Here is a 57,671-nt window from a genome sequence, read left to right as displayed (position 1 = left end):
TACCACGTGCGAAACGGCTAAAGCTATAAGGGATTTTTCACGCGCAGAAAGAGCTCCTGCTTCAAAAACCTGATTGTAATAATCAAAAAATTTCTTTCCCAGTTCTTCATTCCATTCAGTAATATTTCCGAATTTTCTCAAATCGGCAGGATCGTAATAAGTCTTGGACATAACACTATTTTTTAAGCTTCTAATATACGGCTTATCCCGAACCTGTATAATTCAACAGCGGGAAAATTACCGCAGCAGCAGTGGTATTCCGGATAGAAATGTGATTAGATATGTAAAAAAGTACATTTCCAGGAGATGGATCACACCCAGAGATCTGAGAAGAACAGCAGCCCAAGTACAATGATGGCAGCGATCACAATAATGGCAATCATTCCGTAATTGCTTTTCTGGCTTTCTTCAGTAGATTGATTAACATGATATTTTTGATCCTCTTTGGGAGTTTCAACCGGTGTTGATTTTAAATTTTCTTTTCGCTCCTTGTCCTCCATAACCTTGGTTGTATAAGTTTAATTCAATTTACTAAAACTTGGTGAGTAATACCTTTTCTTTTCTGTAATTAATGAAATTTTATAGTAAGCAGGTCATTCTTCATAAAGTACATGCCAGTTCATGTTTTCAAGTATTTCCCGAAGCTCTTGCTTTGGCAGGTTTTCGGGAATACCCGGGAGCAGATTTTTATCATTGGATGTTAGAGGATAATTCAGCCAGTTCAAAAGGCCCCCCGCTTTGTCTATGGCCAATTGTTTCTCGGCCTCGCTTAATTGTTTTTCCCATTTTCTGTACTTGCCTTTTTGAAGGTGTCCCGGACTTTTCTCTTTCATATTGTCAAAAGTGACTGCTTCAGCAATTTCTTTCCGTTCATTTTCAGATAAAGAAATTCCGAGGTAATTTAAAATGGCATCCAGTTCATCGTCAAAATCGTGCAAAAGGCGTTCATAAAAAACAAAATGAATATCCAGTTCCTCTTTTTTCAGAAGGTAATTTCCGGTAAACCAAACCCATTGATCCAGTAACCGATCGTACTCTGCTTCAAAAAAATCTTCTGGAGTGGCATAGGAGGAGGGATACTGTTTTTGCATATATGGAGTAAACGCAAATTTAGCCGAAGATAGCGCCCGGTCCCGGGGATCTCGTACAATACAGATCTTTTTGTCAAAAAGTGGAAAAATTTCAAAACTCCTGTTGCATAAGGTTGAATGGGTCCAGGCAAGACTGGTAGATTTCGCATAAGAAACAGGATCCTGCAGTTTATTTCTTACAATGGAGCTAATCCTGTAATAACAGCCGTCTCCTTCAATATCTATCATGTCAACTTCAGCCTGACCTTTAAAACTGAGATCCAGGTCCTTTACTTCCTGATATTCTTCCTGTTTCTGAATAAAAGAGGATACGGGCATATCCTTCTTGTGAAGGATTTGTAGTAAAATGGTATGTAGCCAGTAACTTCCGGATTTTGGGGAGCTTATCTGAATGATATTCATTGGTGTTTACTTTAGTTTCCAAACAAGCTAATAAAATTTCTTCTGAAGAAGTCCTGGTTTAATAAACTATTAGGTTTTCGTAGGTGTTACAGAAAAAACAAGTGCCCATGATCTGGTTATTTTCGTTAACAAAATTTTCTGAATGCATTGCAATTTCTTACTTTGTGAGGGTTAGTTAAACTAATAAAAATTAAAGAATATGACAGAAGTTTCTTCGATAAAGGCTTATGATAAAATAAGGCAGGATATGCAGTTTTTAACCGATTGTTTCCGAAAAGTTTTGACAGACCTTGGGGAGACTCAGCTGGTGGATCTATTAACAGAAGATGAAGATTTACAGGGAAAGGTGCCAAAAGATACCGATCTGGAAGAGAAACAAATCCAGGTGTTAAGTATTTATCTGCAGTTAATGAATCTTGTAGAAGAGAATGCTGCGGTGCAATATAGGCGCAAGCTTGTTGATACCAAGGGAATGCACGCGATAAGAGGTTCCTGGAGTGAGACTTTTCAACGCTGGAAGGAGCAGGGGCTTTCGGAAGAACAAATGCAGGAGGTCCTTAAAAAAGTAAAAGTTGCGCCGGTTCTTACAGCGCATCCCACCGAAGCAAAAAGGATTTCCATTCTTGAATTGCACAGGGAAATTTACCTGAACCTAATAAAATTAGAGAATTCCACTTTTTCTTCTTCAGAAAGAGATGCTATCGCCGGTGATATCATGACTTTACTGGAAAGATGGTGGCGCACCGGGGAAGTAAACCTTGAAAAACCAACGGTCGAGAAAGAACGGAATAATGTGGTGCATTATTTTAGTAAAGTCTTTCCAAGAGCTTTAAAACGTAGTGATGTCCAACTTAAGCAGAGCTGGAAAGCGATGGGCTTTAAACATGAAAACCTGCATTTCCCAAGGTTAAGTTTCGGGACATGGGTAGGAGGGGACCGTGATGGGCATCCTTATGTTACTTCTGCTCTTACCCACAGCACCTTACTGGAACACAGAAAAGCCGCTCTGGGATTATTACATGATGAACTGGTGCATCTTACAGCTCATATGAGCTTTTCTGAAACAAGGAATCCGGTGCCGGAACAACTTCAGGAGAAAATTGAGGAAAAAACAGTTTTTCTGGGAGAAGCCGGGAAACTTGCTGCTTCCCGAAATCCGTATGAACCCTGGAGACAATATCTTACGTTGATCGTTCTTCAGCTGGAAAATACCAGAAAAAAAGAATCTGCTGAAAATCCCGGGTACAGCCGTCCTTCACAGCTCCTGGAGGATGTTACAATTTTGAAGGAAAGTTTACTTGAGATTGGAGCCAAAAGAATTGTTGAAGATTTGCTGTTTCCTGTGGAGCGCATGATCCAGTGTTTCGGATTTCATCTAGCTACACTCGATATAAGGCAGAACAGTGAATTCCACGATAAGGCCATGGAACAGATCCTTGCGGCTACCTATCCTGAAAAGCCAAAATACCGCAACTGGAATGAGGAAGAGCGTGTAAAATTTATAACGGAAGAACTACAAAGCGGGCGCCCTTTTGCTATTGGCGGAAAATCTTTCGGGCCAGAAGCCGATAAGGTGCTGGACTGCTATCGGGTTGTGAAAAAACACACCGATAAGTTTGGACCAGATGGCATTGGATCTTTTATAGTGAGTATGACCCGAGGCCTTAGCGATCTTTTACTGGTGTATCTGTTCTTTCGGGAAACAGGGCTTGACAGTAAAGTGTTTCAGGTAGTGCCATTATTTGAAACTATTGATGATTTATTGGCTTCCGGAGAAATCATGGACAGCTTTTTAAGCCATTCAGCTTATAAAAAAGGAAATGAAGGAGTACAGGAGATCATGCTGGGCTATAGTGATAGTAATAAAGACGGTGGGATCATTGCCAGCAGATGGCATATTTACCAGGCAGAAAAATCGCTTACCGAAACAGCAGATAAATTTGGAGTGCGTTTCAGGTTTTTCCATGGAATAGGCGGAACTATAAGCAGGGGTGGAGGTAAATACCACCGTTTCCTGGAGAGTATGCCTCCGGGAAGTCTCAGTGGGGAAATGAAACTTACCGTGCAGGGAGAAACCATCGCGCAGCAGTTTGCCAATTTACTTACGGCTACTTACAATCTGGAAATGCTGTTATCTGGAACAGCGCTGCAAACAGGGTATCATTTGTTCCCGAAATCTCCGGCTTCTTATCCTATGGCTGCTTTAAAGCGATTAGCAGGTTATGCCAAGGATAAATATCAGCAATTGATCGCTCATCCCTCATTTTTGGAATTTTACGGGGAGGCCACGCCAATAGATGTGTTGGAACTGAGTAAGATCGGTTCCCGTCCTGCGCGGCGTACAGGAACCCGAAGTTTATCAGATCTTAGGGCTATTCCCTGGGTTTTTAGCTGGAGTCAGTCGCGATTCAATATCACAGGTTGGTTTGGAATAGGGTATGCACTGAGCAAAATGAAATCTGAAGATCCTGCAGAATACCAGCAACTAAAAGAATATTCTGAAGAGTGGCCTCTGTTCAGGTATATTTTAATTCAGGTGGAAACCAATCTGATGAATGCTGAACCAAAAATAATGGAAGCTTATGCAGGATTGGTGAAAAATGAGGAAGTACGCAATGAAATCACTGGAATTATACGCTCTGAACATTCCGATAGCCTTGCACAGGTTGGAGAGATGTTTGGTAAGGAGCGAGTGGAACGCCGACAAAGTTTGCTGGACAACCTGAACCGCAGGAATAATTCTCTTACGGCTTTACATAACCTGCAAATTGGAAATCTTGACCTTTGGAGAAACGGAAAAGGAAGAACGGCAGATGATGACCTGGTAACCCGGCTCCTTGAAATTACGACTGCCCTTGCCAGCGGATTGAAAAATACGGGTTGATCCATGATAGATATCATAGTACTAATAATTCCCTGAAAGGAAAAAAGCTAGAAGAAAAACCGGATTAAATAATCCGGTTTTTCTTAAACTTAAATTTAATGAGGCTGCCTGGAAAGCTTTAAAATCGTCATTGTGAACATATTCAGAATCTTATTATTCCGGTTTCCGGAATTTTATGGACCTGAAACAAGTTTAGTGACGTAAAAAGTGATTTTTAGGTAGCTTCATTGTTTTATTCCCCTCCTCGAGAGTGGTGCCAGCAAGGCGGGGTGGGAAATTCAGCATAAAATATAACTATTAGGTTTGATCCTTTGGAAGTCAGTTTTGAGGAGCCAAAAACATGAAATTCTTCCTCTTCAGATTAACCAGAATTTGGATCAATCTCAAAAGTTGTGGAGGAATTGAAGTAAAGTCTGATATTTGCAGAAAAACTAGAGGAGGATAATTACCTGGATTTACTCAAGCTTGTACTACCACAGTTCCTTGTGGAGAATTTCGATTTGATAAGAAGTAATAAAGAAAAAGAAGTACTTCATACTTTGAAGAACGTAATGTCCCTCCTCAGGAACATTCCTCCAGATTGTTTGCATCTGAATATTACTCCGGCTTTATAACACAGCCCTACTATATTTGAAAATTTTTTCTTTTATCGGAAAGCAAAAAACAAAATGCTTTATTTAAAAAGCACAAAACAAGTATATTTGCTTTTTACAGAAAGCAAATATGGAAAATTTATTATTAGAATTTCAGTTAAAAATTGCACGGATACCCTTAGCAATACAGCGTTATCTTATTGATCAAATAGACTTAAACAACAGGCTTATTGCTATAAAAGGGGCAAGAGGTGCAGGGAAAACTACATTGCTTTTACAGCTGGCAAAATTACATTTACCCTTGTCATCCAGCCTTTATGTGAGTTTAGATCACATCTATTTCTTTGAAAATAAACTGTATGATTTAGCGAAACAGTTCAGCCAATTTGGAGGAACGCATTTATTGCTTGATGAAGTTCATAAATACCCTAATTGGTCAAGAGAAATAAAACTAATTTATGATAATTTTCCAGAGCTTCATGTTATTTTCACATCATCTTCGATGCTCGAAATCTATAAAGCTGAATCGGATTTAAGCCGGAGAGCTGTTACGTATGATTTGAAAGAACTCTCTTTCAGGGAGTTTATTGCTTTTGAAACTCAGCAAAGAATTCAACGCTATTCTTTTTCAGAAATTCTAGAGAGGCATAACGAAATTGCTGCTGACCTTATAAAAAAAATAAAACCTTTACCATTATTTGACAAATATTTAAAAACCGGGGTGTACCCTTATTATAAAGAGAATGAAACGCTTTATCTTCAAAAATTACAAAATACCATCAACCTTATTATAGAAATTGACATTAATGCGGTAGAAGATTTACATTACGAAACCCTGGTAAAACTTAAAAAATTGTTGATCAGTGTAGCTTCCAGTGCTCCCTTTACCCCCAACATTACAAAGTTGAGTGAAAAAGTAGGGGTTTCTCGTAATATGCTGGTACAAAGCATAAAAATCCTGGAACGTGCCGGTCTGGTGAATGAGTTGTATAAAGATACTTCCGGAATTGGTATATTAACCAAACCTGAAAAACTATACTTGAACAACACGAATTTAATGTATGCTTTAGCAAAAGAAAACACCAATATTGGGAATGTTCGGGAAACTTTTTTCTTGAATCAGTTTAAAGGCTTACACGAAATCAACCGTTCAGAAACTGCTGATTTTGTAATTGATAAAACCTTTACGTTTGAAATAGGCGGGAAAAACAAAACTAGAAAACAAATAGCTGACACAGAGAATGCCTACATTGCAAAAGATGGTATAGAAATAGGTTTTGGAAATATTATTCCTGTTTGGCTTTTTGGTTTTATGTACTAAATGGAGAGAAGGGTGATGGCAAAGAATGTTACAATAAAACAAATAGCTCTTATCAATTAAGTCTTCCGACTTTAAAAGAAATTTTGTGATTAGCTTGAACATGGTCTTTTAAGAATCTTTACCCTTTAAAAACTGAAGGTAATTTTTAAGTAATCCCCTAATCTGCTCAGCCGCCACAGGATTGGCAGAGTGGACTTCAAATTTCAAATTTTGTAAATCCTGTTCGCTCTCATAGACCAACCACTTTGCAGCTGCATATCCATCTGCGGCCACTTCTCATTTTCATCCAAACCCAGATCATTATCAAAGCTGATAAATTCCGGAAGGCCGTTTTGTTTTATGTACTGGACGAAATCAACATAATTTGTTACAACAATAAAATCTGTGGCTTCAGTGGTGTCATATACCATCTCTGGTGTACGTATATCATCGAAAAATAGTTTTTTCATATATTCTGATTTATCGCTGTGGAAGATAATATCCGCTCCGATCTCTGCCCCTCCTTTACCCCTACAAATTGGAAAAGTCTTTGCTCGAAGCGAATTTATTTTTAACACCACAAAACAATTAACTTCGCTATTTACATTTTCAAAGCTGGGGGGAAATAGCGCCAAAGTATGACGTGAAGAAGCAAACTCAATTAAGCCTTCAATTTTAATTATAAAATCATGGTTTCCAATTCCTAAGATTCCTACTTAATTCAGACATATCCTGACTTAATTTATCTTCAAGAACACGAGCATATATTTGGGTTGTTGCTATTTTCGATGGCCAAAAAATTTTGAGATAGTTTCTATAGTTACCCCAGTAGAGAGAGTAACTGTAATAGCAAAAGTATGCCTGGTCATAAGAAAGGGTAAATTCCTTTTGATATCACAGAGATCAGCTACTTCCATTAAATAAAGATTAATCCTGACATTAGTTATTACAGGCAAAAAACTTTGGGTTATTTCAGTCATTGGATGTTCGTTGTACTTTTCGAGTATCTCTAGAGTTTTATCTAGTAAAGGTCCAGACCATTTCTAACATTATCCCTGGTTAGCTCGTTCATATCCATAAAACTGGTGCCTGTATAACAACTGAAAACAAAATAATTTTTGGCTGGTTCACAACTTTAGGCTTGATCCCCGAATTTAGCTTGATCCACTGCATTCCGCACTCACTAATAAGAATAAAAAAAACCCCTTTTGAGGACAAAAGGGGTTTCAAGCTTTGTGGTGGTGCCTCCAGGAATCGAACCAGGGACACAAGGATTTTCAGTCCTTTGCTCTACCAACTGAGCTAAGGCACCAGTGCTTAAAGCAAGCTTACCTTGTTGTGGTAAGCGGGTGCAAATATAAATTCAATTTTATTAACCCACAAAGGATTTTTTGAAAAAATGCTTTTGTAATTTAGCTTTTTCAAAGAAATGCATATGAATCTCATTATTGATGTAGGGAATTCCTTCGTGAAAACAGCTGTTTTTCAGGGGGATGATCTTCTTGAGAAGGAAATTATAGAGAAACCGGAGTTAGAAAAAAAAATTAAAAAAATTTTTCAGGAGTACCCGGAAATCGATCAGAAAATCATTTCCAGTGTCTCCGGAGCTTCTTTTTCTATTCCTGAAACATTATATGAAAAAGGTGATCTGCTGGAATTAAACTCTTCGACGCGGCTTCCTTTTGAGAATTTATATGCCACACCAAACACGTTGGGCAATGACCGAAAGGCATTAGTTGCGGCTGCATCAAAATATTTTAAGAATTACAACGTTTTGGTTATTGATGCGGGCACCTGCCTCACCTACGATTTTAAAAATGATCAAAATCAATACCTGGGAGGAGCTATTTCTCCGGGATTAAATATGAGATTTAGAGCACTAAATTCTTTTACAGCAAATTTGCCATTATTGAGTCCGCAGGAGGAGGGGGAGTTAATTGGGAGCAGTACTTCTGGCTCGATGAATGCAGGAGTAGTACTTGGAATCTGCAGAGAAATTGAAGGAACTGTATTAGAATATTCTACGCATCACAAAGATTTAAAAATTATTTTTACAGGTGGAGATGCGCATTTTTTGTCTAAAAGATTAAAAAATGGCATATTTGCCAATTCCAATTTTCTGTTGGAAGGATTAAACTATATTCTGGAATTTAACAACAATCAATGACAAAACGATTAATTTTAATCGTAACCATTTTATTTACAGTGATTACGACCGCTCAGGAAGGAACTTCCTCGCCTTATTCTTTCTACGGAATTGGGTTGAATGCATTTAAAGGTACCGTAGAAAACCGATCTATGGGTGGTCTTAGTATATACTCAGATAGTATACATTTAAACCTGCAGAACCCTGCGGCATACGGTGGTTTGAGATTAACTACGTATACCGTGGGAGGTAGCCATTCAGAAATTACTTCAAAAAATAGTACTGCCGAGACAAATTCTACAACTACTACTTTAGATTACCTTGCTATAGGAATTCCTGCAGGGAAATTTGGTTTTGGTTTTGGATTGGTGCCTTATTCTTCAGTAGGGTATAATCTTATATCCAGGGATGAAGGAAACGGCCTGGCGACAAGTTTTTCCGGTAGTGGCGGCTTGAACCGGGTTTTTCTGAGTGCGGGATATGAGATTCTGGACAACCTGAGTATTGGTGTAGATGCCAATTATAACTTCGGAAATATTGAAAATGAAAACATTCTTGTACGCGACGGAGTACAGTATGCTACTGTGGAATTAAACCGATCTGAAATAAACGGATTTGCTTTTAACCTGGGGCTGAATTACGAACAGATGCTTACCGAAAAACTTGAGTTCAGAGCATCTGCAACATATACCCCCGAGCGGGATCTAACATCCCGGAACGTTCGTACCTTGTACACCACTGCTGTGAGGCCGGATATTATTGATGTGCCGCTTGAAGATACAGAGTTGACTCTGCCGTCACAATATTCTGTTGGAGCTGGAATCGGACGACCAAGGAAATGGTTTCTGGGTGCAGAGTATTCAAATTCTGAAGCAAACAGGTTTAATAATCGTTCTTTCTCAAGAGAAGGTGCAGTTTATGAAAGCTACTCAAAATACAGGGTAGGGGGATTTTTTATCCCAAATTATAATTCTTTAACCAGCTACTTTAGCAGAATTGTTTTTAGAGGTGGTTTCAGGATGGAAGAGACAGGATTAAATCTGCAGGGAGAGTCAATAGATGAGTTTGGCATATCTTTTGGAATAGGATTACCAGCAGGAAGGTTATTCACCAATGCAAACCTGGGAGTAGAGTATGGTCAGCGCGGTACGACAAATGCAGGTTTGATTCAGGAGGATTTCTTTAATGTGATGATAAGCCTCTCTTTAAATGACAAGTGGTTTATAAAACGAAAATTTGATTAACTATAACTAATAGGAAAACTGTAACTATGAAAACTAAACTAATATTATTTCTTTCGGGGGTTTTATTCAGCTCTGGTTTATTGCATGCACAGGCAAATCAGGATTGTGCCAGGACGGCTTCTCTTGCTTATACCGATGCAAAAGCAAAAAATTATGATGCTGCATACCCAAAAATTCAACAACTTAGAGAAGAATGTCCTACCTATAGCGTAGTAACTTACCAGTATGGTGAAAGGATATTAAAAGATAGATTAAGTAAGGCTTCTGAAGCTGAGAAAAAAGAAATTGCTCAGGATTTAATTAACCTTTACAGGGAGCGTTTAGAGCATTTTCCGGCTAAGACAGATGAGGGAGAAGTAAAAATTGATATTGCTCAGGCAACCTATGATAATGGACTGGGTACTAAGCAGGAGCAATTCGAGGCTTTTGATAAAGCCTGGAATGAAGGTAGAGAGAATTTTTCCAGTGCTAAGTCTCTTTATACTTATTTTTCTTTAATGGTAGATCTTCAGGATGAAGGTCAAAAAGATCTTCAGGATGTTTTTGATCTTTACGATGAAGTGTATACCAAACTTGAAGAAGAAGAAAACAAAATGGCCGAAGGTCTTGCAAATCTAATTGAGAAGCAGGAATCTGGCGATGAATTATCTTCAAAAGAAGAGAGCAGGATCAATGCTTATGAAACTAATCTCGGAGTTTACAATAAAGTAAAAACCAGTGTTGATGCTAAGTTAGGTCAGCGTGCAGATTGTGATAATCTTATTCCGTTATACAGAAAAGATTTTGAGCAAAGAAAAGATGATGTTGAATGGTTGAGAAATGCCAATGCGAGATTGTCCATGAAAGATTGTACAGAGGATCCATTGTTCGTAGAGGTTTCTGAAGCGCTTCATCAATTAGAGCCTTCCGCAAATTCTGCTTACTCTTTAGGACAGTTAGCTGAATCTCAGGGAGACAGAGCAAAAGCACTTGAGTATTACAATCAGGCTGCAGAGCTTCAGGATGATGCTTCAGCTAAAGCGAGGATTTACTACAGAATTGCCGGTAACTATAAGGAAAGAGGGCAATTTGGTCAGGCGAAAAATTATTATAACAGGGCTTTACAGGCAAGACCTTCCATGGGAAGAGCTTACTTACAGATCTCAAATATGGTAGCTAACAGTGCAAACAACTGTGGTGAAACGACTTTTGAGAAAAGAGCTGTATACTGGTTGGCTGCAGAATATGCTGCCAGAGCAGGTAGGGTAGATCCTTCTATAAGTAGTACAGCAAATGAAACTGCTGCTGCATATAGAGGAAGAGCGCCTCAACGTGCAGATATCTTTCAGGAAGATATGCAGGGGCAGACTATCAACATTAGATGTTGGATAGGTGAAAGTGTTCGGGTGCCTAACTTGTAATATGGAACTCACATACAGGAATATATTTTTAAGAAGCATTGTCACAGGTATTTTTGTGACAATGCTTTTTTCATGTGAGGGTAATCTTCAGGGAGTGCGTGATATGGAGATGCCCGAAGATGCGCCACAGGCCGTTGGAGAAGGTATTAATTTGAAATACACAGACTCTGGCAGGGTGGTGGCAACATTGCGCAGCGATAAAATGCGTGATTTTACCAATAAGAATTTTCCTTACCAGGACTTTCCCGAAGGTGTGGAAGTAGAATTCTATGATGATAACAATGAAAAAAGTACGGTCACTGCGAATTACGGAGTGATTTATGAAGATACTGGATTAATAGATTTACAGGGAGACGTCGTGATTGTTACCAGTGACAGTACGGAATTAACTGCAAATCAGTTGTACTGGGATCAGAATCAGAATTGGATCTTTACGGACCTTCCCAATACCATTAGATTCCGGAATGGAGCCTTAAATGAAGGGATGGGTTTTGATAGCAATCAGGAATTCAGTAATTTTCGTTCCCGCTCAAATGTGGGGGTGCAGATCATAAAAGAAGAACAGGAATGATGAAATTTTCAAAATTTTTCGAGATCGCCTACCTGGCAGTCGCCATATTTTTTATTTATGAGGTGGTGCGTATCTGGGATACCGAGCGCAGCAGGGCGTATGTTTTTATCTTCCTTAGTGTGATCGCAGTATTTATGTTTTTCTTCCGCAGGCACTTTAGGAAGAAGTATGAGAACCGGAATAAGTAAACAGGATGACCTATGAGATTCTTATAATTATTTGTACCCTTATCCTTTCAGCTTTTTTTTCGGGGATGGAGATTGCATATGTTTCTTCCAACAAGATTCATATTGAAATAGAAAAAAAGCAAAATGACCTTTTAGCAAAAGTACTTACCCGCTTAACCCGTAAACCTTCGAAATTTATCGCCACCATGCTGGTGGGGAATAATATTGCGCTTGTGGTCTACGGCTTCTTCATGGGAGATCTTTTAATGGCATGGCTAGGGTCCATGGATCTGGAGAGTGAATTCTGGCGCTATATAGTAATGGATCTAAGTCTTCTTACACAAACTATTATTTCCACGCTTATCATACTTTTAACTGCGGAATTTTTACCCAAGGTGTTTTTTCAGATTTATTCCAACTCGCTGCTGAAGTTTTTTGCGGTTCCGGCGTATATATTTTACATACTCTTCGGACTCATTTCCACTTTTATTATCTGGATTTCAGATCTTATCCTGAAGAGTTTTTTCAAAACAAAAGGGGATGAAGTGCAGCTGGCTTTTACGAAAGTAGAACTGGGGAATTACATAAATGAGCAGATGGAAAAAATGGAGGAAGATCAGGAAATTGATTCCGAGATCCAGATTTTTCAGAATGCACTCGAATTTTCCGAAGTAAAATCGCGGGAAGTAATGATTCCCAGAACAGAGATCGTGGCAGTGCCTTTGTCTGAAGAGCCTAAAGATCTCGTGAAAACTTTTACTGAAACCGGTCTTTCCAAGATTCTGGTTTACAATGAAACTATTGACGATATTATAGGGTATATTCATTCCTTTGAACTGTTCAAAAAACCGGGTACCATCAAATCAATTCTACTGCCTGTAGTTTTTGTGCCGGAAACCATGCTGGTAAAAGATGTGCTCAATGTCCTCATTAAAAAACGGAAAAGTATCGCCGTGGTTATTGATGAATATGGCGGCACCAGTGGGATGATGACCGTGGAGGATATCGTCGAAGAACTGTTTGGGGAAATTGAGGATGAACATGATCCTGTAGTGCTGATTGAAGAAAAGACGGGAGATGATCATTATTTATTTTCAGCCAGGCTGGAAATAGATTATCTCAATGAAGTATATAAACTCAATATTCCTGTGGGGGAAAATTATGAAACCCTGGGTGGATATATTGTAAATCATACAGAAGAAATTCCCCAACAGGAAGGGGTGGTGGAAATTGATGATTTCACTTTTCTTATCAAAGAAGTATCCAATACCAAAATTGAACTGGTGGAAGTGAGAATCAGCCCTGAGGATTAAATTTTGGATTTTCATAACATTTGCTGATTTTAAGTTTTTTAATATGTCTAAAAACATTATTTTCGCCCCCTATATTCTAGAATTAACACAATAAAAAATGGCAGTATTAAATAAAATTAGGCAACGTTCGGTTTTCCTGATCATTATTATCGCATTGGCACTCTTTTCTTTCGTATTGGCCGATGTGATTCGTAACGGAGGAATGGTTTCACAGAAATCTCAAAATACCATCGCCACGATCAATGGGGAAGACATTGAGCGGGAACAGTTTGCCCGTCAGGTAGAAGCGTACCAGAGAAATCTTGGTCCTAATGCTTCGAGCATGCAGGCGGTTAATATGGTATGGGACATGAATGTGCGTCAGGCTGTTTTGGAAGAAGAGTTCGAGGAGGTGGGGATTCGTATTGAAGAAGCTCAGTTAAGAAGAATGCTCCGTGAAGAGCTAGCTAACAATCCTAATTTTACCAACGAAGCAGGTACCTTTGATGAAAACAGGCTAAAGGAATATGTTGCAACTTTAAAAGCAACTTCTCCGGCAGCTTATCAGCAGTGGCTTGATTTTGAAACTTCCATAGCAAAAGCTGCCCGTGAAGATATCTACTTCAGCATGGTTAGAGCTGGAATGGGTGCTACTTTAACTGAAGGAGAACAGGTGTACCGTCGTTCCGGCGATAATGTAGACCTAAGATTTGTACAGATTCCTTATTCTTCAGTACCGGATTCTGAAGTTGAAGTTTCAAAAAGCGAGATAAAATCTTATATGGAGGCTCATCCAAAACGTTTCCAGACCGAGGCGTCAAGAAATATTCGTTATGTAAAATATACAGAAGAGGCTTCTGTAGAAGATGATGCCGAAGTTAAAGAAGAGGTTGCACGTTTACTTGAAGATCGTGAAGAATTTAATTCTGTAACAGAAACAACAGAGACAGTTCCAGGTTTTGGAAGTATAGAAGATGTGGAGAGTTTCGTGAACAACAATTCAGATGTGAAATACATTGGAAGATTCTTGTTCAGAGATGATCTTTCTTCTCAGCATGGAGATGCATTGTTCAATCTTGAAGCCGGAGAGACCTATGGTCCTTATAAAGATGGAAATGCCTGGAAAGTTTCCCGCATGGTGGAAAAAGTTCAGATCCCAGATTCTGCCAAAGCAAGACATATTCTGGTAACCTTTCAGGGTACACCTGTTGGACAGGGAGTGACAAGATCTAAAAACGAAGCGCAGCAACTGGCGGATAGTATTACTTCTGTAGTTCGAAATAACAAGGATGCATTTGCTGAGCTTGCAGCTCAATATTCTGCAGATGCTTCAAACAAAGAAGAAGCCGGAGATCTTGGATGGTTTAGGCCAAATACGATGGTGCCTGCATTCAATGATTATGTATTCATGAATGACGCCGGAGATATAGGAGTGGTGGAAACTGAGTTTGGTTTTCACGTGATCCATATTGAAGAACAAACCGAAGAGATGGATGCTGTTAAACTGGCTACTATCAGCAGACAAATAGAACCTTCAGAAAAATCATTAAATGATCTATTTGCTGAAGTAACTAAATTCGAAATTGCGGCAGGAGAAGGCGATTTTGAAGAAGTAGCTAAAGAAAATAATAAGGAAGTACGTCCAGTTCAGGAAATAAATCCACTTGATGAAAGTATTCCCGGAATTGGTCAGCAAAGAAGAGTTATTCAGTGGGCTTTTGAAGATGATGCCGAAGTTGGTGATATTAGAAGGTTTGATGTTAGTGATGGCTATGTAGTAGCTCAACTTACTGCAAAAAATAAGAAAGGACTTAAGAGTGTGGAATCTGCTTCTTCAACGGTGCTTCCTATATTACAGAAACAAAAGAAAGCGGAAATAATTAAAAACAGAATTTCTGCAGAATCTTTGGATGCAATCGCACAAAGTGAGGGAGTAGAGGTAAATTCAGCTAACTCGGTAAATCTTGAAAACCCAACCCTTCCTGGTGGAGGTAGTGAGCCTAAAATTGTTGGTGCAGCTTTCGCTCTAGATCAGGGAGAAGTTAGCAAACCTTTAGAAGGAAACAGGGGTGTTTACGTGATAGAAGTGGTTCAAAAGAATCGCGCTGCAGATATGGACTCTTACAGGTCTTATGCATCTCGTGAAACTACAGCAAGAAGAGCCAATGTGAACGAGGGGGTAATAACTGCCCTTGAAGAATCTGCAGAGATAGAAGATAAAAGAGCGAATTTCTATTAGAAAATAGCCCTTTCAGGTGATAAAAAAAGCCCTTTTGCATTTGCAGAAGGGTTTTTTTATGGGCTGATTTTTTGATTCAGGAAAGTTGGAAAAGGTGCTTTTAGAAGAAATAGTGTGAGCTTCTACAATACCATTTCGGGATAGGAGACTATTGTTTCATAGCCTTTACTCCGGAAATACTCTTTTTCTTTCTCTCCACCGGTAGCGAGAATAAAATCTCCTCCCCAGCCGCCAAGGCTTTTAATTGCCCGGGGGTAATCCTGAAATAGCTGCCTTTTTATTTTCGGAGTCTGAATGATCTGGGAAATTACCGTTTCATGAATTTCCAGAAAAAGTTCAAATTCTGGTAGATTTTCCGAGGCAATGATCTGGTGGGTAAGCGAGGTGATCTTTTCTACCGCCTCTTCCAGTTTTTCTTTCGGCTGATTCCTGTAATGAGCAATGGATTCCCGGCTGCTTTGTTTCCGGTTTAGATGCACGAAAAAAAGTTCATTTTTAAAAGCAGGATCAAATCCTGCTGCCAGCACCTGCCTTTTGTTATTGTTCAGCGTATAAGTAATCGCATGCTCGTTTTGGGCACTTGCGATATCGTAACCACTGCCGCCAAATGTTTTTTCAAGCAACTGGTAAGGATCAATGTCAAACCATTGAGAAATGTTGTTAATAAGCGTAGATGAGGATCCAAGTCCCCAGTTTTGGGGAAAGTCCAGCCTGCTGCTTATTTTATAACCCCGGCTTTCTGAAAGTATTTCAGGATTCAGTTTATGTGCTTCAGTAAGAATATTTTGAAGTTTATCAGAGATGGGTTCAGGGTTTTTACCGGAATTTGATGTTGCTTTAATTTGTCCTTTTTCGAACCTGAAATCACCTTCAAACCAGGTATTTCCTTTAAAATCTATACTTTTCCAGTTAAGAACAGGTTCTGTAATTTTTTCTACCCTGAGGCTTTGACCAAACGATGTTGGGATCGCTAAAGCAGTTGCACCATCGAGCACTACATATTCTCCCGATAGTAGTAATTTCCCGTTGCTATAGAATTCCTTCATTTGCTTCTGAAATTTTGCAGGGCTTCTTCTACTGCCCGGTGTGTTACAGTATTGGTTTTAAAATGATTGACCAAAGATGCTTTTTCTTCCCCGGAAGCATTCATCTGATTCAGGATATTCATTAAATGCATTTTCATGTGTCCCTGCTGAATTCCGGTGGTGATGAGGGATTTTACAGCAGCGTAATTTTGTGCAAGTCCGGCGACGGCCACTATCTTCATCAGATCTTCGGCAGTAGGTTTCTGAAGGATTTCCAGAGCAACCTTAGAAAGGGGATGTAAACTTGTTAACCCTCCCACCGTTCCCAGTGCCAACGGAATTTCCATCCAAAATTGAAATATTCCGTTTTCCACCTTTGCATGAGTGAGGCTGGTGTATTCTCCGTTTCTGGAGGCATAAGCGTGAACTCCTGCTTCAATGGCTCTAAAATCATTTCCGGTGGCTAGTACAACAGCGTCAATTCCGTTCATAATTCCCTTATTATGGGTGACGGCACGATATTTTTCTACTTCAGCAATTTTGATGGCCCGAATGAATTTTTCAGCAAATGCCTCACCGTCCATCTCTTTATCTCCCAAGTTTTCTACAGGGCATGAAACTTCTGCTCTAACCACACATTCCGGTACATAATTGGAAAGTATGCTCATTACAATCTCTACTTCCTTTTCTTCCGAAGTAAAACCTAAAAATTCCTGAGCTTCGTTTTTAAAGGTTTCAGCAAATTTCTCAAGGCAGGAATTGATGAAATTGGCACCCATGGAATCTTTGGTTTCAAAAGTGCAATGTAATTGAAAGTAGTTCTCCAGTGCACTGGATTTGTCGATCAATTCGATGTCCAGCACGCCACCACCGCGTTTTTCCATGTTTCTGGTAAGGTTGGCTACAGATTCCAGCAACTTTGGTTTAACAGCGCTGAAAAAGCTTTGAAGCTTCTCGAAACTTCCTGCAAACATAAAATGTACCTGACCAATTTTTTTGGTATTGATCACCTTAGCTTTGAATCCGCCGTTGTCCCCCCAGAATTTTGCTGCCTTGCTGGCTGCAGCAATTACAGAACTTTCTTCTATGGCCATCGGAATGGCGTAGCGGTACCCATTTATTACAAAATTTGGAGCAATCCCGAAGGGTAAATAATAATTTGAAATGGTATTTTCTGTAAACTCTTCGTGCAACTGCTGAAGTTGATTATCCGGGTTCCAGTATTGTTCTAAAATAGAAGTAGCTGAGGGGGAATCTTTAAGGTAGGTTTCCGCCAGCCACGTAATTTTTTCTCTTTTGTATAGCCTGGAAAATCCTGAAATAGGTTTGATCATTGTATATTTTTTGAAGGTTCAAAGATACAATTATGCCTGTTTATTGCGGTAAGTTTTGGAAAGCTTGTAATTTAGGATGTACAGGAGGGAAATTCGGGATTAAAATTTTAACATCTCGTTGTGATTTAACACCATAGTTGCCCTGTTTTAGGCGAATTTTTAGTAAACTTGGCAATCAAAATTTATTCGACGGAAACAATGAAGAAAGCATACAGGCTTTTTGCCTTTTTACTTACCCTAAGTACAGTTATTACTGCACAACAAAAAGAAATCACATTAGAAGAAATCTGGGATGGCACCTTTAGGCAGGAGCGTCTTCAATCCCTTCAATCCCTTAACAACGGAACTGAATATGTCGTTCTGAACCGTGACCGGGAGTCAGGGAATTCAACCATAGATGTTTACTCCTACAAAACGGGGGAGAAAACAAATACATTGGTGAATAGCGCTAATTTGCAGGAAGTGGAAAACTTCAGCGGATTTGAATTCAGTGAGAATGAAAACAAGATCATCCTGGCGACAAATTTGGAATCTATTTTCCGTCGTTCCACCCGCGGAATTTATTATGTTTATGATGTGCAGTCAAAATCTGTTCAGAAAATAAGCGAAGATCAGATTCAGGAGCCCACCCTGTCTCCCGGAAATGACAAAGTAGCTTACGTTTTTGAAAATAATATTTATATCAAAGATCTTACCTCTGGAAATGTGACGCAGGTGACCAGTGATGGTAAGAAAAATGAGATCATCAATGGTGTTACAGACTGGGTGTATGAGGAGGAATTCTCTATCGTACGCGCCTTTGACTGGAATAAGACAGGGAATAAGATAGCATTTTTAAAGTTTGATGAATCTGAAGTACCGGAATTTTCCATGGATATCTACGGTCAGGATCTTTATCAAACACAAAACAGGTTTAAATATCCAAAGGCTGGCGAAGCAAATTCAGATGTTTCCCTGCATCTGTACGACGTAGCTTCAGGAGAAACAAATGATGTTCAGCTTGCAGAATATGAATATATTCCGAGGCTGCAGTGGACAAATGAATCCGATGTGCTTAGTGTTCAGACTTTGAACAGACACCAAAACAACCTAAACCTTATTTTTATAAATGCCACCAACCGGGAGGCAAATGTTATCCTGAATGAAGTGGATGAGGCTTATGTGGACGTGACCGATAACCTGACTTTCCTGGATGATAACAGCTTTATCTGGACCAGTGAGCAGGACGGTTGGAACCATATTTATCACTACAATAGATCGGGAAAACTTAAAAACCAGATTACTGAGGGTCAATGGGAAGTAACGAATTACTACGGCTACGATCCTGGCTCCAAAAGGATTTTTTATCAAAGTACAGAAAACGGAAGCATTAACAGGGATGTTTATTCCATTCGTCCAAATGGGAGAAGTAAGCAGCGCCTTACCGAAGGAACCGGAAACAACAGTGCCGATTTTAGTGCCGATTTCACTTATTTCATCAATGCATTTACCAATGCGACTACTCCAACGCAATACACGCTGCACCTGGCGAAAAACGGAAAACTGGTTAGGGAAATAGAAGATAATGCTGCTTTGGCACAACAGGTAGAGGAGTATGGTTTCTCTCCAAAAGAATTTTCTACTATCAATGTTAATGGGAATGACCTGAATATGTGGATGGTCCGGCCATCAGATTTTGATGAGACAAAAGAATATCCATTGTTTATGTTTCAGTATTCCGGTCCAGGATCTCAATCTGTTGCCAATACTTTTTACAATACCAATGATTACTGGTTTCAATTACTTGCGAATGAAGGCTACATTGTCGTTGCTGTAGACCCCAGAGGAACAGGTTTAAAAGGAGCCGATTTTAAAAAAGTAACCCAAAAAGAATTAGGAAAATACGAAGTAGAAGATATAATTCAGTCGGCGAAACAATTAGGAGAACGATCTTACATTGATGCAGACAGAATAGGAATCTGGGGGTGGAGTTACGGAGGCTTTATGTCTTCCAATGCTATTCTAAAAGGTAATGACACTTTTAAAATGGCCATTGCGGTTGCTCCCGTTACCAGCTGGAGATTTTATGATTCTATTTATACCGAAAGATATATGACCACTCCACAGGAGAATCCTTCGGGTTATGATGAGAATTCGCCCATTAATCATGTGGAGAAACTAAAAGGCGCTTACTTGCTGGTTCATGGAACCGGAGATGATAATGTACACGTGCAGAATTCCATGAGGATGATTGAAGCACTGGTACAGGCGAACAAACAATTTGACTGGGCTATTTATCCAGACAAAAACCATGGGATCTACGGCGGAAATACCCGTTTACATCTTTATACCTTAATGACCAATTTCATCAAAGAAAACCTATAAAAATTTAAAAAGAATATAAATGGCAAATACAGCACCAGCACCAGATCAAAAGGAGCTTTTTGGGCATCCGGTAGGTTTATACATTTTATTTTTCACAGAAATGTGGGAGCGATTTTCCTACTATGGAATGCGAGCAATCCTGGTTTTATACCTGGTTAGCGCAACAACCGATGGAAATGCCGGACTTGGCTGGACGCAGGCAGAGGCCCTTGCACTTTATGGATGGTATACCATGCTTGTGTATGTGGTATCTATTCCCGGTGGAATTCTCGCAGATAAAGTCTTTGGCCAGAAAAAAGCAGTCTTAATAGGCGGAATTATACTCGTTCTTGGCCACGGAATTTTAGCGGTGGAGGAAATGTGGGCATTTTATTCGGGGCTCGGATTAATCATTGCCGGGGTAGGATTGTTAAAACCAAATATTTCCACCATGGTAGGTGGTCTTTACAAAGAAGGTGACATTAGAAGAGATAAAGGATTCACGATATTTTATATTGGAATCAACCTTGGAGCTTTTCTTTCCAGTTTAATAGTAGGAACGCTGGGTGAAGTATATGGATGGCATTATGGCTTTGGTTTGGCCGGTATTGCTATGGCACTTGGTCTGCTCGTATATATGTGGGGACAAAAGTACCTGACCAATGTAGGAAACCTGCTTTCTAAAGTAGAAAGGGATGAAGGAGCTTCTTTAGGAAGTTTATTTGCAGATCTTTTCAAATCGCCAGTACAATTAGCTGTTACCCTGGCTTTATTTGCAGGTTCTATTGTGGCTATGTTTACTATGGGGATTGCTTACGGTTTATTATTCATATTCCTGACACTTGTAGTAGCGATGATGATGATGGTGTATAAGGATCTTACAAGTCAGATTATGAAAGACAGATACGTTGTAATGCTGCTTTCATTTTTACTGGTAATAGTATTCTGGGGCGCTTTTGAACAGGCCGGAGGTCTTATGAACATCTATGCACTTGATAAAACGAACAGAAGCATTCCTTTTAACCTTCCGTTTGGGATTGGGAATGAAGTGCCTGCATCCTGGTTTCAATCTTTAAACGCGTTGTTTATTATTCTTTTCGGGGTGATCGTGGCAAACTTCTGGGCCAGGAGAAAACTTAAAGGTAAAGAAGCATCTTCTATCTTTAAAATGGCAACAGGTGTGATCATTATGGGACTTGGATTCGTGTTTATGGTATTTGCCGCGCTTGAATTTGAAGCTCAGGGAGCTTCTGCAATGTACTGGCTGGTATTGGCATACCTGCTTCATACTATTGGGGAATTATGTTCTTCACCGGTAGCATTGTCTTTTATTACGAAACTGGCTCCGGTAAAATATGCTTCCTTGATGATGGGAGTATATTTTGCAGCGACAGGACTTGGTAATAAGGTAGCCGGGGAACTGGGAGCTTTTGCTTCCGAAGCGGGAGACATCGCTATTTTTCTCGGAATTACGATCTTCACTGTGACCTTTGCAGCAATTGTATTATTTATGCTGAAACCTCTTAAGAGACTTACTCACGGGGCCGAAGATAACGAAAGAGAGTTGCCGCAACAGGAGAATTTTGAGCTTGGAGATGAAGAGGTAATAGAAAAAGAAGAAACGCGAAGAAGAAAATAATGGCTACGGCAGTATCACCGGCAGAAAATGACTTTTTTAAGTCGAATGTTTTAGGACATCCCGCAGGTCTTTTTGTACTGTTTTTTACCGAAATGTGGGAACGCTTTTCCTTCTATGGAATGCGCGTGCTTTTGGTTAATTTCCTGACCATGGCCATTGTGGGGGTTGATAATCCCGGCTGGGGATGGTCCATGGAGAACGCTGGAGCATTATTTGGTACGTATGCTGGACTCTTATATCTTACCCCTATCGCAGGTGGACTTATTGCTGATAAATGGATAGGCTATAGGTGGGCAGTAGTTATTGGAGCCGCAATCATGACCCTGGGACATGCTTCCATGGCTCTGGAAACAGAATTTTCCCTTTATTTCGGACTTGCTTTGCTGGTGATTGGGACAGGATTTTTTAAGCCAAATATCACATCTATCATTTCAGAAATGTATGAAGGCAAACCCGATAAAAAAGATGGTGCATATACCATTTTTTATATGGGGGTAAACGCAGGTGCTTTCTTCGGAATGATGCTGTGCGGTTATCTTGCCGAAAGAGTAGGATGGAGCTGGGGATTTGGTCTGGCTGGTATCTTCATGCTTTTTGGTACGCTACAGTTCTGGCTGGCGAAACCCTTGTTTGGAAAAATAGGAGGAGTACCAGATAAAGAAAAAGAGAGAAAAGAAATTCAGCTTGAGGAAAGTAAAGGTATTCCTTCCCACAAGCCGAATCATTTTACATTGCTGGATAAAATATTGGTAGTAGCTACCTCTGTAATTGGATTTATTTATTTAATCAATGATCCGATCAGTCGAATAGCAGATTTAAATTTATTGCCGGTTGTCATGCCATTTGACTTCCAGGGAGAACCATTTTCGGGGCCTCTGGGGATAGCTATTGTAGGACTTGTGTTATTCCTTTTTCTGGTAATTTCCAGAATTTCCAGGTATCCTGCTGTTGTTAGGGACAGGCTCATTGCAGTAGTAATTTTCGCATTTTTTACAGTTTTCTTCTGGATGGCTTTTGAACAGGGAGCTTCCTCATTAATTGTATTTGCGAGAGATTCTGTAGACAGGGAACTTCTGGGGACGTCGGCGATGGTTTTTAATGTGGTGAATGCATTGTTAACCGTAGTGCCTTTGATGGTGATCACGTGGGTTTTATTCCTGCTATGGAAACAAACTTATAGGAGGGTGTTGGGATCAAATATTGTCCTTGCGATCTGTTTTGCTTCTATCTGGGGCATAGTCATTTGGATGCTGGTAAGAGAATTTTCTTCTGAAGCTACAGAGATAACCGTATCATGGTTTAGTATTTTAAACTCCTTCTTTATCATTGTATTTGCATCTTTCTTCTCAAAATGGTGGGAAAGTAAATACAATCCGTCGGCTGCTATGAAATACAGCATCGGATTGATACTTTTAGGTTTTGGTTTTGGATTACTGGCATTTGGATCTAATGATCTTGCAGAAGGAGCGAAAGTAAGCATGATCTGGCTTATACTGGCGTATTTATTTCATACCCTTGGGGAGCTTTGTTTGTCTCCGTTGGGTCTTTCTTATGTTAGTAAATTGGTTCCGGCCAGGATGATCGCGTTTATGTTTGGGATGTGGTATCTGGCTATTGCAATAGGAAATAAACTTGCCGGTTCCTTTGGAGGAATGATTAATGAAGTAACCGAAAAATATGATCTTTCCACTTTCTTTTTAATCTTTACTTTTATTCCTGTGGGAGCCGGAATTCTGGTAGCATTTCTTAATCCATTGCTGAAAAAGTTAATGCACGGCATAAAATAACCTTTTTTTATAGGAAAAATATTTTGGAGGATTTTTCGTTATACATGAAATCCCTGGTTAAAGTTTGGAATCATATTTGAATATAGAGAGAAAACGAAGTTATGCATAAGACCCTGATCTTTTTAACCTTCTTATTTTTTACCGGATTAAATCATGCACAGAAAATCGAATGGATGAGCATGAACGAAGCCCTGGAAGCTCAGAAGAAGGAACCTAAGAAAATTTTTATGGATGCCTATACCACCTGGTGCGGGCCTTGTAAAATGCTTGATAAAAACACATTTTCAAATAAAGATGTGGCTCAATATATCAATGAGAATTATTACCCTGTAAAGTTTAATGCAGAGGGTGATGCTGTGATAGAATATAAGGAGCACACTTTTGAAAATCCTAATTTTGATCCCAATAAAAAGGGAAGGAACAGTCAGCATACTTTTGCGACTGCTATGAAAATTTCCGGATATCCTTCGCTGGCTTTTTTTGACGAAAAAGGGGAGTTACTCAATATGATGCCGGGTTACCGTACTCCAAATCAGTTGGAAGTATTTTTGAAATTGTTTGCTAAGGATGATTACAAGGAAATTACTTCAAATGAAGCCTGGAAAGAATATCAGAAAGAATTCAAAGCTACTTTTAAAAAGTAAATTCCACTTTATGACATAAGCACCGCTGGTGGCGGGGGCATGAAAAGGAATGTTTTCCTTTCGACAGGTTTCTTCCCAGCGTTGTAGGTAGAATCTATAGTTACTGCCATGTGCAATAATGCCTTTAGGCTAAAGGTTTTTAAAATAGCTTTTTGTATTAATTTTCGCAGAGTTGGTGGGGAGCACATAATCTGGCTGCAGATCTTCAACGGAATAAATGGCTGCGGTATCATTAATCAGCATCATGTTTTCTTCTATTGCATAAATATTTGTTTTTCGGTGTCTGAATTTAAAAAAATTGGTTGCAGCAGGACGAACGAGAACACGGCCAGGTAACTCAATTGAAAGCCTACTTCAAAAATGAACTGTGGCCTTACCAGGAGCAGTGCCACCATGGAACATTAAAAGCATATTTTTCACGCTGGTGCGGCGCTTTATCTGCAGTCCTATGGCTACAAAAGAAGACATGTCAACTGCCTATCAGCAAAGAAGGAAAAAGCCCTGCAAGGAGCACAAAAAGCTATAAGAGTGTGATGAGATTTAAAGTTTTGACAGCTCTGCCGTTCTTTCTTCTTTCCAGCGGAGAAAATAAGCGGTTTAGAAGCCATAGGATTAAAAACCGGGCTTTGGTTCTTCGGAAATGAAACCATCATTAACGGCGTGATCTAAATATGAGGTTCCGAAGAAAGAATGTCGGAATAATGTGGGAGATGTAGCTGAGTGGATAATATTCCGGTAAGGAAGAATAGGAGCAGCGTAGTTACTCTGAAGAAAACATCCTGCAAAAAGAGCTTTTTGCTCTCCAAAAAGCTCCTGAGAAATAACCCAAAACCTATTAAAAAGATGCTAAAAAGTGTGGTAAGCTGAAGATGAATGAAAAACCCCTGCGAGAATTCCTGCAATAAAAAATAAGGCAACTTTTATAATGCAGTATTTATAGAATTCATAGTCCAATGATAACCTAGATAAGGACTTATTCCACCCGGCGCGCCATCACAAAATTTTCTCGCCAGTAATTTTCTTCAAGGGAGGAAATAATCACTCCACGGGAAGTGGTAGAGTGGATGAAGTAAATTTGATTTGGATCCCGATCCACTACCAGCCCCACATGATTAATGACCCTTTTCTTTTTGTCGGTTTCAAAAAAAAGAAGATCTCCTACGTTGACTTCTTTTAAATTCAACCGGTAGCCAAGGTGCGACATATCCCTTGAGGTGCGGGGGAATGGAATATCTTCTGCGGTAAAAGCGGTATAGATCAACCCTGAGCAATCCATACCTTTTTTAGTGGTGCCGCCGTATTTGTATTTTGTTCCCACAAATTCCTTTGCATTCTCACTCACCCTTAGCATTACTGGATTATCTGTACTACTCGTGATCGCTCTTTCTGAAGGGTGCATGCTCTTTTTCGAACTTCCGCAGGAAGCGAGGACCAAGAGTGTAACTAGTATTAAAAATAAATTTTTAAGCCTCATTTTTTGAAGTTGCAGAGATGGTTTCAACAATTAATTTTGCTGTTTTTTCACTGGCACCTGTTCCACCAAGTTTCATTTCCAGTTCGTGGTAATCTAAAAACATCTTTTTTCGATGTTCTTCGGAAAGGATTTTGGTCAGTTCGGTTTTTAAATTTTTCTCGTTGAAATCTGCCTGAATCAATTCCTTTACCACTTCCCGATCCATTATCAGGTTCACCAGCGAAATATAATCAAGATTGATGATACGTTTTGCAATTTCATAGGAAATAAAATTTCCTTTATAACAAACCACTTCAGGAACTTTTAATAAGGCGGTTTCCAGGGTTGCTGTGCCTGAGGTTACCAGAGCTGCTGTTGAAAGACTCAGCACATCATACGTCTTGTTCATCACCAGGTGCACATTTTTCTTCTTAATGAAAGGATGGTAAAATTCCGGCTCTTGACTCGGGGCACCGGCAATGATGAATTGATAATCGCTGAAATTTTCGGTTACACTCAGCATGATTTCCAGCATTTTCGAAATTTCCTGCTTCCGGCTTCCCGGAAGAAGTGCGATCACCGGCCGTTCATCAAGATTATTTTCCTTCCGGAATTTTTCGATGTCTATGGCGGGTCTGTTGGCAATGGCATCAATTAAAGGGTGTCCCACAAAATGCACATCAAACTTGTGTTTTAGCTCATAAAATTCTTTCTCGAAAGGCAGGATCACATACATTTGATCGATATCTCGCTGGATATCTTTGATTCTGCTCTCTTTCCAGGCCCAGATTTGGGGGGAGATATAGAAATGAGTTTTATAACCTTTTTTTCTTGCCCATTTGGCAATCCTCAAATTGAACCCCGGATAATCCACAAACAGGATCACATCGGGATTCCAACTGCTGATGTCTTTTTTGCAAAAGGAAATATTTCCGAGAATGGTGCGCAGGTTTAAAATAACTTCAGCAAAACCCATAAAAGCAAGATCCCTGTAGTGTTTAACCGGAGTTCCACCTTCCTGCGCCATCAGGTCACCACCCCAAAACCGGAATTCTGCTTCTGGATCGACCTTTTTGAGAGCTTTCATTAAATTGGACGCGTGTAGGTCGCCAGATGCTTCGCCTGCAATAATGTAATATTTCATTCTAAAATATTTTGAACACAGCAATGACAAGCGCTGCAAAAATAGATGCCATAAGAACGCCTCTTGCCTTGTATATCCTGTCTTTTTTAATAAATAGGAAAAATGGAACAAAATTAAGGATAGCTCCTGCTGCAATTAAAATTCCGAAAAAATCCCCTTTAATTGCTTCGCGGATAGTTTCTTCAATTCCTAAATCTGAAAAGAGGAGGATATACAACAGGATGCCGATGCTGTTTGCCAGTATACCTATAATAAACCCGATAAAAATCTCTTTTTTAATCATTGAACTTCCAGCTATTTAGGTCGCGCATAAAATGATGCGCCGTAAGATCGAATTGTACCGGCACCACAGAAACATAACCTTGAGAAAGTGCATATTCATCACTGTCTTCACCTTCATCTTCACTTACAAATTTACCGGAGAGCCAGTAATAATCCCTTCCCTGCGGATTGGTGCGTTTATCAAATTCTTCTTCCCAGTGAGCGGTAGCCTGCCGGCATACTTTGATGCCTTTTATTTCAGATTCCTTAAGCTTTGGAAGGTTCACATTTAAAACCACGCCTTTTGGAAGTCCGTGTTTAAGAACGTTTTTGGTGATGATCTTTACAAATTTCTTGGTAGGTTCAAAATCGGCGGTAAGGGAATAATCCAGGAGGGAGAAACCTATCGCGGGGATTCCTTCCACACCTGCTTCCACAGCTGCACTCATCGTTCCCGAATAAATTACGTTAATAGAGGAATTTGAGCCGTGGTTAATTCCGCTAACGCAAAGATCGGGTTTTCGGTGCAGGATTTCCTGTGTTGCAATTTTCACACAATCTGCAGGAGTTCCGGAGCAACTGTATTCCTTATGTTTCGTGTTTTCCTTGACCTTTACAGGGTCGCAAAACAAAGTATTGCTTATAGTAATTGCATGTCCCATTCCACTTTGGGGGCTGTCGGGTGCTACCACAACCACATCTCCCAGCTGTTTCATTACTTCAATTAAAGCTCTTATTCCAGGGGCGGTAATACCATCATCATTCGTTACTAAAATCAGCGGTTTCTTCTTCGGCATAAATTGTTTTTTATAGCTGCTAAATTAAATTAATTTCCTGAGGAAACATTAAATTCGTAGTTTAACAAAAAAATTGTTTCATCCATAGCCTTGGCATAGTTTTTAGTGTATTAAAGGTGAATTTAATTATGAAAATATATAACCTAATGAAGAGGAATTCCAAGATATTAGTGCTGGTACTGCTTTTTGCAGTCGCTTCCTGTAGTTTTACCACGAAAACTTTTAATGATCCCAATAAGGATAAGACCCTTATAGAGCTTATAACTTATGTGCTGCAAAACGGGCATTATGATGCGAAGGAAATTGATGATTCTTTCTCCAAAGAAGTTTACAAGGATTATCTGGAAGCACTGGATCCTCTTAAAAGATATTTTTACGCCAGCGATATCGAGGAATTCGAAAAATTTGAAGATCAGATAGATGATCAAATTCTGAATAAGGATATCTCCTTTTTTGATCTTACTCATGAGCGTTTGCAACAACGTATGGCAGAAACAAAAGAGATCTATGAAGGTATTCTTGAAACTCCTTTTGATTTTACTGAAGATGAAGTGCTTGATACCGACTATGATTCCCGGCCTTACGCTAGTTCTAAGGAAGAGATGAGGGAGCGTTGGAAAAAACAATTAAAATTGTCTGCTCTTGGAACGTTCTATGATAAAAAGGAAGAACAGGAAAGAAGACTTGAAGGTGGCATAGAAGGAGATGAGGCTTCTGAAGAAGATGCTGAATGGAGTCCAAAAACCGATGCTGAACTTGAAGCTGAAGCCAGAGAGCTTACCAGAACTTCCCTAGAAGAATATTATGATTTTAATGAAGATCTTGAGAGAAAAGATTGGTTCTCTGTGTATGTAAATGCCATTGTAGAAGAATTTGATCCTCATACTTTTTATTTTGCTCCGCAGGATAAAGACCGATTTGATATGGCTATGTCCGGTAAACTTGAAGGAATCGGAGCGCGTCTTCAAAAGAAGAATGATAATATAAAAATCGTTGAAATCATTTCAGGAGGCCCTGCATGGAGAGGAGATGAAGTAGAAGTAGGTGATGAGATCCTGAAGGTTAAGCAGCAGGACGAAAGGGAACCGGTTAATGTTGGAGGCATGCGTTTAGACGATGCTGTAAGTCTTATAAAAGGCCCAAAAGGGACAAAAGTGACACTTACCGTTAGAAAGGTGGACGGTACGATAGAAGATATTGATATTATTAGAGATGTAGTAGAGTTGGAGGAAACCTATGCCAAGACCTCTATGGTTGAGAAGGAGGGTAGAAAATACGGAATTATTAATCTTCCGAAGTTCTATTTTGATATGGGAGATTATACAGAAAGAAATGCTGCCAGCGATGTTAAGCAGGAGATCATAAGGTTGAAGGAGCAGGATATGGAAGGTCTTGTTCTTGACCTTCGGAATAATGGAGGAGGTTCGTTGAAAACAGTAGTCGATATCGCAGGATTGTTTATCAAAGAAGGCCCTATTGTTCAGGTGAAATCCAAAATGGAAGGTCAGGAAGTTTTAAAAGACACAGATCCTTCGGTATTATGGGATGGTCCGCTTGTGATCCTGGTAAATGAATTATCAGCATCGGCTTCAGAAATTCTTGCCGCTGCAATGCAGGATTATAAAAGAGCCATTGTAATAGGGAGTAAACAAACGTATGGAAAAGGAACTGTGCAGAACGTGATCGATCTTAACAGATGGATTAGAAACAGTGATTTTGGTGATCTTGGTGCTTTAAAAGTAACCACTCAGAAGTTCTATAGAGTGAACGGCGGTTCTACTCAGCTGGAAGGTGTGAAAAGTGATGTTGTGGTGCCAGACAGGTATAGCTATATAGATATAGGAGAAAAAGATCAGGAAAATCCACTGCCTTGGGACCAAATTGAAGCTGCGAATTACAAGGTTTGGGATGATTATGTTGGATTCGAAGAAACTATTAGGAGCAGTAAACAAAGAATGGCCAACAATGAGCAATTAAGACTGATTGATGAAAATGCGAGATGGATCAGGGATCAAAGAGATGAACAGTCATTTCCGTTAAATTTTGAAGCCTACAGTAAAAAGCTTGAACAGGATGAGGAACAGGCCAAGCGTTTTGACCAGATCTCAGATTATAAGTCTGATCTCACTTACAGATCCCTTCCATATGAAGAGGCCTTGTTTGAGACTGATACTGTTCTTGCAGAGAAGAGAGAAAGATGGCATAAAAGCCTTACGGGAGATGTTTATGTAGAAGAAGCGATTCATGTACTGGCAGATATGAAAATGAATAACATTCAGAATTCAAAAATGGCAAAGATCCGGGATTAATCCTGGGTATAGTTTAATAAAAAGCCCCTCTTGCTTGAATGGCAAGAGGGGTTTTATATTGGTGCTTTAATTTAATTTTTTAAGGAAATCTAATACTATATCATATTAATTTCAGACCTTCATGTTGTGAGGCTGATCCATTTAATAGAAAGTCCGAAAGAGGAGACAACAGAACCATTCCCATGTTAGGAATCAACAGCATAAAATTTCTGAAGTAAATGGATTATTTTAGGTAATTTATCTGAGGGCCTTAAGGAAGGCAGAATATTAATTTGCTTACCAGAAAGACATTCTTTCGCTGTCCAGCTTTATAAAAATGAAAAGAAGAATGGTGAAAGCCCATAAACTGGAACCTCCGTAACTAAAAAAAGGTAACGGAATTCCCACGGTAGGCAGTACTCCTATAACCATCCCAATATTTACAAAAAAGTGTATAAAGAGAATCCCTGCTACACTGTAACCGTAAACGCGGTTGAATTGTGATTTCTGCCTTTCGGCCAAATACAGGATCCGGAGCATCAGGAAGGTAAATAAAATGAGAACTACACTACTGCCTACAAAACCCCATTCTTCGCCAACGGTGCTAAAAATATAATCTGTGTGTTGTTCGGGCACAAAGTTTCCTTTGGTCTGTGTTCCCTCTGTCCAGCCTTTACCAAACCAGCTGCCGCTTCCAATGGCTATTTCACTTTGATTGGTATTGTACCCAATTCCACGGCTGTCAACTTCTTTGCCCAGAACGATGTTAAACCGGTCTCTGTGACGCTGTTCAAAGATATTTTCGAATATGTAATCTACCGAAAAAGATAAGGCGATGGCCGTAATTATTATTCCAATATACGCGATCATGCCGGGTTTCTTCTTCTTCTGAAGAAAATAAGCTAGCAGCGCGAGTACTATTACACCGACAGAGATCCACAGAGGTCCAAATAAGAGGGTTAAGACAAACACTACTATGGAAGAGAGCCCTACCACCAGATAAACTCCCGAAAGGCCTTCCCTGTAAAGCGGAAAAAAGAATGCGGAGTAAACTAGGGCGCTTCCTGCATCGGGTTGCGGTAGAATGATCAGGGCTGGCAAAATAATAATTATAAAGGCTTTGAACTGTCCGTTTAAATTTCGGATATCAGTTTGTATGTCACTCACATATTTTGCCAGGGCCAGAGCGGTAGCCACTTTTGCGAATTCTGCCGGTTGAAGGGTAAAGCCGCCAATTTGGTACCAGGAAGTTGCGCCGTTAATGGTTTTTCCGAAGAAAAAGAGGCCTATGATCGAAATGAGCGAGACCACATAAAAAACACTGGCAAAACGTTCATAAAATTTTGCTTCAATTGATAACAGCAAAATTATAAGGAAAATACTCAGGATGATCCATACTAGCTGTTTTCCGTAAACCTGGCTAGTATCAAAAAAAGAGGTGGAAACATCACTAAGGGATGCAGAGTAAATGTTCACCCAGCCTATGGCAACCAGTAAAAGATATAAGGCAATAGAGATCCAGTCAAAATTGGAAATAGATTTCGACATTTTTACTGGTTGATTTTAAAGGGTTCTCCCGAAAGAGGTTTTGCATATTCATCTTCAAGACTGTGAGTAAGGATCCAGTCTTCCATATCGGTGCGGGTGATCTCTCCTTTAAGATATTTTTCGATCATCAATCCTGCAATTCTACCGGCGTAACGACCACCCCAATATCCGTTTTCTACAAACACGGCCAGTGCAATTTTCGGATTTTCAACAGGTGCAAAAGCCACAAAAATAGAATGATCTGTAAGTTGCATCCGTTTACCGTTGATCCTAGTAAAATTCTCTGCAGTTCCGGTTTTTCCGCCTATTTCAATGTCTGGAATTCTTAAAGCAGATGCAGTACCACTTTTATAAACCTGGTGCATTCCTTCTATTACAGGTCCAAAATGCTCGGGTTCTATGGTGGTATAATTTTTTTCTGTGTATTGTTTTTCTTTAATAGGTTTTCCCTCTACTTCCTTCAAAATATGGGGGGTATAATACCAGCCTTTATTGGCAATGATGGCTGTCATGTTAGCCAGCTGTATTGGGGTAGTAAGGATCTCTCCCTGCCCAATGGCATTTGAGATAGTAGCGGTAGAATACCATTTGTAAGTTGGATAATTATAGATCTTGTTATAATATTCTGCCGTAGGTACTTTTCCGGGGCGGCCGGTGGAAAGATCAGATCCCAGATAGTCTCCAAGTCCGAAACTCTTTAGATGATTTGACCAGGCTTCCATTCCTTCCTGCGGAGTAGGATATTTTTCAATGATCCTTCGGTATACATTGGCAAAATAAGCATTACAGGACTGGGCAATTCCTGGTACCATATCCAACGGACTGGCATGTGCATGGCATCCGAGCCTTCTTCCGCGGCCATAGAAATATCCGTGGTTACAGTGGAAACGATCATCTGTATCCACTACTCCTTCCTGAAGGCCTATAAGCGCGTTAATCGTCTTGAATGGAGATCCCGGAGGATATTCTGCCAGTAATCCCCGATCGTACAATGGCTTTGCTATGGAGTCATAATACAGCTCTGTGTAATTTTTTGAACGTTGCCTGCCCACGAGTCTTGCCGGGTCATAACTGGGAGCTGTGATAAGGGCCAGGATTTCCCCTGTAGCCGGTTCTATAGCCACGATTCCACCGCGTTTATTTTCCATCAAAAGTTCTCCATACTTTTGAAGTTCTGCGTCAATGGTAATGGTAAGATCTTTTCCTTTCTTCGGAAGGGTGTCGAAAATTCCATCTTTGTAAGGACCAATGTCTTTGTTGAACCTGTCTTTCTGAATATATTTTACTCCCTTCACCCCGCGGAGTAATTCTTCATAATATCCTTCGATCCCCTGAAGTCCTATCAAATCCCCTGAAAGATAATAAGGGTCTTCATTTACTTTTCTCTGGTTTACTTCAGAAATGAATCCCAGCACATTTGAGCCGTTTTCTGTATGGTAATCCCTAAGCGAGCGCTTCTGAATATAGAAACCTTCATACTTTCTCATTTTTTCCTGCAAATAGGCATACTCGCTCTTGGTGAGCTGAGGTACAACTACCGATGGTAGTCTTGGGGAAAAGATTTTTGCTTTATCCAGTCGTTTTGCAAGATTTTCGGGAGTAATATTTAAAATAGAGCAGAACTCTGTAGTGTCGAAAGGTTTTACATTTCGCGGGATTACCATGACATCATACGAAGGCTGATTGGAAACCAGTAGCTCCCCGTTCCTGTCATAAATAAATCCCCGCTGCGGATAATCATAAACTACTTTTACCGCATTGTTTTCTGATCGGCCCACGAAGGAGGTGTCCATGATCTGGAGATAGAAAACCCGGGCAATAAAAAGTAACCCGGTGGTGATAATAATAATAAATAATAAAATTTTCCTCATTTCGGTTTTCTACTGAATAATGCCAGGCTTAGAAATATTAGTATTACGGAGAATATGCCCGAATACAAAGTTTTCTTTAATAGCAGCAACAAATGTGCAAAACTGAAGATCTCCAGTGAAAATAATATTAGGTGATGCACAAAAACTATGATAGCAATATAGCTTATCCTTGAACCTAACGGGGTGCTTGAAAACTTTATTGTCTGATAGTCGTAACTCACTCCAAAAGAAAACCTGAGAATTGCGGGTCTAATGTATGCTACCACCAGGCATGCCGCAGCATTTATTCCCCCGCTGTCCTCAAAAAGATCCACACCCAGACCTAATAAAAAACTAAGGAACAGGAGTAAGGTCTGGCTGGCATTGAATGGAAACAATAGGATAAATAATAAGTACAGGTAGGGATTAACATATCCCAGGAAGTTTATGTTATTTAGTAGTAATACCTGGAGCAGGATCAGGAATATGAATCGCAGTGTATTTGAAATGACTACATTATTCATCGTTCGTGGTATTTTCCAGTTCTCTGATCTCTTCTTTCTTGTTGTGGTTAATTACATATACATAACCAATGTTGGTCATGTCATTAAACAATCTAACATTGATATTATAATAACTCTGGTTGGGGTTAAGCGAAAATTCCTCAATGGTTCCAATAGGAATTCCTTTGGGAAAAATTAAAGATCGTCCTCCCGTCATAATGGTATCTCCTTCTGCTACGCGAGCCTGACTGGGTACATCGGTTAGCTGCGCAATGTTGGGATCTTCTCCATTCCAGACCAAAGATCCGAAATGGTTTGATTTCTTCAGCTGGGCATTGATTCGGGAATTTGAATTAAGAATGGAGATCACAGTAGCATAATTTCTGGAAACATTTTCCACGATACCTACGATTCCCTGACTGGTCACTACTCCCATATCCTTTGATATGCCTGCTTTCCTTCCTTTGTCCAGAGTAAGGTAGTTGTCTATTCTTGCGTAATTGTTATTAATGACTGCCGCTGTTCTATAGGTGTAGGTTTCATTATACAACGAATCCGAAATCTTCAATATATCCATTGTGTTGAGCGTATCATCCAGATTTGCCATTTTGGCCCGTAACTGTTTGTTCTCTTCCAGTAGTCTTTGATTATATTCTTCCAGATGAAAATAGGAATTGATATCACTCGTCCAGCTGTAAATTCCTCCTGTTAAGAAGTTAGCAGAACTTATGAATTTGGATTTCTGGTAGGAGTGGGATTGTATGGTTAAAAATATGGAAAACACGAGCAGCAATAAGAAAATGATCGTATTCTTATTACGGATAAGAAAATTAAAAATTTGCTGCATAAAATTCCTCCTACTTTATCAGGATGCCTTTGTAACGATTTAAAGTCTTCAGGCAAATTCCTGTTCCACGTACTACAGCCCTTAACGGGTCTTCTGCGATATAAACGGGAAGATCTGTTTTTTGTGATAAACGTTTGTCCAGCCCACGAAGCATAGATCCACCACCCGCAAGGTAAATTCCGGTATTGTAGATATCTGCTGCCAGTTCCGGCGGGGTTTGAGACAGGGTTTCCATCACCGCGTCTTCAATTCGTAAAATAGATTTGTCCAGAGCCTTGGCTATTTCCCGGTAGGAAATATTTACCTGCTTTGGTTTTCCTGTCAAAAGATCCCGACCCTGAACGCTCATTTCGTCTGGCGGAACTTCCAGGTCTTCGGTTGCAGCACCAATCTGGATCTTAATTTTTTCCGCAGTACGCTCCCCTACGTAAAGGTTGTGCTGCGTACGCATATAATATACAATATCGTTGGTGAAAACATCACCGGCAATTTTGATCGATTTGTCACACACAATACCCCCAAGGGCGATCACGGCAATTTCGGTAGTACCACCACCTATATCCACGATCATGTTTCCTTTAGGCTGCATGATATCAACTCCAATTCCAATAGCCGCAGCCATAGGTTCGTGGATAAGATATACTTCTTTACCATTTACGCGTTCTGCACTTTCCTTTACCGCACGCATCTCCACTTCTGTAATTCCAGAAGGGATACAAATCACCATCCGAAGCGCAGGAGTGAACATTTTCTTTTTAAGTGCAGGGATCTCTTTAATGAACATCGTGAGCATCTTCTCACTGGCATCAAAATCGGCTATAACTCCGTCTTTTAAGGGACGTATGGTTTTAATGTTTTCGTGTGTTTTTCCCTGCATCATAGCCGCTTCCTTTCCTACGGCGATAATTTTGCCTGTAGTGCGGTGCCTGGCAACAATAGAAGGGCTGTCAACCACTACTTTGTCATTGTGGATGATAAGGGTGTTTGCAGTACCCAGATCTATAGCTATTTCTTCAGTGAGAAAATCAAAAAATCCCATAGTAAATCAATTGGTGTGAAGTTTGGTAAATGTAGTAAAATTAATGTTTAAAATGTCTTGTTCCCGTCATCACCATTGCAATATTATTTGCATTACAATAGTCAATACTCAACTGGTCTTTTATTGAACCTCCTGGTTGGATAACAGCCGAAATTCCGGCATTTCCGGCAATTTCTACACAGTCTGGGAATGGGAAAAAGGCGTCACTCGCCATTACAGCTCCCGACAGGTCGAAATTAAAAGCCTTTGCTTTCACAATGCTTTGATTTAAAGCATCTACTCTCGAGGTTTGTCCTGTCCCGCTGGCACATAACTGCCTGTTCTTAACCAGTACAATCGTATTCGATTTTGTGTGCTTACAGATTTTGGAAGCAAACAACAGGTCAGATAACTCCTGTGAAGTAGGTTTATTGTTGGTCGCCGTTGTTAAATCTTGCTTAGAATCTGTTTTTAGATCTTTATCCTGAACCAAAACTCCGTTGAGGCAGGTTCTTACCTGTTTCTTCGGAAGTGCTGTTTCTTTCTGAATTAAAATGATTCTGTTTTTCTTTCCTTTTAGGGTTTCCAGTGCTTCATCAGAATAAGCAGGAGCGATCACTACCTCACAGAACAAATCGTGGATCTGTTCAGCAGTAGCTTTATCAATCTCGGTATTGCTTATCAATATTCCGCCGAAAGCAGAAACAGGATCCCCTGCCAAAGCATCGGCATAAGCCTGAGCAAGAGTTTCCCTTTGTGCGAGTCCGCAGGCATTGTTGTGCTTTAAAATGGCAAAAGTAGGAGCCTCTCCTTTGAATTCATCCATCAGGTTAACCGCAGCATCCACATCTAAAAGATTGTTATATGATAATTCTTTTCCATGCAGCTTGTCGAACATCTCGTCGAAATTTCCGAAGAAATATCCTTTTTGATGAGGGTTTTCACCGTAACGCAATTCTTTTCCGGTAGTAATGCTTTCCTTGTAAACTACTTCTTCCTCATTTTTATTGAAGTAATTAAAGATGGCGGTATCGTAATGCGAAGAAACGCCAAACGCTTTTGCTGCAAATCGTTTTCGGTCTTCCAGGCTGGTTGCTCCTTTACCTTCGGAAATAAGCTCCAGGAATTCTGAATAATCTTCTACAGAAGAAACACACAATACATCCTCAAAATTCTTTGCAGCAGCACGGATCAGAGAAATCCCGCCAATATCTATTTTTTCAATAATATCCTGATCTGAAGCACCCGAAGCTACTGTCTTTTCAAAAGGATATAAATCTACGATCACAATATCTATTTGTGGTATTTCATACTCCTGAAGTTCGGCAACATCATTTTCATTGCTCTGCCTGTTCAAAATTCCTCCAAAAACTTTAGGGTGAAGTGTTTTAACCCGCCCGCCAAGAATAGAGGGGTAAGAAGTGATATCTTCAACAGGAATTACAGAAACTCCCTGTTCTTTGATAAATTTTTCGGTTCCACCGGTTGAGTAAATGGTGATTCCCAGTTCATTAAGTTTTTTGACGATTGGGGCTAACCCCTCTTTACTGAAAACGGAAATTAACGCAGATTTTGCCGATTTTAAAGTGCTCATTGTGTTGGTTTTGTTAAGGTTGCAAAAGTAATTATTTCAGTCATAAATATTAAAGCCTGCCGCTTTTATTTAAAAGAAATTTTGTAACGAATGAGACAAGAAAACGTCTTATCCTTAAATGATTGAAAAATATAGCATTGCTTCACTATGTTGATATATTTAAGGGTACTTAAAGAGAGCTTTTTCTTTGCGATTAACGCTCTGGTAAATAATAAATTAAGAACCATTCTTTCTCTGCTTGGGGTAACGATTGGGATTTTTTCCATTATTGCGGTACTGGCTGCGGTAGATTCACTGGAGAGGGAAATTAAAGGCAGCCTTAGCTCTCTTGACAATAGTACCATGATCATAATGAGGTTTTCTTTTGGGCCGACAGAAATCCCTCAATGGAAAAGAGAACAATTTCCCGATGTTTCTTATGAGGAATACGAATATTTAAGCCGCACAATGCCCGATCTTGAAGCAGCTTCTTTTTCCTTAAATGTCCCTTCGGAATCCATTACTTATGAGGGACGATCTGCCAGTAATGTTGGAATTGGTGCAGTAAGTCACGAATATTATAATATTGAGGCCCTGCAACTTGAGGAAGGTAGATTTTATAATGAAGCAGAAGATGTAAGTGGTGCCCCGGTATTAGTGCTGGGGCATGATGTAGCAGAAAATCTCTTTGAGGGCAGCGATCCTTTGGGAAAAAGGGTGCGGCTCTACGGAAGAAAATTCACCGTGATAGGTGTTTTGGAAAAGCAGGGAGGAAGTATGTTTGGAGGAAGTCATGATACCAACGTTTTTTTACCGGTAAATGTGGTTCGCCGGATTTACGGAAGTAACAACAGATCCTCTTTTCCTCAAATAATTATTAAGCCTGAAGATGATGTGGACAACGCAGAATTTATGGCAATTCTTACCCAGCAGTTGCGTAATTTTCGTGGATTGCGACCCGACGACGTGAATAATTTCTTTGTGAATCAGTTACAGGGATTTGCCGATTTTATCGATAATATTACCGGACAAATGAATCTCATCGGACTGGTCATTAGTGGATTCTCCCTGCTCGTGGGTGGCTTCGGAATTGCAAATATCATGTTCGTTAGTGTAAAAGAACGAACGAACCTTATCGGAATTCAAAAATCCCTGGGGGCGAAAAATAAATTTATTCTGTTTCAGTTTTTGTTTGAAGCTATTATTCTTGCCGTCATAGGCGGGCTTATCGGACTTTTTTTGGTGTGGGTGATCGCACAACTGGCATCTCAATTTACGGGGGATTTTGACTTCGTGCTTTCTCCGTGGAATATGTTTATAGGAACAGCCGTTTCGGCAGTGATTGGACTTATATCAGGAATTGTTCCTGCGATTTCGGCATCCAAGCTGGATCCGGTGGAAGCTATCAGGACGGGGATGTAAAAACCCACTGACTCCCCTTTCCTTCGCACTTCTCCCCTTGAATAAAGAGGAGAAGCAAAATTCAGCAGGAAGAGAAGCTAAGTATTTTTAATTACTTTGTATTGCATAATACCTTTTTATGCATATATTCGTGAAAGAAGTTTTTAAAATTCATCAATCAAAAACATCATCATGAAAAAAATTATCTTTTGCAATTTATTTCTAATCGCTTTTAGTTTATCTGCCCAGGATATTGATATGGCTAAAATGGACAGTCTTTTTGCTGTTGTTGAAGAAAACCAGAAAGGAATGGGAAGTGTCACGATTTCGAAGTACGGGGAAATAATTTACCAAAATTCCATCGGGTTCAGCGATCTGGATAACCAGGTTCGAAATACGGAAAATACGAAATTCAGGATAGGTTCTATTTCCAAAACCTTTACGGCAGCTGTAATAATGCAGCTGGTGGAGGAAGGGAAATTACAACTGGATACAAAACTGGCAGAATTCTTTCCTGATATTCCCAATGCTTTCGAAATTACTGTAGAAGACCTACTAAGGCATCAGAGTGGGCTGTTCAACTTCACAAACAAGAAAGAGTATCTTGAATATCTGGAAGAATCAAAGACAAAGGAAGAGTTGTTGGAAATTTTCATAGCAAATGGGACAGTTTCTAAACCAGGAGAGAAAAACGAATATTCCAATACCAATTATGTACTGCTGAGTTTCATTGCAGAAGATGTTGATAGTTCTTCATTGAAAGACATCCTCGAGAAGAGAATAGTAGCACCGTTACAGCTGCAGAACACCTACTTTGGCGGAAAAATAAATACAGCAAATTCGGAAGCTTTTTCATATAGAAAAAAGGGAAAGTGGATTCCGACGAGTGAAACAGATACCAGTATCCCAATGGGTGCGGGAGGAGTGGTTTCGACTCCTTCAGATTTAACGACGTTTTTTACGGCACTATTCAGTGGAGAAGTGGTAAAACCTGAGATGCTGGAGGAAATGAAAGCCATGCCCAACAAATTTGGAATTGGGTTATTCAGTTATCCTTTCGCTGATAAAATATTTTATGGTCATGATGGAGGAATTGACGGGTTCTCATCTATCGCGATATATAATCCTGAAGACGGGCTTTCCGTAGCATATCTTTCGAATGCCGGGGAGTTTTCGATAAATGATATGTTGCGTGGGGTGCTGAGTATATATTATGAGGAAAATTATGATATTCCGGAATTTGCTACTACCATTGATATTCCTGCAGAAGAGCTCGAGAAATTTACCGGGACCTACAGCAGTGAAGGATTTCCACTAAAATTGAGCATTTTTGCTGAAGAGGGTGTATTGATGGGACAGGGATCCGGCCAACCTCCTTTTCCCCTGGAAGCATATGCACAAAATAAATTTCAATATGCTCCTGCCGATTTAAAACTTGAATTTTTTGTCGAAGAGGATAAGGTTATTGTTCTTCAGGCAGGAAATTCCACCGAGTTGACCAGGGAAGTAGAATAGTTGAAAAATACCCACTCAAAAATGCTTTTTTGATTGGGTATTTTTTGCCTCCTTTCAGCTTTTCAAAAATTTCAAACTTTGGAAAAATTTGTTGGAAGGATCTCCGCTACTTTTTCGTTTACAAATTCCAGAAATGCTTCATCCTCTAATGTAAAAGGATCGGGAGTGTGGGAATCGATATCTATTTGACCAATGTTTTCCCCGTCTTTGAAAAGTGGTACTACGATTTCAGCTTTTACATCAATACTACAGGCAATATAGTTGTCCTGTGCCTTAACATCGGGCACTACAAAGTTTTTATTTGAAACAGCAACCTGCCCGCAGATCCCTTTTCCGAAGGGAATAATAGTGTGATCTGTAGGTTCTCCTGCAAAAGAATGCAGCTTTAATTCGTTTTTGTCTCCGTTCTTAAAATAAAATCCTACCCAATTGTAATAAGGGATTTCAGATTTCAAATTTGCACATATCTGGGTCAATTTTTCTTCTACAGAAGCATTTTCCTGGTGCAGGATCTCTTCCACAAGAGGTTTTAAATTTTCAAATGACATAGTTCATATTTTAGTTACAAAAGTATTTAAAAAAAATGCGAAGTTTCGCTTCTAAATTTCAATACTTTTGTCTTAAATCAGTTACCTGCTTTGCTGCAACTTTTCAAAAAATACCGTACAGTCCTTAAATTTCTTGTTACTTTTTTGGGAAGCTATGTCATTTTTTCTGCGCTGTATAACTGGTATTTGCATTCTTTTAGCACTTCAACTTATTACCCAGATTTTTTTACACACCTGGTGGCACTTCAAAGCAGGGCAGTAATTTCTGCTTTTGGATATGAGGTGGTCGTCACTCCTGCGCTCAACTTTCCTTCCATGGATTTGTTCCTGAATGAAAACTTTGTTGCCAGGATCATTGAAGGCTGTAATTCTATAAGTATTATCATTCTTTTCGTTTCTTTTATGCTCGCTTTCTTCGGAAAATTAAAAAGCACACTGTTTTATATTTTGGCAGGTATCGTTATTGTTTATATAATGAACATCGTGCGGATAGTTGTTCTTTCTATTGGAATTTATGAACTGCCCCAGTTTGCGCATTTTCTCCATCAGGTGGTGTTTCCGTTAATTATTTACGGAACCGTGTTTGTTCTATGGATTCTATGGATAAGGATCTACTCAAAACAGATGCGGGAATGAAAAAAATGTGGAAAATACCTGGTTTGGTCGTGCTACTTATACTTCTGGTATTGGTAAGGATGATGGAGGAAACATTTTTTTACGATCCATTCATGTATTTTTTTCAGGGTTGTAGGAGCGAAAATCCCGAAGTTTTCCCGGGGTATTGGTACTTTAATGTCGCTTTGAGGTTTCTCGTAAACACAGTAATTTCCCTTGTCATAATTTATGTGGTTTTTCAGAATATGGCCTCTGTGAAATTTTCGGCACTGTTGTATCTTATTCTGTTTGTCATCCTGTTTCCGTTGTTCATTTACCTGATGGAGCATGTTCAAAAAGACGATTACCTGGCGGTATTTTACGTGCGTAGGTTTCTTGTACAGCCTGTTTTGATCCTGCTGTTACTGCCCGCACTTTATTACCAGCGTTTAAAAGAAAAAAGAGTCCGATCTAAAGGTGATTTTTAAAAAAAAAATGTGCACTTGCTTTCTCAGATTTTCAGGAAAACTGATGGTCAAAAAAATAGTATTTTTTCAAGTCAATAAGTTTTAAATAGTTATGCCTAAGTCTTGTATCTTTTTTTTTGCAGTGAAGCGGGTTTAAATCTTTAGACCTAGATAAGAGAATTTTATGTAAATTTGCAGTTGATGAAAAAAGTTTTTCAGAAATCGGGCTCGCTTATAATGGCATTTTTAGTGCTGTTTTCCACTATGTCTTTTACGGTGGAAAAGCATTTTTGTGGTCAGATTTTGGTGGACCTGGCTATTTTTTCTGAAGCTGAAACCTGTGGAATGGAGATGCATATGGCTTCTTCTGAAGAAAAATCTGAAGATAGCTGTTGCAAGGAGCAAAAGATTTCTGTAGAAGGTCAAAAAGACCTGAAACTATCTTTTGATCAGCTGGATTTCCCGCAGCAGGTTTTTATTTCCTTTTTTGCATATTCTTATATTGATCTTTTTGAAGGATTGCCGGAAATGGTAGTTCCTTTTAAAGATTATTCCCCTCCTTTGCTGGTGCGAGACGTGCAGTTGCTCGACCAGACTTTCCTTATCTGATTTTATAATTAATGTTTACCGGTGGTACTGATGTTTTTCAGGATGCCTGTATAATTCTGTTGTAATGTTGCGCCCTTTTGGCAGCATTCCGGAAATATTAATTGTAAATCATAAGAATGCTTAATAAAATAATCCATTTTTTCCTGTATAACAGACTGGTGACCTTTCTGTTGCTCATCTTCTTCATTGGTTGGGGATTGGTGACCGCACCTTTTAACTGGGATACCGGATTTCTTCCGCAGGATCCAGTTCCTGTTGATGCCATTCCAGATATCGGCGAGAATCAGCAGATCGTTTTTACCGAATGGCCCGGTCGTTCCCCGCAGGATATCGAAGACCAGATCACGTATCCCTTAACTTCGTCCTTACTTGGAATCCCCGGGGTTAAATCCATCCGGAGCACCTCAATGTTCGGGTTCTCCAGTATCAACATCATTTTTGAGGAAGACATTGAATTTTACTGGTCCAGGACAAGAATCCTTGAAAAGATCAATGCCTTACCGGCCGGTATTCTTCCTGAAGGAGTGCAACCAACGCTTGGTCCCGATGCGACTGCACTGGGTCAGGTTTTCTGGTACACACTTGAAGGTCGTGATCCCGAAGGCAACGTTACCGGTGGATGGGACCTGCACGAACTGCGCAGTATTCAGGATTACTATGTGAAACTTGGTTTAAGTGGAGTAGAAGGCGTTTCAGAGGTGGCTTCTGTCGGAGGCTACGTGCAGGAATACCAGATCGATGTCAATCCGGATGCCTTGAAGGCCTTTAACATCGGAATCGATCAGGTGATGGCTGCCGTTAAAAATTCCAACAGGGATATTGGTGCAAAGACCATAGAGATAAACAAAGTAGAATACCTGGTACGGGGGCTTGGATACATTAAATCTATAGAAGATCTTGAAAACACCGTTGTAACGGCCACCGAAAACACCCCGGTCCTCATCCGTGATTTAGGAGTGGTAAGTTTAGGGCCTGCCGAAAGAAGAGGAATTCTTGACAAAGGCGGGGCAGAGGTTGTGGGAGGAGTAGTGGTTGCCAGGTATGGTTCGAATCCGTTGGAGGTGATCAATAATGTAAAAGCCAGGATCGATGAAATTTCTCCCGGACTTCCCTCTAAAACTTTGAGTGACGGCACCGAAAGTAAACTCACCATTGTGCCTTTTTATGATCGTACCCAGCTCATCCAGGAAACGTTGGGAACGCTGGAAAGTGCTCTTTCAGATGAAATTTTGATAAGTATCATCGTAGTGATCATACTGGTACTTAATCTTCGGGCCTCCATTCTTATCTCCAGTTTGCTTCCTATTGCGGTGCTCATCACCTTTATTAGTATGCGCTACTTTGGCGTGGATGCCAATGTGGTGGCCCTTTCAGGAATTGCCATTGCCATTGGGGTGATGGTGGATGTGGGGATCGTTTTTGTCGAAAATACACTCCGGCACCTGGAATTTCCCGAGAACAAGGGGGCAAAAGGTGAGAAGTTGCTCAGTGTGATCCATCGTGCCACTGTGGAGGTTGGTCCGGCGGTTACCACCGCCCTGGCGACGACAGTTGTGAGTTTTCTACCTGTATTCTTCATGGAAAACGCCGAAGGAAAATTGTTCAGGCCACTGGCGTTTACAAAGACCTTTGCCCTGGTGGCTGCCTTTGGGCTGGGAGTAGTGATCCTGCCTATGCTGTCGTATTATTTCTTTAACTTTAGTACCAGGAAGAAAAAAGTCTCTCGAATCTGGAATATCGTTTTGATCATTTCCGGAATTTTGCTGGCATTGGTTTTCAGTTTCTGGCTTCCGCTGGCTTTGTCCTTCATAGGACTCATTAAATTATTCGAACATAAGAATCAGCGTTATCTCGGAAAGTATTCAAAACAAATTACCATTTTCATTGTGGTAGCGGTAACATTGTTCTTTTTGACTCAGCACTGGGTGCCGCTGGGTTACAGGAATACCCTGTTTACGAATTATATTTTTGTCATCGTTCTGGTAGCTATTACTCTTGCTGCCTTGTTAGCGATTGTTAAATATTATGAGACGATTCTTAACTGGTGTCTGGTGAACAAAGGGAAATTTCTATTGTTGCCACTCATCACCATTTTCTTCGGAATAATGATCTGGTTTGGATTTCCGAAGCTCTTCGGATTTGTGGCAGATGGAACTGAAGAAGTCGGCTGGAATATCAGGAAAACTTCCGTTTGGTCGGGAATGGCGCACACCTTTCCGGGAGTTGGAAAAGAGTTTATGCCTTCCCTTAACGAAGGTAGTTTTCTGCTGATGCCTACTTCTATGCCGCACGCCGGAATTGAAGAGAGCAAACGGGTTTTACAGCAGCTGGATATGGCCGTTACAAGTATTCCGGAAGTGGAGATCTCTGTAGGAAAACTGGGAAGGGTGGAAAGTGCCATTGATCCTGCACCCATTTCGATGTATGAAAATGTGATCAATTATAAGTCTGAATATATTCTTTCGGAAGACGGGGATATGCTCAGGTTCAGAACAAATTCTGAAGGAGATTTTATTCTGAAATCGGGAGATACCCTTAATAATGAAGAGGCCCTGCTGCAGGATGTTTCCGAAGAAAACCTGATGCGAGATGAAGATGGAGAATTCTTCAGAAACTGGCGGGAACATATTGAAGATCCCGATGATATCTGGAATGAAATTGTTAGGATGACCCAACTCCCCGGAGTTACTTCTGCGCCAAAACTTCAACCGATTGAAACTCGGCTCGTAATGCTCCAAACCGGAATGCGTGCACCCATGGGAATTAAAGTATATGGGCCCGACCTGGAGACGATTCAGAATTTCGGATTCGAACTGGAGGAGATTCTTAAAGAAGTGCCGAGTGTGAAAGAGGAAGCTGTTTTTGCAGATAGGGTTATTGGAAAACCTTACATGGAACTCAACATCAATCGCAACAGTATTGCCCGTTACGGACTTAGTGTTGAGCAGGTGCAGCAAACTATTGAAACCGCTATTGGCGGCATGGAGATCACCTCTACTGTAGAAGGTAGGGAGCGCTATCCTGTGCGGGTGAGGTATCCAAGGGAGTTACGTAGCAATCCAGAACAAATTGAGAATATACTCGTGCCAACTCCGGCGGGAGCTCAGATTCCGTTGGGGCAGCTGGTGGATGTGGAATATGTGCGGGGGCCGCAAATGATCAAAAGTGAGGATACTTTCCTGGTGAGTTATGTACTGTTCGATAAAAAAGAGGATTTTGCTGAGGTAAATGTGGTGAATGATGCCCAGCAGCTTATCCGGGACAGGATAGCATCGGGAGAATTAACGGTGCCTGCGGGGGTGAGTTATGAATTTTCGGGGAATTATGAAAATCAGGTGCGGGCGGTGAAAAGATTAGCTATTGTAATCCCAATTTCCCTGGTGATCATCTTCTTGTTGCTGTATTTCCAGTTTAAGAACGTAATTGCCTCCACGATTCATTTTTCAGGAGTATTTGTAGCCTTTGCGGGCGGATTTATAATGATCTGGTTATACGGGCAGGAATGGTTTATGGATTTTGCGATTTCGGGAACAAACATGCGGGACCTGTTCCAGATGGGGACGATCAATTTAAGTGTGGCCGTATGGGTAGGATTCATTGCTCTTTTTGGAATAGCGACAGACGATGGGGTGCTTATGGGAACTTATATTCATCAGGTTTTCAAAGAGAGGGATCCGCAAACAGTGCCGGAAGTGAGGGCAGCTGTTCTGGAAGCCGGACAAAAAAGGGTTAGGCCGGCAATGATGACGACGGCGGTGACCATTATTGCACTCTATCCCGTGCTCACCTCTACCGGAAAAGGATCGGATATTATGGTGCCAATGGCAATACCCATTGTGGGAGGAATGGTCATTCAAATCATGACAATTTTTGTGGTGCCTGTATTGCAGGCTTATTGGCGGGAAACGGTGGTAACCAGGAATTCTCAACCTACTGCTCTTCCCGAAGGTAAAGATGAGGTGGAATAGAATTTAAAAGCGAAAGAATGAAACGAAATAAATTAAAAGGATTGCTGAAAGAAACTTTCACATTTCACCTTTGGGGGTTAGGAGGCTTTTTCTTCTTTCTTCCACTTTTGGGGGTTGGAGGAAGCGCTGCTGCACAAAATCTGGAAGATTACCTGATGATCGCTGCAGAAAATAATCCGGGGATCCAGGCTGCTTATGCCGAGTTTGAAGCTGCATTACAACAGGCACCACAGGTGAAGAGTTTGCCAGATCCTACCCTTACCGTCAGCGCCTTTGGGAGAATGGTGGAAACAAGACTGGGGCCGCAGGAAGCGCGGTTTTCTCTCATGCAGATGTTTCCATGGTTTGGGACATTGAGTGCGAAGGAAGATGCGGCAACCTTAATGGCAGAAGCGAGATTTCAGGCGTATCTGGATACCAGGAATGAATTGTTTTACAAGGTGAGTGAACAATTTTTTAAACTGTATGAACTTGAAAAACAACTTCAGTTTCAGAATGATAATGTAATGATCCTTCAGAATTACAAAGATCTGGCTCTCGCCCAGGTGCGATCGGGGAATGGAGCAATGGCCGATGTTCTGCAAACAGATTTAGTGGTGGAGGAGACTTTGACGGCCACCGAAATTCTGGAACTGCAAAAAAGGCCATTACAGACTCAGTTTAACGTGCTGCTGAACCGCGATAAAGAAACGGCCGTTGCAATTCCCGATACGCTGGAGGTTATTCCGGGGTCTTCAGAATTTGAGCCGGTTTCATTTGAAGAACATCCAAGAATCGTGGAGGTTGAAAAAAGGTTGTCGGCAGCCAGGTCTCAGGAAGAGGTTGCCAGAAAAGAAGGAATGCCAAAAGTTGGACTGGGGATCGATTATGTGATCATTGGAGAAAGAATGGATATGGCTGTTGATAATAATGGGCAGGATGCAGTAATGCCGATGCTCTCGGTGTCGCTCCCAATTTTCAGGAAAAAATATAAGGCAGCACAAAAGGAAGCTCAATTTATGCAGGAAAGTTATGCGCACCAAAAAGAAGAGGTGGAAAATGCGCTTTCTTCCGAATACGAATCGGTAATTTTTGAGATCGAAAAAAGTCAGAAAATGCTTAAGCTGAATCGAAGACAAATTGAAAACATGGATAGGATTTTAAACCTTCAGCTTTCTTCTTATAGAGGCGAAGGGTCGGGATTTGAAGAGGTGCTACGAATTCGTCAGGAGTTATTACGGTACCAACTGGAGATAGCAGGTGCAGAGAAGGAGTATTTCACTGCAATTGCCAGAAAAAATTACATCACAGGAAATTCTTTTGAATATGAAAACCAGGAATAAAAATATCATTGTTATAATAGGGAGCATCCTTGTTGGGCTTCTGTTGGGTTGGATTTTCTTTTCCGGCACTTCAGGTCAGGAAGAATCATCGGCACATCAGCATGCCGAATCATCCGAAAATCAGGTATGGACCTGTTCTATGCACCCTCAGATTCGGCAGAATGAGCCGGGGGATTGCCCTATCTGCGGAATGGATCTGATTCCGTTGCAGGATGATGATGCCGGTATTGGTTCTCAGGCGGTTTATATGTCTGAAAATGCCATGAAGCTGGCCAATGTACAGACAATGCAAGTAGGTGCGGAAGCTGCCACGAGGGAAATCAGGCTAAACGGGAGGGTTGCCGTAGATGAACGTAAAGTATATTCACAGACAACCCACATTCCCGGAAGGATCGAACGTTTAATGGTAAATTTTACGGGAGAAGAGGTGAAAAGAGGGCAGGCACTGGCAACGGTTTATTCGCCGGAAATGATCACGGCTCAGGAAGAATTGTTACAGGCGTACGCGATCCGGGAATCGCAACCGGAACTTTTTCAGGCTGCGAAAGAAAAACTGAGAAGCTGGAGAATTGGCGAAAATCAAATCAACCGAATCTTAGAAACTGGCCGGGCCAGTGAGAATTTTACCATCACGGCAGACGTGGGGGGAATTGTAACTGAAAAATTGGTAGATCTTGGAGATTATTTGGAACGAGGAATGCCGTTGTACGAAATAGCAGATCTTTCTACGGTGTGGGTGCTTTTTGACTTATATGAAAGCAATATGGGCTGGATCGAAGAAGGGAGTACGGTGGAGTTTACAGTGGCCTCCATCCCAGGGGAAACCTTTGAAGGGGAAATTGATTTTATAGATCCGCTGGTGAACAGGCAAACCAGAGTGGCAACAGCCAGAGTCGAAGTAGATAATTCAAATGGTAGATTAAAACCAGAAATGTTTGTTTCCGGAGTTATAGACAATCCGGTGGAAGCTACCTCCAGTGAACTCACTGTTCCACGAAGTGCCGTATTATGGACAGGGCAACGCTCTGTGATTTATGTAAAACAAAATTCGGGGGAGAGAACGAGTTTTGAACTTCGGGAGGTGGTTTTAGGTCCGTCCCTGGGAGATTCATACGTTATTACTGAAGGTTTGAGATCTGGAGAGGAAATCGTAGTAAACGGAGCCTTTACCGTAGATGCAGCGGCTCAGCTTGCCGGAAAACCAAGCATGATGAACCCTGAAATTGGAGGTGGAACTATGAACATGCAGGAAGACCTGGAGTCATTTCTTCAGAATAATTCCCTGGATTATAGAGGTGAGGCTTCAGAAGAGTTTAAGGAGAACTTGAGCATCCTCGTGGGTACTTATCTGGAATTGAAGGATGCGTTGGTACAAGGTAGGGAAAAGGAAGCCGTAGCTTTGAGTAAGGAATTATATGCAGGGGTTCAGGATATTGGAGGAGAGCAGCTGAAAGAAGAAGCAAAAGAATTTTGGGAAGAAAAGCAGCGCAACTTGCTAAGGCATTCCACCATAAATATAGAAGAAGGAAATCTTGAGGATATAAGAGAGAACTTTGTCTTTCTTTCAGAAGAAATGGTGAAAATAGTTAGCAGTTTCGGTGTGGGGAATAAAGAGATCTTTGTAGATTATTGTCCCATGGCTAATTCAGATGCAGGTGCCTACTGGTTAAGTGAGGTTCGGGAAATAAGAAATCCGTATTACGGGGAGGCAATGTTGACCTGTGGTGAAATTGTAGCAGAAATAGAGTAAATTAATAAACAACTAAGTTAAATCAATAGTAATTAAATCAAATTTGAAATGAAAAAAGTGAAATTAGTAGCAGTAGCAGTAATGGGAATGTTAACCCTGGTGTCCTGCAAAGAAAATCAAACCGAAGGAACAGATCAGCCACCAATGCAAAATGACACAAGGATGCCTGAAGAAGGGCACGATGACCATATGAGCAACCATGACGGAAATCTTGACGACGGACAGCAGATGGGCAGCCTTGAATTTGAGGATGAAAAAATAGCTTCGGTATATGAACATTATCAGCATATTAAATCGGCATTGGTAAACACAAATTCCGAAGAAGCCCAGAAGGGAGGGGAAATGCTGGTTTCTTCCCTTGAAGAGGCTGAAGCCAATGAGGAGGTGCTGAGTTCTGCACGAACTATCGCCGGAAGCAGTGATATTAACGTGCAGAGAACTGCGTTTTTAGAGCTTTCTTCGGGAGTGGAGCAAATGGTTTCAGGAGCTTTGGCTTCAGGAGAGATCTACAAGCAATACTGCCCAATGGCTTTTGAAGGTAATGGAGGATCGTGGTTGTCTTCTTCCGAAGAAATCAGGAATCCGTATTACGGTGACAAAATGCTGAAGTGCGGAAGTGTAAGGGAAACCATACAATAAAGAAACCGGCTGCCTGGAAAGGCTTTTGACATCATCCCCCAAGGCTCTTGGACAGGTTGATGTTATAACTTTTTAGGCAGCTTCTTTTACTGCCAACCAATAACTATCATATGAAAATGTATAGCAGATTTCTTTTAATGTTAGGAGCATCATTTATCGTAATGTACGTAGTGATGTACTTGAATGTAGCCTCTTTTGATCATGCTTATTTAAACTTGAACCGGTTTTATATGACGGTGCTTATGGTTGCTCCCATGGCGTTGATCATGTTTGGATTTATGAGTAAAATGTATAAAAACACAGCAAAAAATGCAGCTATTGTTATTGTGAGTGTGCTGGCATTTATAGGAGCTTTTGTTTTAGAGCGGAATCAGACAATGATAGAGGATAAGGGGTTTATGCATTCTATGATCCCGCACCATTCTTCCGCTATTCTGGTAAGTGAAGAAGCAGATTTGAGTGATCCTGAAGTACAGAAGTTAGCCGAAGAAATAATTAAATCTCAGAAAGAGGAGATTGCCCAAATGAAAAAGATCCTTGAGAGGATGTAAAAAACCATTAAGAACAAAGTTTAAAACCCTAAGAATGAAAATTCACGTCAAAAACATGGTTTGTGACCGCTGTATAATTGCGGTAACAGAGATCATGGATCGTCTGGGAATATCATATAAAACCATCACACTTGGAGAAGTAGCGCTGGAAAACAGTATGAGCAAAACCGCCCTGGAGGAACTTAAGCTTGAATTTTTAAAAATTGGTTTTGAGGTAATCGATGATAAATATGATAAGCTCATCAATAAGATGAAATCCCTTATCATAAAGGAGGTCTATGAAACTGATATCACTCCAGATAAACGTTTGTCTGAAATTCTTGCCGGGTCTTTAATGTACGATTACTCTTTTTTGAGTTCGTTGTTCAAAAAATCTGAAGGAATGAGTATTGAGAAGTTTCGAAGTGACCTGAAGTTGGAAAGAGCCAAAGAATTACTCGAATACGGGGAGCTCAATATAAATGAAATTGCTGCTGAAATTGGCTATAAAAGCGTGAGCTATTTTTGTTCCAAATTCAAGAAAGAAACCGGCTACACACCCCTTGCCTATCAAAAAAAGCATATTAGATCCCGAGTCGGAATTAACACTCTTTAAATATAATTCCATCATTTTATTCTAAAATAAAGGAATACATTTTACTGATTATTAGGTAATTTCCATTGAAATTAATTAGAAATTAAAAGAAAATGTATTATGAGAAATGAAGGATTAATTAAAGAGTTTTACAATTGTGCGGCAGCTTGCAATATTTGTGCAGATGCCTGTCTGGATGAAAATGATGTTAAGAAAATGGTGCCGTGTATCCGTTTGGATAAAGTATGTGCAGCTACCTGTATTGCTACCGCTCAATCTTTGGCAGTAGATCTACCTAAAGAAGAATTAAAAGGTCTGGTAAAATATTGCAAAGAGATTTGCCAGAAATGTGCAGATGAATGTTCCAGGCATGAGGCGCAGCATTGTAAGGATTGTGCCAGGGCCTGTAAAGAATGTGTAGAGGCTTGCGAAAAATTTTTAACTTAAATATTATTCGAAAATAAATAAATTCAGGAGGCTGTCTATAAGCTTTAAAATTGTCATTCTGATTTTCAGAAACCATAGTGACCTAAAACTACGGGACAGGTTGACGTAAGAGGAGCTTTTTAGACAGCCTTTTTTTAAAAACTTTATCTATGAGTCAATACAAGAAGAGCAGCCTTAGCCTTGGGAATGCTGTAGCCATGGGAACCGGAGTAATGATAGGAGCTGCTATTTTTGCTCTGCTGGGTCAGATAGCAGAACTCTCTGGAGAGTATTTTGCACTCGCAGTAGTTATGGGGGGAATTATTTCGGGCTTTAGTGCTTATTCATATATTAAAATGGCACATGCTTACCCATCGGCAGGAGGAATTGCAATGTTTCTTCAAAAGGCCTATGGAAAAGGAACTATAACTGCCTTTGCAGCTTTGTTAATGGCATTTTCAATGGTTCTGAATGAAAGTCTTGTGGCCCGTACTTTCGGGACCTATACCATGCAGTTGTTTGAGGGTAGCGAAAATAGTTTCTGGGTGCCTGTGTTAGGAGTGGGATTGTTGGTTGGAGCTTTCATTGTTAACATACTGGGGAATGAGGTAATTGGCAAAACAGCTATGACCACGGCAACTATTAAAATTGGCGGTATCCTCATCTTTGCCCTCGGCGCTTTATGGGCAGCCGATTTTACAGTGGGTTCTGCTTTACCTTCCACTGCACCCGAAAATGGTGTGATGGAATATCTTGCTTCCCTTGCACTTGCTATTCTCGCTTATAAAGGGTTTACTACTATTACAAACAGTGGAGGAGAGATTAAAGAACCTCATAAAAACGTGGGACGTGCAATTATATGGTCACTTGTTTTATGTGGGGTAGTCTATTTTATTACTGCCCTTGCGGTGGGAGCAAACCTTGAAATTCCGCAGATCATTGAGGCAAAGGATTACGCTTTGGCAGAAGCAGCGCGTCCGCTGTATGGAAATTATGGTCTATGGTTTACTGTGGGAATCGCTATTGTTGCCACAATAACAGGTGTAATTTTCAGTATTTTTGCTGTGTCAAGAATGACCGCTATGCTGACCAATATGAAGTTGATTCCACATTCTCATTTTGGAATGCCGGGAAACATTCAACAACATATGTTGGTGTATATTACTGTTCTGGCCATAGCGCTTACGGTGCTTTTTGATCTTTCGGGAATTGCTGCTATGGGAGCCATTTTTTATCTTATTATGGACATTATCATCCACGTGGGAGTGCTACGTCATATGAAAGAAAAGGTGAAAGCGAACCCGGTGATCGTGATAACGGCTATTGTGCTGGATGCAATCGTGCTAATAGGGTTTGTTTGGGTAAGGGCGCAAACAAATCTTACGGTAATCATTGTTTCTGCAGCCTTAATAGCAGTAATTTTTTTCGGGGAAAAGTTGTTTCTGAAAAATACCAAACAGGAGGATCAGGATGAAATGCGGGATTCTCAAAAGAGCAATGATGAAAAACATAATTAGTGATGCCGGATTAATGAAATTATACATCAAAAATATGGTTTGTAACCGCTGCATTATGGTGGTGCAATCTGAACTTAAAAAATTCGGGCTTCATCCTGTTTCAGTAGAACTGGGAGAGGTGGAGATCTCAGACGACATGAATGAAGAGGAAAAAGAGGCATTGAACGAAGTCTTGAGCCAACTTGGTTTTCAACTTATCAGCGACAAGAAGAGCCGCTGGATCGAACAGATTAAAAATGCTGTTGTAGAGCTGGTACACCATCAGGAGGAACAGATAAAAACAAATCTTTCGACCTACATTTCAGAAAAATTACACGCTGATTATTCTTATCTAAGCAACCTTTTTTCAGAAGTTCAGGGGGTGACAATAGAGCAATATTATATTGCTCAAAAGATAGAGAGAGTAAAGGAATTGCTGGTTTACGATGAACTTTCTTTAAGCGAAATTGCAGACGAACTTAATTACAGCAGTGTCTCTCACTTGAGTAAGCAGTTCAAAAAAGTCACCGGACTCACACCAACCCATTTCCGGCAGGTAAAGGAAAAAAAGCGGAAGCCCCTTGATGAAGTCTGAATTGTACCAAAAGCTTCCATAATTGTACAATGCTTTATGATCTTCTTTTCTGAAATTTGTATTTAAAGATAATGACAATGAAGCATACTTATATAATTCACGGCATGACCTGCAATGGGTGCCGGTCGCACGTTGAGAAAACATTAGCTGAAGTGGAGGGTGTTTCCAATGTTGAGGTGAACCTTGAAAAAGGAGAGGCTGAGATCCAAATGGAGAAACATATTCCGATAGAAAGATTTCAGGAAGCTTTGGCTGAAGATGGCGGAATTTATTCTATTGAAGCTGCTACGGAGCCGGATAACTTTTCCAAAGCTCCAGAATTTGGAAAAGGTGAAGGAATGAAGCATACCTATGCGGTCCACGGCATGACCTGCAATGGGTGCCGGTCGCACGTTGAGAAAACATTAGCTGAAGTAGAGGGTGTTTCTAAGGTTGAGGTGAACCTTGAAAAAGGGGAGGCTGAGATCCTAATGGAGAAACATATTCCGATAGAAAGATTTCAGGAAGCTTTGGCTATAAATGGCGGAACTTATTCTATTGAAGCTGCTACGGAGCCGGATAACTTTTCCAAAGCTCCAGACTTTGGGAAAGGTGAAGGAATGAAGCATACCTATGCGGTCCACGGCATGACCTGCAATGGGTGCCGGTCGCACGTTGAGAAAACATTAGCTGAAGTAGAGGGTGTTTCTAAGGTTGAGGTGAACCTTGAAAAAGGGGAGGCTGAGATCGAAATGGAGAAACATATTCCGATGGAGACTTTTCAGAAAAAACTGGAAGAGAACGGCGGAACTTATACTATCGGGGTACAGGGGGAAAAAGCAAAACCTGAAAAGAAATCCGCAGCGACCGGCTCGGGAGTTTTTTATTGCCCTATGCACTGCGAAGGCGATAAGACGTATGATAAACCCGGAGATTGCCCTGTTTGCGGAATGGACCTTGTAGAGGCCCCTGCTGCATCAAATACAGAATCTGAATATACCTGCCCCATGCACCCCGAAGTAGTACAGGCTGAACCGGGCGATTGCCCTATCTGTGGGATGGATCTTATTCCAGTTGAAGCCAATGAGGAAGTTGAGGATAAAACCTATATGAAGCTTCTTCGAAAGTTGAAGATTGCCACTGCTTTTACAATTCCCATCTTTTTTATCGCCATGTCCGAAATGCTGGCGAATAATCCGTTGCTGGAGATCATGTCTTGGAAATACTGGAATTGGGTACAACTGGTATTATCTCTTCCGGTGGTGTTTTATGCAACTTGGATGTTTTTTGAACGGGCTTACCGTTCAATTAAAACATGGAACCTGAACATGTTTACCCTTATTGGGATTGGAGCCGGCGTGGCATGGCTTTTCAGTGTGGCGGGATTACTTTTTCCGGATGTATTTCCGGCGCAATTCAAAACCCATGATGGCACTGTTCACGCTTACATTGAGGCTGCAACAGTCATTTTGACGCTGGTATTGCTGGGTCAGGTGCTGGAAGCTCGTGCGCACGGCAGAACAAATACAGCTATCAAGGAACTTCTGAAACTGGCTCCCAACAAAGCTACCAGGATTGTTGATGGAAAAGAGCAGGTCGTAGCCATTAATGATATTAAAAAAGGGGATCTACTGAGGGTGAAACCGGGAGAAAAAGTTCCGGTGGATGGGAGCATCAAAGAAGGTGCGAGTACCATAGACGAGTCGATGATTTCGGGAGAGCCGATTCCGGTGGATAAGTCAGAAGGACATAAAGTAAGTTCAGGAACCATCAACGGAAATAAAACCTTTATCATGACTGCTGAAAAAGTAGGTTCTGAAACCCTGCTTGCACAAATCATAGAAATGGTAAATTCCGCCAGCAGGTCCAGAGCACCTATTCAAAAACTGGCTGACAGGATTGCGGCATATTTTGTTCCGATTGTGGTAGTTATTTCAGTGATCACATTTATTGTCTGGGCTATCTATGGCCCCGAGCCTTCATATGTCTACGCCCTGGTTAATGCCATTGCTGTCCTTATCATTGCGTGTCCCTGTGCCCTGGGACTGGCCACGCCCATGTCTGTAATGGTTGGAGTGGGTAAAGGTGCACAATCAGGTGTGTTGATCAAAAATGCGGAAGCGCTCGAGAAATTCAATAAGATCGATGTGGTGATTATTGATAAAACGGGAACTGTTACAGAAGGAAAACCTTCTGTGGAGAAAATTGTAAGTGGCACTTCGGAATATTCTGAAGAGGAAATCCTTCAGAGAATCGCTTCCTTGAACAGCAGTAGTGAACATCCTTTGGCACAGGCTACTTTACGATTTTCCGAAGAGAAAAAAGTCGAAGTGAAGCCTGTTGGTAATTTCGAATCGGTTACCGGAAAAGGTGTCACCGCACAACTGCAGGGAAAAAAGCTAGCATTGGGGAACGAAAAGCTGATGGAGCAGGTTGGAGCTAAGATTTCAGACGATTTGAAAGAGGAAGTGAGAAAGGAGCAGGAAAAAGGAAAAACTGTTTCATACCTGGCAGAGGGAAGAACAGCCATTGGTTTTGTGGTGATTTCAGATAAGATCAAGGAATCCAGCAAAGAGGCCATTCGTGAACTTCAGGAAAAAGGCCTTAAGGTGATCATGTTAACCGGAGATAACGAAAATACAGCTAAAGCGGTAAGTGATACCCTGAATCTTGATGGGTTTAAAGCACAAATGCTGCCACAGGATAAACAGGAAGAGGTGAAAAGGCTGCAAGCCGAAGGCAGAAAAGTAGCGATGGCGGGTGACGGTATCAATGATGCCCCGGCACTGGCACAGGCAGATATAGGTATTGCCATGGGAACCGGTACAGATGTGGCCATAGAAAGCGCCGGAATTACTTTAGTGAAAGGAGACCTTAAGGGAATTGCAAAAGCGAAACTTTTGAGTTCTGAAGTGATGAAAAATATTAAACAGAATCTTTTCTTTGCACTAGCCTATAATGTTCTGGGAATACCAATCGCAGCAGGGGTCTTATATCCTTTTTTCGGACTTTTGCTTTCCCCAATGATTGCAGCCCTGGCCATGAGTTTTAGCTCGGTTTCGGTGATTGCAAATGCGTTGAGGCTTAGAAATTCAAAGATATAGCATTTGGTAAACCGGTAAACTTCTTGATGAGATGCAAATTGATTAATTTAAAAAAGAGCAGAAAGATCCGTTTTCCTTTGCGGAGCTTTTGAATCCTTCGGAAATTATACCTGGTTCAAGTGAAGGTCTTCAGTTAAATAACATTTCCGGAAAACCACATTACTGGATCATTAATGAGTTGCTAGTAAATGCTGGCATTGGTGAAATAAGCGCAAATTCCAAAAGAAGAGACATTGAAAATAGTAGCTGAAAATGCTGAATGGATTAAAAGTGGAGGACATTTCCCTGATCACGACAGCGCATCACAAATACCGGGGCCAGTTTCTTACGGCTTATGTAATTTTTTTTCCAAATCATGGAAACCTGAAGGCAAATGTTTCGGCAAAAGATGGCACTTTTAAAAGTGTTCGGCACCGGGACTGTCATTGAATTGATTTTTTTATTGATGACCCATACGATGGATGATAAAGGCAGGGGCGATTTCAATATTTTTTTGCTAAAAGCATTCTCCTTGCTGCTAACCGTTCTTAGCGGGTTTGTGCTGTGGTTTTTTTCTTCAGCTACAGTGAGGAAGATCTCGAAGTAAGTAACTTCACCTGTTATATCTCTTGTAAGAAAATAAGATAAAAAAATGAGCCGAAAATTCGAGGGCACTGAAAAACTATCTCTTTTGAGGTAATTTTATGAAAGCGATCAAGCAAAAAAGTATTTTTGACTTGGTCGCTTTTTTTGTGGGTGATTTTTTGAGCT

At 40.5% G+C, this 57,671-nt stretch carries 49 protein-coding genes and 1 tRNA gene (1 of these 50 running past the window's edge); 31 read left to right on the top strand and 19 right to left on the bottom strand.

All coding sequences use genetic code 11. From position 1 onward, the window contains the following. From IE056_RS12835 to IE056_RS12825, 3 genes are all read right to left on the bottom strand, one after another. Window positions 1-171, bottom strand: partial view of an arsenosugar biosynthesis-associated peroxidase-like protein gene (locus IE056_RS12835; protein ID WP_189605116.1) — the 5' portion only. It extends 165 nt beyond the left edge of the window; only the first 171 of its 336 coding nucleotides appear in the window; the start codon lies at window positions 169-171; its stop codon lies beyond the left edge, outside the window. 140 nt (window positions 172-311) lie between these two features. Beyond that, window positions 312-500, bottom strand: a complete 189-nt coding sequence (locus IE056_RS12830; protein WP_189605115.1) for a hypothetical protein — start codon at window positions 498-500, stop codon at window positions 312-314. 93 nt (window positions 501-593) lie between these two features. Further along, window positions 594-1,493: a sulfotransferase domain-containing protein gene (locus IE056_RS12825; RefSeq protein WP_189605114.1), complete on the bottom strand. Its 900-nt coding sequence runs from the start codon at window positions 1,491-1,493 to the stop codon at window positions 594-596. A 199-nt stretch (window positions 1,494-1,692) separates the two neighbouring features. On the opposite strand from IE056_RS12825, the gene IE056_RS12820 reads away from it, so the two are divergent. Both IE056_RS12820 and IE056_RS12815 read left to right on the top strand, forming a co-directional pair. After that, complete coding sequence (locus tag IE056_RS12820; RefSeq protein WP_229793758.1) at window positions 1,693-4,377, top strand: phosphoenolpyruvate carboxylase; 2,685 nt, start codon at window positions 1,693-1,695, stop codon at window positions 4,375-4,377. A gap of 723 nt (window positions 4,378-5,100) precedes the next feature. After that, entirely contained in the window at window positions 5,101-6,291 is a 1,191-nt protein-coding gene (locus IE056_RS12815) for an ATP-binding protein (protein WP_189605113.1), read from the top strand. Between the two features lie 108 nt (window positions 6,292-6,399). Here IE056_RS12815 and IE056_RS18715 read toward each other — a convergent pair whose 3' ends face one another. The 3 genes from IE056_RS18715 to IE056_RS12805 all read right to left on the bottom strand — a co-directional run bounded on the left by IE056_RS18715 (window position 6,400) and on the right by IE056_RS12805 (window position 7,582). Next, window positions 6,400-6,564: a cyclic-phosphate processing receiver domain-containing protein gene (locus IE056_RS18715; protein WP_308427640.1), complete on the bottom strand. Its 165-nt coding sequence runs from the start codon at window positions 6,562-6,564 to the stop codon at window positions 6,400-6,402. Continuing rightward, window positions 6,495-6,740 (bottom strand): cyclic-phosphate processing receiver domain-containing protein, encoded by a 246-nt coding sequence (locus IE056_RS12810; protein ID WP_308427639.1) that lies wholly within the window; start codon window positions 6,738-6,740, stop codon window positions 6,495-6,497. Before IE056_RS12810 ends, IE056_RS18715 begins: the two co-directional genes overlap by 70 nt. A gap of 766 nt (window positions 6,741-7,506) precedes the next feature. Next, window positions 7,507-7,582 (bottom strand) — tRNA-Phe (locus tag IE056_RS12805). A gap of 123 nt (window positions 7,583-7,705) precedes the next feature. Here IE056_RS12805 and IE056_RS12800 point away from each other — a divergent pair. From IE056_RS12800 to IE056_RS12770, 7 genes are all read left to right on the top strand, one after another. Continuing rightward, on the top strand, window positions 7,706-8,437 hold the full coding sequence (locus IE056_RS12800) for a type III pantothenate kinase (protein WP_189605112.1): 732 nt from the start codon (window positions 7,706-7,708) through the stop codon (window positions 8,435-8,437). After that, window positions 8,434-9,660: a BamG family beta-barrel-assembly machinery protein gene (gene bamG, locus IE056_RS12795; protein ID WP_189605111.1), complete on the top strand. Its 1,227-nt coding sequence runs from the start codon at window positions 8,434-8,436 to the stop codon at window positions 9,658-9,660. Before IE056_RS12800 ends, bamG begins: the two co-directional genes overlap by 4 nt. A gap of 26 nt (window positions 9,661-9,686) precedes the next feature. Next, on the top strand, window positions 9,687-11,060 hold the full coding sequence (locus IE056_RS12790) for a tetratricopeptide repeat protein (protein ID WP_189605110.1): 1,374 nt from the start codon (window positions 9,687-9,689) through the stop codon (window positions 11,058-11,060). 1 nt (window position 11,061) lies between these two features. Continuing rightward, complete coding sequence (gene lptC, locus IE056_RS12785) at window positions 11,062-11,631, top strand: LPS export ABC transporter periplasmic protein LptC (RefSeq protein ID WP_189605109.1); 570 nt, start codon at window positions 11,062-11,064, stop codon at window positions 11,629-11,631. Further along, a complete protein-coding gene (locus IE056_RS12780; RefSeq protein ID WP_308427638.1) occupies window positions 11,628-11,819 on the top strand; it encodes a hypothetical protein in 192 nt (63 codons plus the stop codon). The genes lptC and IE056_RS12780 overlap by 4 nt, the downstream gene beginning before the upstream one ends. Window positions 11,820-11,824: 5 nt before the next feature. Next, window positions 11,825-13,111 carry a hemolysin family protein gene (locus IE056_RS12775; RefSeq protein ID WP_189605108.1) on the top strand — a complete coding sequence of 429 codons (1,287 nt, stop codon included), beginning with the start codon at window positions 11,825-11,827 and terminating at the stop codon, window positions 13,109-13,111. A gap of 97 nt (window positions 13,112-13,208) precedes the next feature. Then, window positions 13,209-15,329 carry a peptidylprolyl isomerase gene (locus IE056_RS12770; protein WP_189605107.1) on the top strand — a complete coding sequence of 707 codons (2,121 nt, stop codon included), beginning with the start codon at window positions 13,209-13,211 and terminating at the stop codon, window positions 15,327-15,329. A 122-nt stretch (window positions 15,330-15,451) separates the two neighbouring features. Here the strand turns inward: IE056_RS12770 and IE056_RS12765 are convergent, their stop codons facing one another. Together IE056_RS12765 and IE056_RS12760 are read right to left on the bottom strand one after the other, a co-directional pair. After that, window positions 15,452-16,375, bottom strand: coding sequence for a GYDIA family GHMP kinase (locus IE056_RS12765; RefSeq protein ID WP_189605106.1), 924 nt, complete (start codon window positions 16,373-16,375; stop codon window positions 15,452-15,454). Further along, window positions 16,372-17,688, bottom strand: coding sequence for a hydroxymethylglutaryl-CoA reductase, degradative (locus IE056_RS12760; RefSeq protein WP_189605105.1), 1,317 nt, complete (start codon window positions 17,686-17,688; stop codon window positions 16,372-16,374). The genes IE056_RS12765 and IE056_RS12760 overlap by 4 nt, the downstream gene beginning before the upstream one ends. Window positions 17,689-17,886: 198 nt before the next feature. Here IE056_RS12760 and IE056_RS12755 point away from each other — a divergent pair, with 198 nt between their 5' ends. From IE056_RS12755 to IE056_RS12740, 4 genes are all read left to right on the top strand, one after another. Further along, window positions 17,887-20,052, top strand: coding sequence for a S9 family peptidase (locus tag IE056_RS12755; protein WP_189605104.1), 2,166 nt, complete (start codon window positions 17,887-17,889; stop codon window positions 20,050-20,052). 19 nt (window positions 20,053-20,071) lie between these two features. Beyond that, window positions 20,072-21,670: a peptide MFS transporter gene (locus tag IE056_RS12750; protein WP_189605103.1), complete on the top strand. Its 1,599-nt coding sequence runs from the start codon at window positions 20,072-20,074 to the stop codon at window positions 21,668-21,670. Then, the gene (locus IE056_RS12745; protein WP_189605102.1) at window positions 21,670-23,457 is read left to right on the top strand and encodes a peptide MFS transporter; all 1,788 of its coding nucleotides are present in this window, start codon (window positions 21,670-21,672) and stop codon (window positions 23,455-23,457) included. The genes IE056_RS12750 and IE056_RS12745 overlap by 1 nt, the downstream gene beginning before the upstream one ends. Before the next feature lie 101 nt (window positions 23,458-23,558). Next, window positions 23,559-24,101, top strand: coding sequence for a thioredoxin family protein (locus tag IE056_RS12740; protein ID WP_189605101.1), 543 nt, complete (start codon window positions 23,559-23,561; stop codon window positions 24,099-24,101). Here IE056_RS12740 and IE056_RS18855 read toward each other — a convergent pair. The 4 genes from IE056_RS18855 to lpxB all read right to left on the bottom strand — a co-directional run bounded on the left by IE056_RS18855 (window position 24,045) and on the right by lpxB (window position 26,698). Further along, complete coding sequence (locus IE056_RS18855; protein WP_505973598.1) at window positions 24,045-24,218, bottom strand: hypothetical protein; 174 nt, start codon at window positions 24,216-24,218, stop codon at window positions 24,045-24,047. The two genes, IE056_RS12740 and IE056_RS18855, sit on opposite strands and share 57 nt — an antisense overlap. A gap of 137 nt (window positions 24,219-24,355) precedes the next feature. Further along, window positions 24,356-24,496 carry a ComEC/Rec2 family competence protein gene (locus tag IE056_RS18805; RefSeq protein ID WP_189605100.1) on the bottom strand — a complete coding sequence of 47 codons (141 nt, stop codon included), beginning with the start codon at window positions 24,494-24,496 and terminating at the stop codon, window positions 24,356-24,358. Window positions 24,497-25,074: 578 nt separating this feature from the next. Next, window positions 25,075-25,575: a C40 family peptidase gene (locus IE056_RS12730; protein ID WP_189605099.1), complete on the bottom strand. Its 501-nt coding sequence runs from the start codon at window positions 25,573-25,575 to the stop codon at window positions 25,075-25,077. Next, a complete protein-coding gene (gene lpxB / locus IE056_RS12725; RefSeq protein ID WP_189605098.1) occupies window positions 25,565-26,698 on the bottom strand; it encodes a lipid-A-disaccharide synthase in 1,134 nt (377 codons plus the stop codon). The genes IE056_RS12730 and lpxB overlap by 11 nt, the downstream gene beginning before the upstream one ends. Before the next feature lie 23 nt (window positions 26,699-26,721). Between lpxB and IE056_RS18710 the strand changes: the two genes are divergently transcribed. After that, window positions 26,722-27,000, top strand: coding sequence for a hypothetical protein (locus IE056_RS18710; RefSeq protein ID WP_189605097.1), 279 nt, complete (start codon window positions 26,722-26,724; stop codon window positions 26,998-27,000). Here the strand turns inward: IE056_RS18710 and surE are convergent. Next, a complete protein-coding gene (surE, locus tag IE056_RS12715) occupies window positions 26,974-27,756 on the bottom strand; it encodes a 5'/3'-nucleotidase SurE (RefSeq protein ID WP_189605096.1) in 783 nt (260 codons plus the stop codon). The genes IE056_RS18710 and surE overlap by 27 nt on opposite strands. Window positions 27,757-27,902: 146 nt before the next feature. Here surE and IE056_RS12710 point away from each other — a divergent pair, with 146 nt between their 5' ends. Next, complete coding sequence (locus tag IE056_RS12710; RefSeq protein ID WP_189605186.1) at window positions 27,903-30,065, top strand: carboxy terminal-processing peptidase; 2,163 nt, start codon at window positions 27,903-27,905, stop codon at window positions 30,063-30,065. A gap of 276 nt (window positions 30,066-30,341) precedes the next feature. Here IE056_RS12710 and rodA read toward each other — a convergent pair whose 3' ends face one another. The 5 genes from rodA to purH form a co-directional block, all read right to left on the bottom strand. After that, window positions 30,342-31,592 carry a rod shape-determining protein RodA gene (gene rodA, locus IE056_RS12705; RefSeq protein WP_189605095.1) on the bottom strand — a complete coding sequence of 417 codons (1,251 nt, stop codon included), beginning with the start codon at window positions 31,590-31,592 and terminating at the stop codon, window positions 30,342-30,344. Window positions 31,593-31,594: 2 nt separating this feature from the next. Then, window positions 31,595-33,463 (bottom strand): penicillin-binding protein 2, encoded by a 1,869-nt coding sequence (gene mrdA / locus IE056_RS12700; protein ID WP_189605094.1) that lies wholly within the window; start codon window positions 33,461-33,463, stop codon window positions 31,595-31,597. 495 nt (window positions 33,464-33,958) lie between these two features. Further along, entirely contained in the window at window positions 33,959-34,792 is an 834-nt protein-coding gene (gene mreC, locus IE056_RS12695) for a rod shape-determining protein MreC (RefSeq protein WP_189605093.1), read from the bottom strand. Window positions 34,793-34,802: 10 nt separating this feature from the next. Next, window positions 34,803-35,831, bottom strand: a complete 1,029-nt coding sequence (locus IE056_RS12690) for a rod shape-determining protein (protein ID WP_189605092.1) — start codon at window positions 35,829-35,831, stop codon at window positions 34,803-34,805. A gap of 40 nt (window positions 35,832-35,871) precedes the next feature. Beyond that, entirely contained in the window at window positions 35,872-37,404 is a 1,533-nt protein-coding gene (gene purH / locus IE056_RS12685; RefSeq protein WP_189605091.1) for a bifunctional phosphoribosylaminoimidazolecarboxamide formyltransferase/IMP cyclohydrolase, read from the bottom strand. 147 nt (window positions 37,405-37,551) lie between these two features. Here purH and IE056_RS12680 point away from each other — a divergent pair, with 147 nt between their 5' ends. Together IE056_RS12680 and IE056_RS12675 are read left to right on the top strand one after the other, a co-directional pair. After that, window positions 37,552-38,805, top strand: a complete 1,254-nt coding sequence (locus IE056_RS12680; RefSeq protein WP_189605090.1) for an ABC transporter permease — start codon at window positions 37,552-37,554, stop codon at window positions 38,803-38,805. 171 nt (window positions 38,806-38,976) lie between these two features. Next, window positions 38,977-40,299 carry a serine hydrolase domain-containing protein gene (locus tag IE056_RS12675; RefSeq protein ID WP_189605089.1) on the top strand — a complete coding sequence of 441 codons (1,323 nt, stop codon included), beginning with the start codon at window positions 38,977-38,979 and terminating at the stop codon, window positions 40,297-40,299. 71 nt (window positions 40,300-40,370) lie between these two features. On the opposite strand, the gene IE056_RS12670 is transcribed toward IE056_RS12675, so the two are convergent. After that, window positions 40,371-40,847, bottom strand: coding sequence for an XrtF-associated fRMsr-like GAF protein (locus IE056_RS12670; RefSeq protein WP_189605088.1), 477 nt, complete (start codon window positions 40,845-40,847; stop codon window positions 40,371-40,373). Between the two features lie 90 nt (window positions 40,848-40,937). Between IE056_RS12670 and xrtF the strand changes: the two genes are divergently transcribed. The 14 genes from xrtF to IE056_RS12600 all read left to right on the top strand — a co-directional run bounded on the left by xrtF (window position 40,938) and on the right by IE056_RS12600 (window position 57,350). Beyond that, window positions 40,938-41,483: an exosortase family protein XrtF gene (xrtF, locus tag IE056_RS12665; protein WP_189605087.1), complete on the top strand. Its 546-nt coding sequence runs from the start codon at window positions 40,938-40,940 to the stop codon at window positions 41,481-41,483. Then, complete coding sequence (locus IE056_RS12660) at window positions 41,480-41,929, top strand: exosortase F system-associated membrane protein (protein ID WP_189605086.1); 450 nt, start codon at window positions 41,480-41,482, stop codon at window positions 41,927-41,929. The genes xrtF and IE056_RS12660 overlap by 4 nt, the downstream gene beginning before the upstream one ends. 180 nt (window positions 41,930-42,109) lie before the next feature. Then, entirely contained in the window at window positions 42,110-42,517 is a 408-nt protein-coding gene (locus IE056_RS12655; protein WP_189605085.1) for an HYC_CC_PP family protein, read from the top strand. A gap of 116 nt (window positions 42,518-42,633) precedes the next feature. Next, complete coding sequence (locus IE056_RS12650; protein ID WP_189605084.1) at window positions 42,634-46,485, top strand: efflux RND transporter permease subunit; 3,852 nt, start codon at window positions 42,634-42,636, stop codon at window positions 46,483-46,485. A gap of 17 nt (window positions 46,486-46,502) precedes the next feature. Continuing rightward, complete coding sequence (locus IE056_RS12645; protein WP_189605083.1) at window positions 46,503-47,807, top strand: TolC family protein; 1,305 nt, start codon at window positions 46,503-46,505, stop codon at window positions 47,805-47,807. After that, on the top strand, window positions 47,791-49,557 hold the full coding sequence (locus tag IE056_RS12640; RefSeq protein WP_189605082.1) for an efflux RND transporter periplasmic adaptor subunit: 1,767 nt from the start codon (window positions 47,791-47,793) through the stop codon (window positions 49,555-49,557). Before IE056_RS12645 ends, IE056_RS12640 begins: the two co-directional genes overlap by 17 nt. A gap of 48 nt (window positions 49,558-49,605) precedes the next feature. After that, window positions 49,606-50,196 carry a DUF3347 domain-containing protein gene (locus IE056_RS12635; protein WP_189605081.1) on the top strand — a complete coding sequence of 197 codons (591 nt, stop codon included), beginning with the start codon at window positions 49,606-49,608 and terminating at the stop codon, window positions 50,194-50,196. Between the two features lie 116 nt (window positions 50,197-50,312). Next, window positions 50,313-50,747, top strand: a complete 435-nt coding sequence (locus IE056_RS12630; protein WP_229793754.1) for a DUF305 domain-containing protein — start codon at window positions 50,313-50,315, stop codon at window positions 50,745-50,747. Between the two features lie 34 nt (window positions 50,748-50,781). Beyond that, window positions 50,782-51,342: a helix-turn-helix domain-containing protein gene (locus IE056_RS12625; protein ID WP_189605079.1), complete on the top strand. Its 561-nt coding sequence runs from the start codon at window positions 50,782-50,784 to the stop codon at window positions 51,340-51,342. 99 nt (window positions 51,343-51,441) lie between these two features. After that, window positions 51,442-51,768, top strand: a complete 327-nt coding sequence (locus tag IE056_RS12620; protein ID WP_189605078.1) for a four-helix bundle copper-binding protein — start codon at window positions 51,442-51,444, stop codon at window positions 51,766-51,768. A gap of 149 nt (window positions 51,769-51,917) precedes the next feature. After that, window positions 51,918-53,264: an APC family permease gene (locus tag IE056_RS12615; protein WP_189605077.1), complete on the top strand. Its 1,347-nt coding sequence runs from the start codon at window positions 51,918-51,920 to the stop codon at window positions 53,262-53,264. Between the two features lie 13 nt (window positions 53,265-53,277). Further along, window positions 53,278-53,838, top strand: a complete 561-nt coding sequence (locus tag IE056_RS12610; protein ID WP_189605185.1) for a helix-turn-helix domain-containing protein — start codon at window positions 53,278-53,280, stop codon at window positions 53,836-53,838. Between the two features lie 77 nt (window positions 53,839-53,915). Further along, the gene (locus IE056_RS12605) at window positions 53,916-56,921 is read left to right on the top strand and encodes a heavy metal translocating P-type ATPase (RefSeq protein WP_229793752.1); all 3,006 of its coding nucleotides are present in this window, start codon (window positions 53,916-53,918) and stop codon (window positions 56,919-56,921) included. A 252-nt stretch (window positions 56,922-57,173) separates the two neighbouring features. Beyond that, complete coding sequence (locus tag IE056_RS12600) at window positions 57,174-57,350, top strand: hypothetical protein (RefSeq protein WP_189605075.1); 177 nt, start codon at window positions 57,174-57,176, stop codon at window positions 57,348-57,350. Window positions 57,351-57,671: the final 321 nt, after the last annotated feature.

Origin of the sequence: Salinimicrobium marinum, from assembly GCF_014651535.1 — a bacterium.
Lineage (GTDB): Bacteria > Bacteroidota > Bacteroidia > Flavobacteriales > Flavobacteriaceae > Salinimicrobium > Salinimicrobium marinum.
The sequence above is the reverse complement of the archived record's forward strand: the minus strand, read 5'-3'. Positions and strand labels throughout refer to the sequence as shown.

Excerpts from the sequence above, each read along its gene's own strand:
- IE056_RS12830 (WP_189605115.1), bottom strand. The coding sequence starts at position 500 with ATGGAGGACAAGGAGCGAAAAGAAAATTTAAAATCAACACCGGTTGAA.
- IE056_RS12825 (WP_189605114.1), bottom strand. The coding sequence starts at position 1,493 with ATGAATATCATTCAGATAAGCTCCCCAAAATCCGGAAGTTACTGGCTA.
- IE056_RS12820 (WP_229793758.1), top strand. The coding sequence starts at position 1,693 with ATGACAGAAGTTTCTTCGATAAAGGCTTATGATAAAATAAGGCAGGAT.
- IE056_RS12815 (WP_189605113.1), top strand. The coding sequence starts at position 5,101 with ATGGAAAATTTATTATTAGAATTTCAGTTAAAAATTGCACGGATACCC.
- IE056_RS12810 (WP_308427639.1), bottom strand. The coding sequence starts at position 6,740 with ATGAAAAAACTATTTTTCGATGATATACGTACACCAGAGATGGTATAT.
- IE056_RS12800 (WP_189605112.1), top strand. The coding sequence starts at position 7,706 with ATGAATCTCATTATTGATGTAGGGAATTCCTTCGTGAAAACAGCTGTT.
- bamG (WP_189605111.1), top strand. The coding sequence starts at position 8,434 with ATGACAAAACGATTAATTTTAATCGTAACCATTTTATTTACAGTGATT.
- IE056_RS12790 (WP_189605110.1), top strand. The coding sequence starts at position 9,687 with ATGAAAACTAAACTAATATTATTTCTTTCGGGGGTTTTATTCAGCTCT.
- lptC (WP_189605109.1), top strand. The coding sequence starts at position 11,062 with ATGGAACTCACATACAGGAATATATTTTTAAGAAGCATTGTCACAGGT.
- IE056_RS12780 (WP_308427638.1), top strand. The coding sequence starts at position 11,628 with ATGATGAAATTTTCAAAATTTTTCGAGATCGCCTACCTGGCAGTCGCC.
- IE056_RS12775 (WP_189605108.1), top strand. The coding sequence starts at position 11,825 with ATGACCTATGAGATTCTTATAATTATTTGTACCCTTATCCTTTCAGCT.
- IE056_RS12770 (WP_189605107.1), top strand. The coding sequence starts at position 13,209 with ATGGCAGTATTAAATAAAATTAGGCAACGTTCGGTTTTCCTGATCATT.
- IE056_RS12765 (WP_189605106.1), bottom strand. The coding sequence starts at position 16,375 with ATGAAGGAATTCTATAGCAACGGGAAATTACTACTATCGGGAGAATAT.
- IE056_RS12760 (WP_189605105.1), bottom strand. The coding sequence starts at position 17,688 with ATGATCAAACCTATTTCAGGATTTTCCAGGCTATACAAAAGAGAAAAA.
- IE056_RS12755 (WP_189605104.1), top strand. The coding sequence starts at position 17,887 with ATGAAGAAAGCATACAGGCTTTTTGCCTTTTTACTTACCCTAAGTACA.
- IE056_RS12750 (WP_189605103.1), top strand. The coding sequence starts at position 20,072 with ATGGCAAATACAGCACCAGCACCAGATCAAAAGGAGCTTTTTGGGCAT.
- IE056_RS12745 (WP_189605102.1), top strand. The coding sequence starts at position 21,670 with ATGGCTACGGCAGTATCACCGGCAGAAAATGACTTTTTTAAGTCGAAT.
- IE056_RS12740 (WP_189605101.1), top strand. The coding sequence starts at position 23,559 with ATGCATAAGACCCTGATCTTTTTAACCTTCTTATTTTTTACCGGATTA.
- IE056_RS18805 (WP_189605100.1), bottom strand. The coding sequence starts at position 24,496 with ATGGTGGCACTGCTCCTGGTAAGGCCACAGTTCATTTTTGAAGTAGGC.
- IE056_RS12730 (WP_189605099.1), bottom strand. The coding sequence starts at position 25,575 with ATGAGGCTTAAAAATTTATTTTTAATACTAGTTACACTCTTGGTCCTC.
- lpxB (WP_189605098.1), bottom strand. The coding sequence starts at position 26,698 with ATGAAATATTACATTATTGCAGGCGAAGCATCTGGCGACCTACACGCG.
- IE056_RS18710 (WP_189605097.1), top strand. The coding sequence starts at position 26,722 with ATGACAAGCGCTGCAAAAATAGATGCCATAAGAACGCCTCTTGCCTTG.
- surE (WP_189605096.1), bottom strand. The coding sequence starts at position 27,756 with ATGCCGAAGAAGAAACCGCTGATTTTAGTAACGAATGATGATGGTATT.
- IE056_RS12710 (WP_189605186.1), top strand. The coding sequence starts at position 27,903 with ATGAAGAGGAATTCCAAGATATTAGTGCTGGTACTGCTTTTTGCAGTC.
- rodA (WP_189605095.1), bottom strand. The coding sequence starts at position 31,592 with ATGTCGAAATCTATTTCCAATTTTGACTGGATCTCTATTGCCTTATAT.
- mrdA (WP_189605094.1), bottom strand. The coding sequence starts at position 33,463 with ATGAGGAAAATTTTATTATTTATTATTATTATCACCACCGGGTTACTT.
- mreC (WP_189605093.1), bottom strand. The coding sequence starts at position 34,792 with ATGCAGCAAATTTTTAATTTTCTTATCCGTAATAAGAATACGATCATT.
- IE056_RS12690 (WP_189605092.1), bottom strand. The coding sequence starts at position 35,831 with ATGGGATTTTTTGATTTTCTCACTGAAGAAATAGCTATAGATCTGGGT.
- purH (WP_189605091.1), bottom strand. The coding sequence starts at position 37,404 with ATGAGCACTTTAAAATCGGCAAAATCTGCGTTAATTTCCGTTTTCAGT.
- IE056_RS12680 (WP_189605090.1), top strand. The coding sequence starts at position 37,552 with ATGTTGATATATTTAAGGGTACTTAAAGAGAGCTTTTTCTTTGCGATT.
- IE056_RS12675 (WP_189605089.1), top strand. The coding sequence starts at position 38,977 with ATGAAAAAAATTATCTTTTGCAATTTATTTCTAATCGCTTTTAGTTTA.
- IE056_RS12670 (WP_189605088.1), bottom strand. The coding sequence starts at position 40,847 with ATGTCATTTGAAAATTTAAAACCTCTTGTGGAAGAGATCCTGCACCAG.
- IE056_RS12660 (WP_189605086.1), top strand. The coding sequence starts at position 41,480 with ATGAAAAAAATGTGGAAAATACCTGGTTTGGTCGTGCTACTTATACTT.
- IE056_RS12655 (WP_189605085.1), top strand. The coding sequence starts at position 42,110 with ATGAAAAAAGTTTTTCAGAAATCGGGCTCGCTTATAATGGCATTTTTA.
- IE056_RS12650 (WP_189605084.1), top strand. The coding sequence starts at position 42,634 with ATGCTTAATAAAATAATCCATTTTTTCCTGTATAACAGACTGGTGACC.
- IE056_RS12645 (WP_189605083.1), top strand. The coding sequence starts at position 46,503 with ATGAAACGAAATAAATTAAAAGGATTGCTGAAAGAAACTTTCACATTT.
- IE056_RS12640 (WP_189605082.1), top strand. The coding sequence starts at position 47,791 with ATGAAAACCAGGAATAAAAATATCATTGTTATAATAGGGAGCATCCTT.
- IE056_RS12635 (WP_189605081.1), top strand. The coding sequence starts at position 49,606 with ATGAAAAAAGTGAAATTAGTAGCAGTAGCAGTAATGGGAATGTTAACC.
- IE056_RS12630 (WP_229793754.1), top strand. The coding sequence starts at position 50,313 with ATGTATAGCAGATTTCTTTTAATGTTAGGAGCATCATTTATCGTAATG.
- IE056_RS12625 (WP_189605079.1), top strand. The coding sequence starts at position 50,782 with ATGAAAATTCACGTCAAAAACATGGTTTGTGACCGCTGTATAATTGCG.
- IE056_RS12620 (WP_189605078.1), top strand. The coding sequence starts at position 51,442 with ATGAGAAATGAAGGATTAATTAAAGAGTTTTACAATTGTGCGGCAGCT.
- IE056_RS12615 (WP_189605077.1), top strand. The coding sequence starts at position 51,918 with ATGAGTCAATACAAGAAGAGCAGCCTTAGCCTTGGGAATGCTGTAGCC.
- IE056_RS12610 (WP_189605185.1), top strand. The coding sequence starts at position 53,278 with ATGAAATTATACATCAAAAATATGGTTTGTAACCGCTGCATTATGGTG.
- IE056_RS12605 (WP_229793752.1), top strand. The coding sequence starts at position 53,916 with ATGAAGCATACTTATATAATTCACGGCATGACCTGCAATGGGTGCCGG.
- IE056_RS12600 (WP_189605075.1), top strand. The coding sequence starts at position 57,174 with ATGCTGAATGGATTAAAAGTGGAGGACATTTCCCTGATCACGACAGCG.